The sequence below is a fragment of the Rheinheimera baltica genome (assembly GCF_030731985.1).
In the GTDB taxonomy this organism is placed as follows: Bacteria; Pseudomonadota; Gammaproteobacteria; order Enterobacterales; family Alteromonadaceae; genus Alishewanella; species Alishewanella baltica.
The window spans coordinates 1-57671 of sequence record NZ_JAPJDY010000002.1; the positions used below are offsets into that span (position 1 = coordinate 1).

The window sequence follows — 57671 nt, forward strand, 5'->3', positions numbered from 1 at the left end:
GTGCTATCAACTGTATTACCTAATGCATCACTTGAATTTACCACCACATCAAAGCTGGTATCTGCCGCTAAATCGCTACCGGCCACATCGACTGACCAGGTGCCATCGGCTTGTACGGTAGTGGTATAAGTAGTGCCATTGATCACCATCGTAACCACATCACCCGGGGCAATATCGCCGCCGACTGCAGAGCCAGTAACAGTAATTGTCGAACCCGCTTCAGTCGCATTTAAGATGTCATCGGCGGTAATGTTATCAATATTAACCGTACCCGCTTCGGCTTCAGTATCAACAGTGTGGGTTGAGGTACCGGTGCTATCAACTGTATTACCTAATGCATCACTTGAATTTACCACCACATCAAAGCTGGTATCTGCCGCTAAATCGCTACCGGCCACATCGACTGACCAGGTGCCATCGGCTTGTACGGTAGTGGTATAAGTAGTGCCATTGATCACCATCGTAACCACATCACCCGGGGCAATATCGCCGCCGACTGCAGAGCCAGTAACAGTAATTGTCGAACCCGCTTCAGTCGCATTTAAGATGTCATCGGCGGTAATGTTATCAATTAATACAGTACCAGCGTCAGCGGTCACATCTACGCCGTGCGTTGAAGTGACAGAGCTCGTCACACTGTCACCTATCAGATTTGTGGAGGTAACCACTACATCAAAACTCGGGCCAGCCGCTAAATCACTACCGGCCACATCAACTGACCAGGTACCATCTGCTTGAACGATGGTAGTGTAAGTAATACCGTTTATCACTATGGTAACAAAATCGCCAGGAGCAATATCACCACCTGTTGCGGTGCCGCTTACCGTGACTGTGCCAGCTGCCTCGCTAGCGTTAATAATATTATCTTCAGTAATGCTGTTAACCAGGATGTCTACCGGCTCATTTACTGGCTGTACTGCTCCGAACAGATCAGCATCTGCAGCTGGGCCTTCAGCAGCGGAAAACGAGCCTGGTAATAGTAAGCTTGGATCATTAGATTCAGCGATCCGCGTTAATCGAACAAAGCTATTACCACTATTTTCGCCTGTTCCGGCACCACCTGCGGCGGTGGCCTCTAATTCAGCAAGTAAGTCACCTTCTGCATCCAGTACAGCAAGAATATCATCTGCAGAAGTTACATTTACCGCGGAATCTGTAGCCGAAACATCAGCTTGCAGCCAACTATCGGAAATAACTATTTGTTGATTACTCGCGATGGAAACGGTTTCATTTAAATATGCCAACACCACTGCGCTGTCATCTGCGGTAATAATAATGTCGCCAGGCAGCAACGCATCACCTTGCTTCAGCACTCTTATTTCACCATTCACAGATTGAACTTTTACTGTACCTTCAACAACTTGAGCGATAATTTCTGACATAAATATAATCCATCCGTTTAGCATCTATGAACGTACTTTAAAGCATTGTCAGAGCTGATACTATTGGACCTGGGTACAGGTTTTAAAATGTTAACTTTATTAGCTAGCGTTGGTAGTCAACAGCATATGCTTTAATGTACAATTTATGTGCATCAGTATTTTGTAAAATATAAGGATTTAATTAAGGTGAAAGCAATATCTACCGCAAAGGGATTTAAGCAACTTATTCTATTCACATTAATAGTCATGTCGCCAGCGAGCTATTCTGCAGCTTCGGTGCAAGAAGCTACAAAGGTGGCTATAGAAAAAAATCCAGACGTACTTGCAAAGTGGTACGAGTTTTTAGCTTCTGGTGAAGATGTAAATGCAGCACGCGCAGGTTACAAGCCATCAATAAATGGCACTGTTGGTTACCAATATCAAAAACAAGACTATGGCTTAATCAGAGAATATGATGGAGCCTATGCTAGTTTATCGCTAACTCAGATGCTTTATGACGGAAGTCGCACTCGTTCAGAGGTAAATAGATTCTCTAATTTCCAATTAGTTGCCTATTTTAATCTGCTGGAAACTGCAGAAAATGTCGCACTTGAAGCATTTAGAGCTTATCAGGACGTGCTGGTACAGCGTAAGTTGGTGGCACTGGCCCAAGACAACTTAAATAAACATTTTGAAGTATATCGCCAGATAGAAAGCAGTGCCAAAGCAGGTGTTGCCAAGTTAGCGGATTTAGAACAAATAAGTGGCCGTGTGTCCTTAGCGCAAAGTAATCTGATCACCGAAACGTCAAATTTGCATGATGTCACCACCCGCTATCTAAGAGTTGTCGGCGAACTTCCAGCAACTGTGATGAATGATGTCGTAATACCTGATGCAATACCAAAATCCGTTACCGAGACTTTGCAACAAGCTTACAAGGGCAGCCCGTCGTATCATGCAGCACTGAGAAATATAAAAGCAGCAGAATATGCAGCTGAGGCGGAGAAATCTAATTTCAAACCCACTGTGAATTTGGTAGGCAGTTATGGCTTTCAAAATTATTCTGACATTGGAGTCAATACAGACCAGAGTGAAGCTCGTGTTGGTATTGAATTAAAATACAATTTTTATAATGGCGGCAGAAATTCAGCGACGCTGAAACGCGCTTATTCTGAAATCAATCTTGCAGAAGAATTAAGAGACAAAGCCTGTTTAGATATTCGCCAAACGATCCAAATATCTTATAACGACAGCAATAAACTTTTAGAACAACTGCCGTTGTTAAATCAACACAGAATGTCCTCTGACAAAGTGAGAACCGCCTATAAACAGCAGTTTGATATTGGCCAACGTTCTTTACTGGATGTATTAGATTCAGAGAATGAGTATTTTCAAGCGAGTAGAGCATATTTGTCAGCTAATTTTAGTTTTACTGTGGCCAATGCCAGAACATTAGCCGGAATGGGTACTTTACTAAATACCCTGGGTTTAACGTCTAATACCTGGCCATCGTTAGCAGAGCTGGGTGCAGACAAATTGAAGGTAGACCCAGCAACAGCCTGTCCTGCAATTGACGTATACAGTAGCTTGAAACTTACTAATGATGCGGATAATGACTCAGTACCAGATGAGGCTGATTATTGTCCTAACACGCCGGAAACGGATAAAGTGGATGCTAAAGGCTGCTCTGTATTTACAGAGAAAATGGTTAACTTCACTTTAAAAGTGAACTTTGCACATAACTCTAGCGAAGTTAGCCCGGCAAACCTGCCTAATATTGAGAATTTCGCCGCATTCTTACAAAGATACCCAAATACAAATACTGAAATTCAGGGGCATACCTCAGCTGAAGGAGCCGCTTGGTATAACAATACACTGTCTCAACAACGTGCAAATGCAATTAAAGACATCTTGGTATCAACATTTAATATTGATGCTGAGCGCATTACCGCTAAAGGCTATGGCTCAACTAAGCTGTTATCAACGGCCAATACTGATGAGGCACACAACTTAAACCGTCGAATTGAGGCCGTTGTGCGTGCGAAAGATGAGGCCATAGTACCTAGACAAAAATAATGATAGCTAGATGCAGGGATACGCTCATTGATACTAAATAACTCAAATACCGGTGGGCCGCTTTTTGAGGCCTTACTTTATATTTGTGAGTTTCATCATCACGCTGTAAGTCCGGCCGCTTTAATAAGCGGCCTGCCGCTACAAAATAATCAGCTTAGCCCTGCTGTGTTCAGCCGGGCGGCTGACAGAGCAAAGCTAGCGTCCAAAATACTACAACGCCCACTGACAGAGCTTAACTCAGCTCTGTTTCCAGCAATTTTACTGCTAAAAGACAACAAAGCCTGTTTAATTCATAATATTGATTACAAAACAAAACAAGCAGTTATTAGCTATCCCGAGCTAGCACAAAGTGTATCCACCATAACGCTCGATGACATTGATACGATGTATGCTGGCACTGTACTTTATGTTCGGCCGAAAACAGATGCGGAAGAGAAAACCAATCATTTTAAGCTAGCCGCTCACTTACATTGGTTCTGGGGTGTCATAAAACAAAACACCTCATTGTATCGGGACGTTTTACTTGCCGCCGTCCTGGTTAACCTGTTTGCCTTGTCAATGCCAATGTTTGTTATGAATGTCTATGACAGGGTAGTACCTAATTTAGCAACACATACATTATGGATATTGGCGTCAGGCATTACCTTAGTGTTGGTGGCTGACTTAGTATTGAAATTACTGCGCCATCACTTTGTCGATTTAGCCGCAAGTAAAACTGATGTCATGCTTTCATCGGCCATAATGGATAAAGTATTGTCGATGCAGCTAAAATACCGGCCGACATCTACGGGTTCTTTTGCTTCTATCGTACAATCGTTTGAATCGGTGAGAAGCTTTATTGGCTCTTTAACTATCGTTGCTCTAGCCGATTTACCTTTTGTTTTGTTGTATTGTATTGTTATCGCGCTTATAAGTTTACCTTTACTCGCCCCCATCGTCGTAGGTGCGATGATTTCACTGTTATTTGCCTACTTTGCGCAGAAAAAATTAAAGTTTTTATCTGACGAATCAGCAAAGTCTGTTGCCGAGCGTAACGCCACATTAATTGAAGCTATTGGCTCTTTAGAAGCCGCAAAATCCAGTAATGTAAAATCAGACATACAACACAATTGGGAGCAATTGTCATTAAGCTGTGCACATAACAGCGCCAAAATGCGCTCTGTGTCGGCATCCGTTAGCAATGTCACTGGGTTTATTCAACAGTTAGCCGGCGTAGCGGTAATTGTTACCGGCGTATACTTGCTAATAGATGGTAACCTGACGCAAGGCAGCTTAATTGCTGTGTTTTTATTGTCGTCGCGTGCGTTGGCACCGGTTAGCCAAGCAGCTGGATTATTGGCGCAGTTTCACTATGCGTCATCTGCATTTGATAACCTGAATGTGCTTATGGAATACCCCTCTGAGCAAGACGCGGCACGTAAAACCATTGATAAGCCGGTATTGCAAGGCAAGATAGAATTTAAGCGCGTGAGTTTCACCTATCCAGATAGCGATCTGCCCTCTTTACAAAATGTCAGCTTTAGCATTGAGCCGGGGGAACACGTTGCCATTTTAGGCCGTAATGGCTCTGGCAAATCAACCTTGGAAAAACTAATCTTAGGCCTGTATCAGCCCAATGAAGGCCAAGTGCTTTTAGACGGCATTGACATTAACCAACTCGATTTACATCAGGTAAGAAATAATGTTGGCTATGTGCCGCAAGACATCACACTTTTTCGCGGTTCATTGCGCTATAACATTGAACTTGCCGCACCGGCAAAGAGTGCTGAGCACTTTCTCAACATTTGCAACATCTCTGGGTTAAATCACTTAATCAGTCAACATCCCGCTGGTTTTGAAATGCAAGTTGGCGAGAAAGGACAAAATTTATCCGGTGGACAAAAGCAAATCGTGGCAATTGCACGCGCGTTATACAATGACCCGCCTATATTACTGCTGGACGAGCCTACAGCTGCACTGGATCACAGTAGTGAAGATGCATTCCGACGCCAATTAGGAGGCTATGCTAAAGGCAAGACATTGTTACTTATTACGCATCGAAGCCCACTGCTAACACTGGCGAACCGAATTATTGTTATTGATAATGGCAAAATCATTGCGGATGGCCCGAAAGACACCGTGATGGAAGCGTTGCGTCAAGGCAGAATTATGGGGACGACTTAATGAAAAACGCTTCGCAGAAATACTCAAAAGATTGGGTGAGCGAGGCAGAATGGGCTCGCATTGCTCAATCACCGTTATCTGCCAGACGTTTACTATATGCTATCGCACTGTGCGTTGTCGTACTGATAGTGTGGGCAGGCTTTGCGCCATTAGATGAAATAGCCAGAGGCGATGGTAAAGTTATTACTTCGCAACAATTACAAACCATACAATCTCTTGATGGTGGCCTGGTAACCGACATTGTTGTACGTGAAGGCCAAATTGTTGAAGCCGGTCAGGTGTTATTGAAAGTGGACTCTACTCGCTCTGCATCCAATCTAGCGGAAAATCAGACGCAGTATTACGCCCTTACCGCTGAAGTTGCACGGTTAATTGCACTAACCAATGAAACCAGCCCACAATTTCCTGACGAACTCGTAACTAAAGCGCCAGAGCGCTTGCAACATGAAATACAACTGTATCGAAATAGCCTTGCCGAACTTAACGAACAACTGGCCGTACACGCTGAACAACAGCAACAACGGCAACAGGAGCTAATAGAAGCGAAAGCAGCGTTGTTGCAATACAATCAAACCTTTGCGCTTACCAACCAAGAGTTAACTGTCACTAAGCCATTAAGAGCTTCGGGTGCGGTATCTGATATTGACATCTTACGGCTGGAGCGAGAAGTTGCGCGGGCAAAAGGCGAAGCTAGCCGTGCCGAAGCGAATGTTGCCAGAGCTGAATCTGCCTTGCAAGAAGCCCGAAATAAACTTAAAGAAATCAAGTTAACGGTACTAAACCGCTGGCGAAACCAATTGTCTGAGTCACGGGCTAAGCTTGCCGGGTTATCTGAAGTTCAAGCTGGGCTAGTTGACATGGTACAGCAAGCCGAAGTTAAATCACCTATTCGTGGCACTATCCAACGCTTGCATATCAACACCGTTGGCGGTGTATTAACGCCAGGAAGAGACATACTCGATATTGTACCACTGGATGACAAACTGCTGATTGAGGCCAGAATATCACCCAGAGACATTGCTTTTATTCAAATCGGGCAACCCGCAATGATCAGAATTAGCGCCTACGATTTCGCCATTTTTGGTGGCTTACAAGCAAGCGTAAGCCATATTAGTGCCGACACAGTTACTGATGAACAAGATAACACCTACTATGTGGTAAGGTTAAGCACCGCCAGCCAAAAGCTTGACGACAAGTTAAACATTCTACCGGGTATGACGGTTCAGGTTGATATTGTCACCGGCAAACGTACGGTATTGTCTTACTTGCTTAAACCCTTACTCAGAGCTAAAAGCAACGCGATGACAGAGAGATAATATGCAGATGGCGAATGTAGCAATTTATACTGCGCCGGGTTATACAGCATCTAGCTGGACTTCAGCTTTTGGGCAGCCACATGTAATAACCTATCCAGACGCGAATACCCATAACCTGCATTCTTGTGACGTCGTGCTAATTCATAGCGCCCGCCAGGATTGGCAGAGCCTGATAACTCAGCTAAACAGTACAAAGCATGTCATTGTTATTAGTCAGCAATTATCTTTAGCTGAACTTCAGCTTGCGCTTACTTTGGGTGCCAAAGGCTATTTGGATGCAGGCAGTAGCAGTGAACACTTTGTTCAGTCGGTAAGTTCGGTTAGAAATGGTGCGCTTTGGCTACCGGCTTCGTTACTCAACCAACTAAACCAGTTTTTTTCACAGATCATTCCGCAAAAAAATGACTGGGCGTCGTTTGAAAGTCGCCTGTCTAAAAGAGAATATGAAGTTGCCAGCCTTGCACGAAAAGGACTCAGCAATAAAGATATTGCGACAAGTTTGAATATTACTGAAAGAACGGTTAAACAGCATCTCACCGCTACGTTTGCTAAACTAGGCATTAAAGACCGCTTGCAATTGATATTGCTTCTTTAAAGGGTTTACCAGCATGTACGTTAAGCGCGCAAGTGACAACCAAATTATTGCCTTAAGCACTGTGCAAACGGATGAGTACAATGAGTATTTGTCAAACAATGACCCCGACTTACTGTCTTTTATGCAAAAAAATATTCCTGCCTACGAATTGGCTAACACAGAGCTAAGCCATAATAAAAAATTACAACATTCTGACGCAGAGCTAGCCCGCGTTCTTGAAGACCTGATAGAACTGCTTACAGCAAATGGCACGATAACTTTTACAGACCTGCCGATGGCTGCACAAATAAAGCTACTAAATCGGAAAACACTACGTCACAATATGAAAACGCTGGATCTGCTTAATGAAGAAGAAGATGACAGCTTAATGCCCTAAGTGTAGTTTTAAATGTACCGGTTACGAAATGCCCGGACCGGTAAGACCGTCAAATCCCAGCGCCAGCAGCCCATCGACATCCTTAGGGGATGTTACTCCCTCAGCAACTACTTTTAAACTTAGGGTGTGCGCCAGCTTAATTAACCCGGCCAAAAGCTGTGCTGTATCAGTCGACTTATAACGCAAAACGATTGCAGCATCTATTTTTAAATAATCAATACCGAGCTGCTCAATATCTTTAATCTCATTAATGGCGAAACCACATTTTTGCAACCCCACCTCTACTGATAACGCTTTTAAAGCCGAAACAAAGCTAATAAATAGAATCTGATGCTTAACAACCAGCGCCTCATCAAACTCCATTGATAAGCGTTTGCAGACGGCCTGAGGAACTGACTGTAATAACTTTAGTATTTCATAGTGTGCTGGCGCATTGGTAAAGGTAAGATCAGAGATATTTACGGCCAACTTCAATTCACTGTCGTCTTTCAGTTGCGACACAGCCCGTTTTACCATGGCGATATCCAGATGACTGATAAATTGATAACGTCTTGCCCAACCCAGGATCTGCCCTGCTGACACCCATTCTGCATTAATTTGCATTCTGAGCATTGCTTCATGATGCATTATTGTGCCATTGCGAAGCTGAACGGGATATAGCTGCGACATGATGTCATTGGAATGGATAGCCTGCTTCAAGGCTTTTAACCAGTCTGTGGCGTCTCCCAGGGCGTCATAACCCTGCGCCTGGTATAAAATTTTACTTTGTAACGGCGGTTTAGACTCGACATCAACTAGCATCGCATCTAACTGTGATAATGTTTGTTGCCGACTCGATACTGCATCCAGCGATATACCAACAACCAGAATGGGCGCGGTTGGATCTGCCGGCTCTAGTAAACAGGCCGTGTTTAGCAAAGTTATCAGTTGCTGACACAGTTCAGCCGTCGACTCTAATTGGTCAAATACAACAAAAAAATCGCTGCCGTTTAGTCGGCTGACTAAGCGCACGCCTTGATGTTGACGCATAGCATCTACCACTCGCTTTAACCAGACGTCAGTGTCTGAGCGCCCTAGCCTCAGGTTAATCGCCTGCAGGTCAATAACACGCAGCATAAAGACACAACAGGGTTCACTGCGCTCTTTATTGTTAAAGTAACCTTCTAACCAACTTGCGCAATATTCACGGTTAAACGCGCCGGTCACATTGTCGAGCTCATACTGCCGTTGTAAGCGATCGAGCTGTTTTTGCTCTTGCTCAAGCATGTAACGGACTCGGCCAGTTAATCGATTCATCGCTACTACCAGACGCTTCAATTCAAAAGTAGCAGGCTCATCAGTGGTAATGAACTGTCGGTTACCTAATGCTTCTGCATGGGTGACAACCTGATTAAGTGGCTTGCGTACCCGGTTCAATAATATACTTCCGACCAACCCGCAAAACATAGCAAGGATCACAAATCCGGTCGCTAAATCCTTCGTTATTTGCCACAAGGCGACCACACTGTAATCGGATTGACTTTCCAACTCGATAGTGCCAAAACGCTGCCAACTATCTTGGATCTGTGCTATGCCGGGTTTAATATCAAAATTAAGCAGTGCCACAAACCAGTTCGGAGCATCAACTTTCTGCGGCGTTAACGCAAACTCAACAAGAACATTTCCGCCAATGTCTTTTAATGCAATTCGACGATAATATCCGGTATCAAATTGGGCTGATAACATCAGCTCCATGGTAGTAAGATCTTTATCCATCTGCGAAAGTGTCAATGCCATCCCTGTAGCGTTATCAATGTTTTTTACTTGTAACTGCTCTGCCAAATAGTTTTTTGTCTGATAAGCGCTAATAAAAAAACTACTACCAAATGCTAAAAGCACAATAACGATAATCGCTATCCACAGCTGCTTGATGAGAGACATTACTTACCCCTTAACCCAATATCGCTGGGCATTACAATAAAATACCTTGTAGCTCCAATCGCTGTACAAGGTCACGCCACTTAGATAAACGCGCCGAAGCACTTTGTTTTGATTTTTGATTTCCGCTTCCCGCCCACAACCCGGTTGAATTGAAACTAAACACAGGGGTGAGATCAGTTCTCGCTGACGCGGGTAGAATAGTTTGAATTAAACTATCCAAAATGAGTGGTTCACTCGCACCATCAGGATAATACGCAAGCACCATATGTGCCTGACTAACACTACTATTTTCGCCCCCTATCCTTGCTCTAACATATACCAGGCGCAATTGTATGTCGGGGATACCTAAAGCACGCAAACTTACATAAGTAAATATGGCCCAGTCTTCGCAGTCACCTCTCTTTGATACAAGCATTTCCGCTGGGCTAGCCCAATAATCTTCAACATTAAATTGATTTATATCAGTGATATAACTAAAAGACTGATGTAAAAATTTGTTTACTACTTCAAGTTGATGCGTTGTCGTTAACGACGAGGTATCACGTAGCATTGCTTGCCAAGACGAGGACATGGATAAAGCGGTAGTGGAATGTTTTTCGACATAACGATCGAACAGACTAAAATCTATTGGAAGGGCTTTTTCGAGTGCAAAGAGTTGTTGAAATACAACCAGTAATGCGATACCGAAAAAAGGCAATGCAAATTTTTTAACCGCCCTTGATGGCATTTAGCATAAGCTCAGTACGCGTAGTTCTGGTTCAAGATAGTTGAAAACACCCTGTATCTCAACGAATTTATTCTTATAACGACTAACCTTAGCAAAAATCATTCTAAATATGGCCATCAAGAAGGATAGTAAGGGACTTCCCTTACTATCCTTCTAAACACTTAGCCGCGGTATTTCTGCATAACTAAGGTGGCATTAGTACCACCAAAACCGAAACTGTTAGACATCACGGTATTTAGCTCAGCAGATTTGGCTTGCGTCACAATATTTAACCCTGCAGCCGCTTCATCAAGTTCACCAATGTTAATTGATGGCGCAATAAAGCTGTGTTTCATCATCAGCAGTGAGTAAATGGCTTCATGCACACCCGCTGCACCCAAGGCATGACCTGTCATCGCCTTGGTGGCGCTGATAGCAGGTGACTTGCCAGCAAATACTTGCTGAATAGCACCTAACTCTTTAACGTCGCCAACCGGTGTGCTGGTACCATGAGTATTAACGTAATCCACTTCAGCAGTAACTCCGTGCATGGCCATTTGCATACAGCGCACAGCGCCCTCACCACTGGGTGCAACCATATCGAAACCGTCTGAAGTAGCACCGTAGCCAACCACTTCAGCATAAATCGTCGCGCCCCGAGCTAGAGCATGCTCTAACTCTTCTACCACGACCATGCCACCCCCACCACTGATAACAAAACCGTCGCGGTTTGCATCATAAGTACGTGAAGCAAGCTCAGGCGTGTCGTTGTATTTGGTTGACAATGCGCCCATAGCGTCAAATTCCATCGCCAGGGTCCAGTGAACTTCTTCACCGCCGCCGGCAAATACAACATCTTGCTTACCCAACTGGATCAATTCAACGGCATGACCGATACAGTGCGCGCTGGTAGCACACGCCGAGCTGATAGAATAATTCACACCTTTAATTTTGAATGGCGTAGCCAAACAGGCTGAACAGGTACTAGACATGGTTTTTGGCACCGCATAAGGGCCAACGCGCTTAACGCCTTTTTCGCGCAAAATATCTGCCGCTTCTACTTGCACTTTAGACGATGCACCACCTGAACCCGCAACCAGGCCGATACGTGGGTTTGAGATCTGCTCATCAGTAAAACCAGCATCTACCATGGCCTCTTGCATAGCAATATAAGCATAAGCGGCAGCATCACCCATAAAGCGCATCGCTTTACGATCAATATGTTCAGACGGCTCTAACTTGATATTGCCCCAGACCTGAGAACGAAGGCCCAGCTCTGCAAACTCTTCTGCACGCGTAATACCAGAACGACCTGCTTTTAACGATGCCAGAACTTCATCTTTGTTATTACCAATACTGGATACAATACCAATACCTGTGATTACCGCTCTTTTCATGCTTACTCCCAAGGGGCCGGTCAATTACCGGCAACTTTATAATGATACTGCGTGCTATTGTACGGACTTTGATTTAAAAAGTGGTCAGCTTTCAGCGCACACCTGTACTCTGTTTTCAATTCTGCGATAGCTTAGGGTAAACTACAAGCCGATTTTACTACTGAATTTGCCGTTTATGTCTGAGCTTAGCAATGCAAAAATACACTTTAATGACCAAGGAACGCCAGTAGCGTCTGACTTTGATGACGTTTATTTTTCGAATGATGGCGGTATAGCCGAAACAGATTATGTATTTTTGCAACAAAACGGTTTGCCGCAACGTTGGCCACAGCATCCTACTGCAGCATTTCATATTATTGAAACTGGCTTTGGCACCGGCGCCAACTTTCTTTTAACCTGGTTACGCTTTCGCCAGCACCGTCATACACACCCGCATGCACAATGTCAGCGTCTCTATTTTAGTAGTTTTGAAAAGTATCCCCTAAGCCACGCAGATTTAACGCGAGCTCTGGCCGTGCATGACACCTTTTCTGATTTGTGTCAGTTATTACTCGACGCCTATCCACTGTGTATTGCAGGCTGCCATCGCCTTAGTTTAGACAATGGCAGTGTCATACTGGATTTATGGTTTGGCGATGTTAATAGTCAGCTACCTCAGCTCACTTCTGAAGTTGATGCCGTTTATCTCGACGGATTTGCGCCCAGTAAAAACCCGGACATGTGGCAAGATACTTTGTTTTCGAATTTGGCCAGGCTCAGCAAAAATACGACTACCGTGTCAACCTTTACATCAGCCGGGATAGTGAAACGGGGTTTGCAAGCAGCCGGTTTTACGGTCACTAAAATCAAAGGATTTGGCCGAAAAAGGGAAATGCTAACAGCAACAATTATCGCAGACACAAATCTTGAGTACTCGTCCCCTAAAGACGTCACTATCGTTGGTGGCGGCATTGCCTCTCTTTGTACGGCGTTGGCGTTAACACAGCGTGGCGTTAACGTGCACTTAATTTGCGAGGATAGCGAGGTCGCACAACAGGCATCTCAAAACCGCCAAGGTGCAGTTTATCCGAATTTGCACGCTAATCTTACCGATGATAGTCAGATCCATGTTCAGGCGTTTCTGTTTGCACGCCGGTTTTATCAATATTGGCACAACGCCGGGGTAAATTTTGCAATGGACTGGTGCGGTATGCTGCATTTGGCAACCAATTCACAACTTAAACTGCGCCAGGAGAAGTTAATTGCTAATGCACTTTGGCCTGCTGAGATAGTGAGAGCGGTAGACGCCAGTGCTGCTTCAGAAATTGCGGGTCTGCCACTACAACAAGCGGGTATCTATTTTCCACTTGCAGGTTGGCTAAATCCTCAGCAATTTTGCCAACAAGCGTTAACGTATTTAGCTTTGCAGCCCACGTTTACCTTTAGTGCACAATGCCATATAGATAAATTGGAATATGATGGCGAAGCATGGCAGTTATGTACAACTAACGGCAACTTTACCGCGTCCGCTGTTGTGCTGGCATGTGGTAGTAAAATGGCTGATTTTGAACAAACCGCCATGCTACCTGTAAACAAGATACGAGGCCAAGTAAGCCACATAAAGCAACCAGCAATGACACCACTAAAAACGGTACTTTGCCATAAAGGGTATATTACGCCGCAATGGCAGGGAGAGCATTCTATTGGTGCCACCTTTGATCGCTCAGCGACAGATGCTTTTGTCAGCGAACAAGATGACCAAATAAATATGCAGCTGATAAATGACCAGTTGCAACAACCGGACTGGTTTTTAAACCCAGAGGTAAAAAGCGCAGCCGCAGCATTCAGAGCCACTGTTCCTGATCACTTACCACTGGCTGGCGCTTTACAAGCAAATCAGTTATATGTTTTAGGTGCAATGGGTGCACGCGGTATTCTGTTATCACCGTTATTGGCAGAACTCGTTGCTTGCCAAATATGTAAAGACCCTTTACCGTTAGCGCAAGAGCTTGTGAACAGAATTAGGGCTGACAGGTTTCGCTAGCTCAAATTTAGTGGGAGTTTAAATGTCGTCTAGAAAGCACATTCTTATCGCTGAAGATGATGACTTTATGCGCAGTTTATTATCATCACAGTGCGCAGGCCTTGGCTTGACAGTTCATAGTGTTGAGAACGGCGAGCAAGCGATTACCGAAGCATTAAGTTATCAATATGACATCGTGCTTACCGATATTCAAATGCCGCTCTGTGACGGCACTACTGTGATGCGTATACTGAGACAGCTAGGCTACGATAGACCTATTATTGCTATGTCAGCCGATGAAATACCGACTGAGGGCTTTGATTTAATATTATCCAAGCCATTTGATGCAGCCATGCTAGCGGAAGTGATACAACGAACGGCGCCGCAAAAATCGGTTCCATTATTAATAGATGACGAACTCACCAATTTATTTTATCAAAATCTCTCACAACTTCGCCAAACATTCGAAGATGCACTAAAGCACAGTGAGCGCGAGGTAATGCGCCAGGTTTGCCATAAAATAAAGGGGGGCGCCGCCAGTTTTGGAGAAACAACACTGGCAGAGTTGGCTGGCTCACTTCAAATGCAGTTGTTTTCTGATGTTGCATTAGATGAATTACTGAACAACTGTAATCGCTTTCTTGATGCGCTAAGCCAGACAGGGAAACACGATGTTAGAACCTAAAATTTTGTTAGTGGATGACGTTGACTACTCAAGGCAACTGCTACGAAATAACATTATCGCTTTAGCAAACGAGAAATTACTGCACCATAACACCTTTATTTTTTTTAACGCTAACTGTGCCAGTTCTGCTCAAGCGCTGTTTGCTTTGCATCAACCCGATATTGTATTCCTTGATATTGACTTACCTGATGGTTCCGGCATTGACGTGTTAAAAAAGTTTAAAATTTCCCACCCACAATGCTTTATTGCCATGGTAAGCGGAGAAAGTACTTTGGTAAACGTTAAGCAGTGCATTGAGGCTGGTGCAGCAACGTTTATTGCTAAACCCTTTACCGGTGACAAAATACAGGCTGCGCTGAGATTATTTGAAAAGCGTTTAAAGCAAAATGTTAACTCTCTCAATACGCATTGAACTGAGCACAACACATTAAACTTTGGTAAGGTAACAACAATATAACTTAAGTTGAGGAAAAAACATGCGTTTGGTCATTTTACTCAGTATGGCATTGGCTCTTAGCAGTGTGAGTCAACGTGCTGATGCAGAGAGCTTTTATCAGATCCCGGTTCCTGCAGACGCCCGAGAGTTTGCCAGATTAGACAAAAAGTTACCTGCTGTACTGAGTTTTTATACTCACCAAACGGAAAGTGAGTTACGCGATTTTTACCTTCAGCAACTGGGTGACCCTTCTGATGAGCAAATGCAATATGGCCGCATTCAGTTATATTTTGTCGTTAATGGTAAACAGGCGCGCGTTATTATCTCTAGCCGCGAAGAATGGCGCCAGGTTGATATTATGATACAAAACTAGCACGGCTAACGACCTAGGGTTTAGTTAACTGCAATACCACCCTGCGGTTCTTTTTACGCTCCAGCGCCGTATCATTCGGCGCAATGTGTCGCCGTTCACCAAACCCTTCAACCTGCACTCTATCAGCGCTTAACCCAGCATCGACAAAAAAGCTTTTTACTTTCTCTGCCCGTTTTACTGACAATTGCTCGTTCATCCAACGCCCACCGTAGCTGTCGGTGTACCCTTGAATTTCAACAACATCAATCTCATTATCGTACTTCAGGTATTCAGCAATTTGCGCCAACCTACGCTGAGACTCCCGGGTTAGCTGGTCACCACCACTCTCGTAGCTCAACACCGTAAACGCAATGTCATCAAATCCGTAAGGCAGTAACTTTGCAATACATTGATTAAATAAATGGTACGGCTGAGGAAACTGCACTGGATTTATCGCAGCCACCACGTTGTCAAAAGGGCTGTACCAGTCTTTAAAATAAAACGTTGGGCTAAAACCATGTTCAAGTTCTGACAATAACGTCCATGCCACTTTTTTCGGAAGTTCACCATTGAACTGCTTTAACAATTGCATACTGGCAACCGCTTTAGCTGGCTCCCCCGGACGCCAACTTGGGGGAAGCGACATGACCTCAGCCAAACCATAATTATCGGGTAAACGCAGCATTTGCAATTCGAAATCTAAATTAAGTCCTTTACTGGCGACACTGCGAAACACAGCCTGACCAAAGCGGGGAATTTCATGCTGCAACTGACATGCCACCGGCGAACTTTGACTAAGCTGCCACGTTGACTGTTCTATTGCGGCAGAATATTGACGCAACTGCGGCTGAGCCATAACCGACGCGCTTAACAATAGGGTGCTAATAGCAAATAACATTCGCATTTCCCAGTTTCTCACTATAGTTGGTACACAAAACATAAATCACAATAATTACTAAGCAAACACTATGCCGCAACAAGACGGTAGCACTATTTTTTGGCATAATAGTCGCTGATTTATAAAATGGCGATGTTATGACACAACCCAGCACCCAACTTGCTCAGCGTTTTCGAGGGTATTACCCAGTAGTTATAGACGTGGAAACAGCTGGCTTTAATGCCAAAACCGATGCGCTATTGGAAATAGCAGCTACCTTGCTGGATATGGACGATAACGGCAATTTAGTGCCGCTACAAACATTGCACTTTCACGTCGAACCTTTTGAAGGCGCTAATCTGGATGCCAGCTCATTGGCGTTTAACGGTATAGATCCATTTAACCCGTTGCGAGGAGCGGTGCCAGAACGCGAAGCCATCACCGAAATTTGTAAAGCGGTGCGAAAAGCGCAAAAAGATGCAGGTTGCCAACGTAGTGTTATCGTGGCACATAACGCGGCCTTTGATCAGGGCTTTTTTAATGCCGCAATAGAACGGTTAAATTTTAAGCGCTCTCCGTTTCATGCCTTTGTTTCATTTGATACGACCAGTCTTTCAGCCTTGGCACTTGGACAAACCGTGTTAGCCAAAGCGTGTCAAACTGCGGGTATAGAGTTCAATAATAAAGAGGCCCATAGTGCCCTGTATGATACCGAACGCACAGCCGAACTATTCTGTCATATCGTCAATAACTGGAAAAAACTGGGTGGTTGGCCCTTAGCAGCTATGTCACACGACGACGCTGATGATTCTGCAGAGGCTGTATCTGCGTAAGCGATACACCTGTCGTTCAAAAGAAAAGGCGGTGATAACCGCCTTTTCTATTTAATCCGCATTTACTCTGCCGGTGTATCGGTTTTATGTTTCGCCGCAGCATCTTTAATTAAAGGCTGCAGTTCAGTGCGTTGGAACATTTCCAATATGATATCGCAACCGCCGATTAGCTCACCTTCTACCCACAATTGCGGAAACGTTGGCCAGTTGGCGTACTTGGGTAACTCTGCACGAATATCAGGGTTTTGCAAAATATCGACATAAGCAAATTGCTCACCACATGCGATCAACGCTTGTGATGCCTGTGCAGAAAAGCCACAACTTGGAAACTTCGGCGAGCCTTTCATAAATAACAAAATAGGATTGTCAGCAATTTGCTGTTTAATTTTATCTAGCGTTTCCATTAACACCTCACAACATAAGCATTTTCAGATTGGCAGACATTTTACGCTTTTCTGCAGTCATAGGCACTTGAGATTTACAAAAAAAACCCCACCTCTAATGCAGTAACGTTTAATGCTGATCAGCATAAACATCAAAACATGATCAGCCAAATCCACTACTGTAAAACTTGAGTATTTTAGTCAGGTTTTGTAGTCTACGCCATGCAGACAACATAAACAACGCCAACGGAGAACAACAATGGCCTTTGAATTACCAGCATTACCTTACGCAAAAGACGCATTAGCACCACACATTTCTGCCGAGACGCTGGAATACCACTACGGCAAACATCACAACACCTATGTCGTGAAGTTAAACGGTTTAGTTGAAGGCACTCCTTTCGCAGGCAAATCGCTGGAAGAAGTCGTTCGCACCTCTGAAGGCGGCATGTTCAATAACGCCGCGCAGGTATGGAACCATACTTTTTACTGGCACTGCTTATCACCAAATGGTGGCGGCGAGCCAACAGGCAAATTAGCTGACGCTATCAATGCAAAATGGGGTTCTTTCGCTGCGTTTAAGACAGCCTTCAATGACAAAGCAGTGAACAACTTCGGTTCAAGCTGGACTTGGTTAGTAAAAACTGCTGACGGCAGCCTGGATATCGTCAATACCAGCAACGCAGCAACACCGTTAACCGATACCAGCCTTACACCTGTTATGACAGTCGATTTGTGGGAACATGCTTACTATATTGATTACCGCAATGCCCGTCCTACCTATTTAGACGCCTTCTGGGCATTAGTTAATTGGTCTTTCGCGAACGAAAACTTCGCTAAGTAACCGACGCTAACGATTAGAAACCCGGCATTTGCCGGGTTTTTTGTTAATGGTTCTTTACACCTTAATTCGCCACATCTGCAAATCTGTTTACCTTTCTATCCGTATAGTAAAACAAAGTTGTCGCTATTTCTGTCAATTAGTTAGGCGGGAACTGGCTTTACTGTCTAACCTTAATATATCAGCTTAGCCGCAACCCTTTCCCGATGTTTATAAAGCTGGAGGTGCATATGAGTATTTTCGAGCACTACAAATCACGCTATGAAGCAGCGAAAGAAGAAGAGTATACCATTCAGGAGTTTTTAGCCCTCTCCAAACAAGACAAGAGCTGCTACGCCAGTGCTGCAGAACGTTTGCTGCTTGCCATTGGCCAACCTGAACTGATTGATACCGCGCAAGACCCTAAACTTAGCAGGTTGTTTTCCAATCGTGTTATCAGCCGCTACCCTGCGTTTGCTGACTTTTACGGTATGGAAGACGCCATAGAACAAATCGTTTCCTACCTAAAACATTCTGCGCAAGGGTTGGAAGAACGCAAACAAATTTTGTATTTACTAGGCCCTGTTGGCGGTGGTAAGTCTTCCTTGGCAGAAAAGCTCAAGCATTTAATGCAGCAAATTCCCATTTATTACTTAAAAGGTTCACCGGTGTTTGATCATCCGCTATGCCTGTTTGATGTAAATGAAGACGGTAATATTTTGCAGCAGGAATATGGCATCCCCAAACGGTACCTGAGAAATATTATGTCGCCATGGGCGAGTAAACGGCTACACGAATACAACGGCGATATCAGCCAGTTTAAAGTCGTTAAAAAATATCCATCCATTCTTGACCAACTGGCTATTGCTAAAACAGAACCGGGTGATGATAACAATCAGGATATTGCGTCCTTGGTTGGGAAAGTAGATATTCGCAAGCTCGAACATTTTGCGCAAAATGACCCTGATGCATATAGCTACTCGGGCGCACTTTGCCGCGCCAACCAGGGCCTGATGGAGTTTGTAGAAATGTTTAAAGCGCCAATTAAGGTGCTACACCCGCTACTCACCGCTACTCAAGAAGGTAATTATAACGGTACCGAAGGCTTGGCAGCACTGCCGTTTGACGGCATTATTTTAGCGCATAGCAATGAGTCGGAGTGGCAAACGTTTCGCAATAATAAAAACAATGAAGCTTTTCTCGACCGGGTATACATTGTTAAAGTGCCCTATTGCCTGCGGGTAAGTGAAGAAATGCGTATTTATCAAAAACTATTGGAGCATAGTGAGCTAAATACCGCGCCTTGCGCTCCAGGAACTCTAATATCACTGGCACAGTTTGCTGTACTATCTCGCTTAAAAAACCCTGATAACTCCAGCCTATACTCCAAAATGCGGGTATATGATGGCGAAAGCCTGAAAGATACCGATCCCAAAGCAAAATCTTATCAGGAGTACCGCGATTATGCCGGTGTAGATGAAGGTATGACCGGCTTGTCTACACGTTTTGCCTTCAAAATTTTATCACGGGTATTTAACTTTGATAGTACAGAAGTCGCCGCAAACCCGGTGCATCTTTTCTATGTATTAGAACAGCAAATTGAACGTGAACAGTTTCAGGCCGATGTGTCTGAGCGCTACCTGGAGTTTTTAAAAGGTTACTTAATTCCTAAATACATCGAGTTTATCGGCAAAGAGATCCAAACGGCCTATTTAGAGTCTTACTCAGAGTATGGGCAAAATATATTCGATCGCTATGTGATCTATGCCGATTTTTGGATCCAGGATCAGGAATACCGGGACCCGGAAACCGGACAATTGTTTGACCGTTCAGCACTAAATGCTGAACTGGAAAAAATTGAAAAACCCGCAGGTATAAGTAATCCGAAAGATTTCCGCAACGAGATTGTCAATTTTGTACTGCGGGCTAAGGCCAAAAATAATGGAAAAAACCCTAGCTGGACCAGCTATGAAAAGTTGCGTACTGTCATAGAGAAGAAAATGTTCTCCAGTACCGAAGAGCTACTGCCCGTCATTTCATTTAATGCCAAAACCTCAACCGACGATCAGAAGAAGCATGACGACTTCGTCAATAGGATGATGGAAAAAGGCTATACCCGTAAGCAGGTAAGGTTGCTGTCAGAGTGGTATCTGCGTGTTCGTAAATCACAATAACGCAGTTTAGCCGGAGGTAGTATGGCGCACTTTATTGACAGACGGTTAAACGGTAAGAATAAAAGCGCGGTCAATCGCCAGCGCTTTATTCGCCGTTATAAGCAGCAAATAAAAAAAGCGGTGTCTGATGCGATTAGTCAGCGCAGCGTAACAGATATCAGTAGCGGTGAAAGCGTTACTATACCCAGCAAAGATATCAGTGAACCTTTTTTTCATCAAGGCAAAGGGGGGCGCCGGCAAATCGTTCACCCTGGGAATGATCAATTTAGCGAAGGTGACAGGATAAAGCGGCCACAAGGTGGCGGTGGCTCAGGGGGTGGTCAGGGTGACGCAAGCTCGGATGGCGAAGGCTCAGACGACTTCGTGTTTTCAATTTCTAAAGAAGAATATCTGGATTTACTGTTTGAAGATCTTGAGTTACCCAACCTGAAAAAAAACCAGCTAGATAAACTGATACTGTATAAAAACGTCCGTGCTGGTTACCGCTCTGAAGGCGTGCCCAGCAATATTGACATTGTACGGTCGTTGCGTGGCTCGCTGGCAAGGCGTGTAGCAATGACGGCGGACAAGAAAGCCAAATTACGCGATTTAGAGCAGAAACTCGCCGATATGGACAATGAACCGGACCCGGATCAACAGCTTATGCGATTACTGCAAGAGGAAATCAGCACGTTAAAACAACGGATTGCAGGGGTCCCCTTCATTGACAGTTTTGATTTACGTTTTCGAAACTTTCAAAAACGACCAGAGCCGACGAGTAAAGCCGTGATGTTTTGTTTGATGGACGTGTCAGGTTCAATGGATCAAGCCACAAAAGATATGGCCAAGCGGTTTTACATTCTACTGTATTTGTTTCTCAGTCGCAGTTATAAGAATGTCGAAGTGGTTTACATCCGCCACCATACTCAGGCGAAAGAAGTTGATGAACATGAGTTTTTTTACTCTCAGGAAACTGGCGGCACTATTGTTTCAAGTGCGATAAAACTTATGTACGACATTGTGCAGGAACGCTACAACCCGGTTGAGTGGAATATTTACGCGGCGCAGGCATCCGACGGTGACAATTGGACTGACGACAGCGCCCCCTGCGCCGAGTTACTAGCCAATAAGCTTTTACCGCTGCTTAGGTATTATGCGTACATTGAAATCACGCCAAGAGCGCATCAAAGTTTATGGCAGGAGTATGAAAAACTACTACCCGGTTTCGACAACTTTGCCATAGAGCACATCAAAGAAATAAGCAACATTTATCCGGTATTTCGCGAGTTATTCAAGAAGCAGGCGGCGTAAAGCGTCCTGAATCGAGAGAGGTTTAACATGGCCAAAGCTAAAACTAAAGCGACAGCGTGTTTATCTGATGGTCCAGACTGGACCTTCGATCTACTTGACGCCTACCATCAAGAAATTTTACGTGTTGCGGCCTACTATCGGCTCGATACCTACCCCAATCAAATAGAAGTCATTACCGCTGAACAAATGATGGATGCCTATTCAAGTGTCGGCATGCCGCTGGGTTACCATCATTGGTCGTATGGTAAAAAGTTTATCCAAACCGAGCAAAATTACAGACGCGGCTATATGGGTTTGGCCTATGAAATCGTTATAAACTCAAATCCCTGTATTGCTTATTTAATGGAAGAAAACACCATTACCATGCAGGCACTAGTAATGGCGCACGCCTGTTATGGCCACAATTCTTTCTTTAAAAATAACTACTTATTTAAGACATGGACGGATGCAGGCTCTATTATTGATTATCTGGTGTTTGCCAAAAACTATATTAATGACTGTGAAGAAAAATACGGCATAAGCGATGTTGAAGATACGCTGGATTCGTGCCATGCATTAATTAATTACGGCGTCGACCGCTACAAAAGGCCACAAAAAATATCACTGGATGAAGAGCAAAAACGCCAGCATGAACGCGAGCATTACTTACAATCGCAGGTTAATGATTTGTGGCGAACCATTCCGGTAAAAGCAACAGACACTACTCAGCATGTAACGCGTTTCCCATCTGAACCGCAAGAAAACCTGTTATATTTTATCGAGAAAAATGCCCCCCTGCTAAAACCCTGGCAAAGAGAAATTGTGCGGATTGTGCGTAAAATTTCACAGTATTTTTACCCACAAAAACAAACACAGGTAATGAACGAGGGGTGGGCAACATTCTGGCACTATACTATTTTGCAGCATTTGTACGATGAGGGAAAAGTTAGTGACCGCTTTATGCTTGAGGTACTACACAGCCACACCAACGTGGTTGCACAACCAGAGTACAACAGCAAATATTACTCGGGTATTAACCCCTATGCTCTGGGATTCGCCATGTTCACAGATCTTCGACGCATCTGCGAACATCCTACAACAGAAGACAAAGAATGGTTACCTGACGTGGCAGGCAGCAACTGGCTTGAAACACTCCACTTCGCGATGCAAAATTTTAAAGATGAAAGCTTCATTAGCCAGTACTTATCACCAAAAGTCATCCGCGACTTTCATCTTTTTGCGATAGTCGACGACGACGAAGCGGGCAGTCTGGAGGTAGCTGCAATCCATAATGCTGAGGGCTATCAACGCATTCGACAGATGTTGTCCCAACAATACAACTTAAGCCAGATTGAACCGAATATTCAAATTCATAATGTCGACATAAGTGGCGATCGTTCGCTGACACTAAGATACATCCCACAAAACCGGATCCCGTTAGCAAACAGTCAGGAACAGGTGTTGAAGCACCTGCACCGGCTGTGGGGATTTACTGTTTATTTGGAGCAACAAAATGAAGATGGTTCGGCAGACCTGTTATATAGCTGTCCCGCAGCAGACGAAAAACCAACCTAATTATTCGGGTTGGTAACTCGTTACCTGATTTCGTCCATTCGCTTTTGACATATACAGACCTTTATCAGATGCCTCTATCCACTGCCTGTGTTCTGACATATCAGCATTAAACTCGGCCAAGCCAAGGCTAAGGGTTACTTTAAGCGCTTTATCATTATAGTTAATGGTTAAGGATTCTACCGACTGTCTTAACCGTTCGGCTAAAATTGCTGCCTGTTCAATGGGCGTATCAACCAATAAGATAGCGTATTCTTCGCCACCATAACGCCCGGCGATATCGGTAGTACGCAAGTTTTTCCGCACGGCATCGGCAATAGATTGAATAACGACATCGCCTGCAGCATGACCATAAGTATCATTAATACGTTTAAAATGATCTATATCGCACATCAACAAGGTACTTTTATGCGGATAGCGCTTTAGTCGTTTAAACTCGCGCATCAGATTCTCTTCCCAGTGTCCACGGTTAAAGAGTTGAGTTAAGAAATCCGTTTTAGTTAACTGCTTCAGCCTGCCATTCATAGACTCAAGCTCAATTCGGCTAACAGCAACATCAGTAACATCGTAAATAATAAAACACAGATGTGTTACTTTGCCCCGAGCATCGGAAAGTGGAAATATGGTGCTGTTTTGATACATGTATTCGGCACTGCCGGTGATTGGCCGATAATTACGGAATTTAAAAATGTAAGGCCTTTGCTCCCAAATTGTGAAAGCGCGGTTTTTCAACAAAATAACCGGATCACATTTGCGTCGTAACCAATCTTCGTCAATTTCGGAAAACAAATCAAATAGGTAACGATCACGAACTTGCCGCGGTGTTAAACCGCTGTGATTTTCCATAAAGCCATTCCAGACCTGAATGCGATAATCACAATTAAGCACAACCAGTCCTACATCTACTGTCTGGAACATATCCATCAGCCAATGTACTTCTGATACATCTACCTGCGCTTGCGACATCCTTATTCCTCCAGCAGAAATGCAACTTTGTAATTCAGCGTTTTCAAACTGTCTTCTGTAAACAACAACAGTAAATCACAACTGATATTATAATTTTCTATGCCGTAACTCAGTTCTATGGCTAACGTTTTTTTCCATCGCCCGGCGTTAGCTTTAATCAGCTCACTTACAGCAGCATGCTGACCAAGCACCACCGGGTGCCCCTGGCTAAAACTCATGTCAATTTGTTCAGCTAAACCTTTGAGCACTGCACCTATTAGAATATTGGCGATATCCATCAGTAACTCAAGTTCAACTTTAACTGTGAGTTCACCCTGATAATTCATCAGCCTGGCAATGTCTTTGAAACTAGAGTCAGTTAATATAAGTAGAGCTTCTCCCGACACACCACCGCCAATAAACCCCTGACACACCGCAGATGTTGACGACTCATGCTCGACTGAAGCAAGCGCCATATGCAACTCGCTCACTTCAATTAAATTGACATTAGGAATAGGCAATTTAACAAATACGTTTAATAACCGGGCAAGCAAATCTCCCGCTTGCCCCATTGCTACGTTGGTAAGTTCCTGCAGTACATCCCGCATTTCTGCACCCAGTTCTACAGGAGGCAGAATAGTTTTAGCGGGAGCAGCATTAGATTTAGTCGCGTTGATATTTACCGCGTGTTGCTGCATTAACTGTTGCAATTTTGCACTGTCGACAGGTTTTCGAATAAAATCGAGCGCACCGAGACCTTTAACCCGGTCAATGGCTTCTGGTTGCACATCGCCCGAAACAACTACAACGTTAAGGCTAAGCTGACGCTGCTTGAGTTCAGCTAAAACCTGATAGCCATCCATTATCGGCATATTGAGATCAAGGAATAGCCAGTCAATATGCTGCTTTAATAACGTGTCCAGGGCTTCAGCACCATGACCTGCAAAAAACAGGTTGGCTTGCCACTCCTGTGGTAGAATTCTGGCAAGTTGCTTGCGTGCCAGATTAGAATCGTCACAAATTAGTACCGCAGTCGTCATCGGCGTCTCACTTCATAAAGACTTAGTATCAGTCTAGACTGAAATTTATGGTTGGGGCGTAAACTGTTAAAATATGTTGTATTCCAGCTAATTACTTTTGCACATTTAAATTCATCAGGAGTTGTTCTATGTCAGCCTTTCCACATGTATTTCGTCGCACCGTGCTGGCAATTACGCTATCAGGTTTTAGTTTTACGCTGTCGGCAGCCAATTTACAAGCCAATTTACCAGAGCGTTTGAGCCAAGTAAAAGTTGGCGACCAGCATGTCGTTCTACTGGGTACACCTATCAAGCAACACAGCATTGCACCCAATTTTAAGGTCGTTGATGCTAATTTCAAAACAGTGCAGCTTGCCGATTTTAAAAATAGTACTGTGCTTATCAGTGTAGTGCCTAGTATAGACACTGGCATTTGCTCACTGCAAACCAAACGTTTTAATAGCGAAGTGGCAAACTTACCACAGGATGTTGTTCTACTGACGATCAGCACCGACTTACCTTTTGCCCAAAAACGTTATTGCCAGCAGGAGAATATTGATAAGCTAACGGTTCTTTCCGATGCAGTATGGCGTGACTTTGGCAGCAATTACGGCTTACTGATCAAAGATATGGGTCTGTTAACGCGTGCGGTATTAATTATCAACAAAAAAGGCAAGCTGGTTTACCAGCAAGTCGTTCCAGAGCTGGCGCAAGAACCTGATTACGATGCGGCACTAAGTGCATTAAACAATATAGTGACAGAAAAGTAAGCCAAAAAATATTCCTCAATAGCTTGAAAACATCCAATTCAACCTTATTAATGGTTCAGGTGGCCGAATTCGGCATCTAGCGATAACCGGTATTTTACCGGTTAACTTAACCGCCCGTTCAATTGAAGGGCAGCAAAACCCTGATTGCTTTTGAGGAATTAGTTATGACAAATATTGATTTAACTCCATTTTACCGTTCATTTATTGGCTTTGATCATTTAGCTAATTTAATGGATGCAGCAGCACGTAATGAAAAACAACCTGCATACCCACCGTATAACATCGAGGTGACAGGTGAAGATCAGTACCGTATTACTATGGCTGTAGCCGGTTTTGATGAGCAAGAACTCAGTATTGAAACTGAGCATAATACCCTGCTGGTTAAAGGGCAAAAAGTCGGCAAAGATGACGGCCGCCGATTTGTGCATCAAGGTATAGCAGAACGTAACTTTGAGCGGAAGTTCCAGCTGTCAGATTATATTAAAGTTACTGGCGCGCATATGGCACACGGCTTATTGCATATCGAACTGGTGAGAGAAGTTCCCGAAGCGCTGAAACCGCGCAAAATTAGCATTGGTCATGCCACATCACCAACCTCACTGCATCATGCTAATAAAGTGGCTTAAATCATTCGACTAGCCGACACAAAAAAGCCCTGAAATATCAGGGCTTTTAACTAGCAAAAATTTAACAATTTAGCCTAGTCTAACAGTGCGACCAGTTCACTTGTGACTACATCTACCGCTTTAGTACCATTAATGTGATGGTAACGGGTATTACCAGCGTCAGCCTCTGCGCGGTAGTAACCTACCAATGGCTCTGTTTGCTCGTGGTAAATCGCCAAACGCTTTCTAACGGTTTCTTCTACGTCATCCGGACGAATAACCAATTCTTCACCAGTAACATCGTCTTTACCGTCTTCTTTGGCAGGGTTATAACGTACATGATATACACGTCCAGATGCTGGATGTACCCTGCGACCGCTCATACGCTCAACAATAACTTCGTCTGGCACATCAAATTCAATAACATGGTCAATCACGATACCTTTATCTTTCATGGCATCAGCTTGCGGGATCGTACGAGGAAAACCATCTAACAAAAACCCTTTGCTACAATCTGGCTGGGCAATGCGTTCTTTAACAAGACCGATAATAATGTCGTCTGAGACTAACTGACCTGCATCCATTACTTGCTTAGCCGCTAAACCGAGTTCTGTACCCGCTTTAATCGCCGCGCGAAGCATGTCACCGGTAGAGATTTGTGGAATGCCGTACTTACTCATTAAAAATTGAGCCTGAGTACCTTTACCGGCACCCGGGGCACCCAACAAAATTATGCGCATAGCAACACCCTCATGTCTTGGGATTGATTCATTAATAATAAGGATTGGATCTTTACATAATGTGAAGTCTGAAACAAGAAGTTTGTCTATTGCTGACAACTGGTCAGGCTATTTCATTGGCTTTTAGTCGTACTAGTTGGTTTAGAAGCCATTCACGGGGTTTAGTCAGTTAAAACGGCAGAAAATTACAGTTATTTAGGTAACAACAGCCTATATATATCGACTAAAGTTGTAATTTTAAAGGCGCAGTGCGGCAGCATCAAACGAGATAAAGCGATAACGGTTATATGCAGAGGAAAAGGCACGGCTAAAACGCCGTGCCTGTAACACGGTTAACCGGCCAAAGAAATTAACAAACTGTTTAAACGCGATACAAAGCTTGCAGGGTCTTTCAAATTACCACGCTCAGCAAGCAATGCTTGATCCAGTAACACTTCGGCCCATTGTTTAAAGCGATCTTCATCCTGCTCATCAGCAACACGTTTAACCAATTGATGTTCAGGGTTCAGCTCAAAAATAGGCTTCACGTCAGGCACTTTCTGCCCTACTGACTCCATTAGTTTGATCATCTGGGTACTCATATCAAACTCATCAGTAACCACACAAGCCGGACTTTCGGTTAAACGATGGCTCACTTTAACGTCTTTCACCTGATCGCCTAAGGCTGTCTTAAACCGGTCTAATACATCAGCAAACGCTTTTTCGGTTTCCTCTTGTGCTTTTTTCGTCTCTTCATCATCCAGCTTTGATAAATCTAGTCCGCCTTTAGCAACAGAGCGCAGTTTCTTGCCATCAAACTCAGTTAAATGCTGCACCAGCCATTCATCGATACGATCTGATAGTAGTAACACTTCCAAACCTTTTTTACGCAATACTTCTAAATGCGGGCTATGTTTGGCTGCGGTGTAGCTGTCACCAACAATGTAGTAGATTTCGTCTTGATCTTCTTTCATCCGGCTGATGTAATCAGCCAGAGCAACATTTTGTGTGCTGTCATCGTTATGCGTTGATGCAAAACGCAGCAATGCGGCTACCTGTTCCTTGTTGGCCATATCTTCGGCCGGGCCTTCTTTCAGCACCTGACCAAATTCATTCCAAAATGCCTGATATTGCTCAGCATCTTTGCTTAACTTCTCAAGCATTTTCAATGCGCGACTGGTGCAGCCTTTACGCAGTGCCTGAGTGACCTTGGTGTCCTGTAAAATTTCACGGGACACGTTCAGTGGTAAATCACTTGAGTCCAGTAAGCCTTTTATAAAACGCAGGTAGCTTGGCATAAATTGTTCAGCGTCATCCATTATAAAGACACGCTGTACGTACAATTTCAAACCATGCTGAGCGTCACGGTTCCACATATCAAAAGGCGCTTTTTTCGGCACATACAATAAGCTGGTGTAGTTATTGTTACCTTCAACCTTATTGTGGCTCCAGCTTAACGGCTCGCTCCAATCGTGTGAAATATGCTTGTAGAACTCCTGATATTCTTCGTCGCTTATATCTGACTTATCACGTGTCCATAAGGCAGTTGCCTTGTTTGCTGCCTGCCAGTGGCCTGGTACTGCCGCAATTTTTTCGCCATCTTCACCATCACCCTCTGGCTGTTCTTCTTGCCACAGCTCTACCGGGATGCTGATATGGTCAGAATATTTCGTTACGATACTTTCTACTTTCCAGCGACCTAAGAATTCATCTTCGCCTTCACGTAAGTGTAAAACAATATCGGTACCACGGGTTTCCTTGGTAACCGGCGTAATGGTGTAGTCCCCTTCGCCAGCTGATTCCCATTCAATCGCTTCATTCGCTGCAGAGCCTGCTTTGCGCGTTCGTACAGTGACTTTGTCGGCAACAATGAACGCAGAGTAAAAACCAACGCCAAATTGACCAATTAATTTAGAGTCTTTATTTTGATCGCCAGATAACTGCGAGAAAAACTCTTTGGTACCAGATTTGGCAATGGTGCCTAAGTGGCTGATCACTTCTTCTTGTGTCATACCAATGCCATTATCACTAACTGTTAACGTACGGGCTTTTTCATCTAAGCTAATACGAACACGTAAGTCACCATCGTCGCCATATAGGCTGCCATCTGACAAGGCAAGAAAACGCAGTTTGTCTGCGGCATCGGACGCATTCGATACCAACTCACGCAAGAAAATCTCTTTATTGGAATACAGTGAATGTATCATCAGCTGCAGCAGCTGTTTGACTTCGGCTTGAAAACCGTGGGTTTGCTTCTGGCCTGCTGAAGTGGCTGTAGTATCACTCATTGTGCTAATCCTCGAACATCAAAGTTTGACAGTTAAACATCTGGCTGCATCGCGCAGCCATACACTGACAACTGATATGGGGGAGATTAACCGGATTTCAAGCAGGGGTATAACAGATTAAAACGCTTTACGACCACTAAAAGCATGTGACAGTGTCGTGCCATCCACAAATTCCAACTCTCCACCTACCGGGATACCTTGTGCAATGCGGGACACTTTTACCTGTTGTTTGTTACATAGTTCGGCAATATAGAATGCCGTAGCATCACCTTCAACGGTCGGATTAGTCGCCAAAATAAGTTCGGTGACATTATGCTTTACCAGTGTGTTACTGAGGATATCAAGGCCCAAATCCTGTGGCCCAATACCATCAAGTGGCGATAAGTAGCCCTGCAAGACAAAATAGCGCCCTTTAAACTGGCCAGTTTGCTCTATCGCCATTTGATCTGCTGCAGAGCCCACCACGCAAATAATACCGTCCTGCGCCCGGCTCGGGTCGGCACAAATATGACACAGGTCAGATTCGCAAAAAGTACGGCACTGCTGACAGTGCCCTATTTTTGCCATTGCAGCATTAAGTGCAGCACCCAGGTGCGCGCCCCCTTCCCTGTTGCGTTCCAGCAAAGAAAATGCCATACGCTGGGCAGACTTTGGCCCTACACCTGGCAAAATACGCAACGCATCAATCAGCTGTTGCAACAAAGGGGTATGCCGACTCATTAGAATGGCATTTTCATACCCGGTGGCAATTGCAAACCACCGGTAACAGCAGCCATTCTTTCTTTACTGGTTTCATCAACGCGGCGTACCGCATCGTTTATCGCAGCAGCAATCAAGTCTTCCAGCATGTCTTTGTCATCCTGCATCAGGCTATCATCAATGCTAACACGCCGAACGTTGTGATTACCCAACATGGTAATTTTTACTAAACCTGCACCGGCTTCACCCGTAACTTCCATGGCGGCAATCTCAGCCTGTACTTTCTGCATTTTGTCCTGCATGGCTTGCGCCTGCTTCATGATATTACCCATACCGCCTTTAAACATAACTTTTACCTGCCGTATAAATTAAAAATTCGTAGCCAGTGCTGCTGCACTGCAGTGTTATCGGCGACAAGATAATGACTTCGTCACCAAAATTCAAGCTAGCCAAGCTTTTCGGGTTAATTGACAACTATCGTTTCAGCCAGTAGCTGAGCATCAAACATCTGTTGTAACTGTAATACGTTTTCGTCTTGTTCTAACAACCGACTGACATACACCATGCGCTCTTGTACAATTTTCTGTTGAATAGACAACGGACTATTAGGCACGTCGAGTTGATAGCTAACATTAATGGTCAACGCCTGGTTAAAACTCAGTTCTAATACCTGTTGTAACTTTCCTCTAAAGCCAGCACTGTCCAGATGCTGCTGACTCTGAGCGACGGTTAAATCTAAGATGGCGCCATTTAACTGCATCGCTGAATTAAGTAGAAATAGCCGGCTAAGACCACCAGTATCCAGTGTTTCAACCCTTGCAGCCCAGGCATCTACCTGCGCGGCAAAGCGAATAGAAAAATTCTGATCGTTAATACTACCATCAAATTGCGCTAATACTGGTTCGGGCGTTGGCGGTGTTGCACTGACTGCTTGCTGCATGTCTTGTTCGTACTGTTGCCAAAGCGCATCGGTAGCGGCTGCATCAAGCTGTGCAATATCAGTGTCATCAGCATCGTCATAATCGTCATTGGACAGGTTAAGCACTGTTGAGTCAACGGCGGCTTGCGGTGCTGCTTGACGTGCAGATTGCGATGCCACTATCTGAGCTGTTTGCTGTGTCTGCAGCGCGGTATTGTCGTTGTCATACCCTTTGCTATTGCCCCTGGTACTGGTACTGGTACTGTCACTGACAGCCTCAGCAGGGGTTATTGGGGCTTTAACAGTTAACGGCGCCTGCTGGCGCTCAGGCTTTTTTGTCAAAGGTGCTGGCGTTACTTGTACACCCCGACGAGCCATAATTCGCGCAGTAACAGGGTCGATACCACTTACTGGTTCAGCAACCTGTTGATCGGCGCCTTCTTGCTCAGCGGCAGCTTGCACTGTCATAGCGTCGTCTGCTGGTTTAACACCAACATCTGGTTCAGTAATATCACTTTTCGCTGGAGCAACTTCGGCTTGCGCTGCAAACTCAACAGGAGGCTCCATTTGCTCCGGGCGCGACGCACCGGGTAAAACGGAAGAAGGCGTAACCGTTGGTGAGCTATTAGTGGGGCTGACATGCACAGGACCAACGCGAGTATGCTTAGCTGGTGTTTGCATTCTATCTTGCGTTTCAGGCTGAAACGCCATCGCGCGCAACAATGCCATCTCTAACCCGGTTAGCGGATCCGGCGCAAATGGTAGCTCTTTCTTACCACTAATCAGTAACTGATAATAAAGCTGTACCTGCGCTGGCGCTAACGTATCGGCTAATTGCTGCACAAATTCTTGCTGAGGTGAAAACGCAGCCGCACTAAGACTAAACTGGCTCAGAGCGGTAAGATGTAACAACGACAGCATGTCATCCAATACCTGGCTAAAATGATTTTGCTGCTGCACTAAGGCGGCAAGTTGCAACTGTAATTGCTGAGCATCTTGCGCCAATATGGCTTGCAGCAACAACTGCGCCCAACTTTGGTCCAAAAACCCTAACATGGTTCGCACGGTATCAAGAGTGATATTGGCATTACTTTGCGCAATAGCCTGATCTGTTAAACTTAGCGAGTCACGCAAACTGCCTTTTGCCGCACGTGCCAACATCGCCAGCGCGGCTTGCTCAAAGGGAATAGCCTCTTCACCAAGCACATAAGCTAAGTGTTGCTCAATCTGTAATGGACTCAGTGCGAGTAAATTAAACTGCAAACAACGTGAAAGCACTGTTATAGGCAGCTTTTGTGGGTCAGTTGTAGCCAACAGAAACTTGACGTGCGGCGGAGGTTCTTCCAGTGTTTTTAGCAGTGCATTAAAGCTATGTTTGGATAGCATATGCACTTCATCGATAAGGTAAACCTTAAAGCGACCATGGCTGGGTGCATATTGTACGTTGTCTAATAAATCCCGGGTGTCTTCTACCTTAGTGCGTGACGCCGCATCAATTTCCATTAAGTCGACAAAGTTACCGGCGTCTATTTCCAGGCAGGCACTGCACTGGCCACAAGGCGTTGCTGTAATACCCTGCTCGCAGTTCAAACTTTTGGCGAAAATACGCGCTATGGTAGTTTTACCGACACCACGGGTGCCGGTAAATAAATAGGCATGATGCAGTCTGTTGTTATTCAGTGCATTACCCAGGGCGTTCTTAACATGCTCCTGCCCAACCAACTGGGCAAAATGCTGTGGACGCCACTTACGTGCTAATACCTGGTAACTCATAAGGCTGCATTTGTCTTGGTTATGATAGTCAGCAACAGACTAAACTTATTCGCCGCTATACTCAACCAGACTCAGGATATTTAATCCGGCTTGCTGCAGGCGTGCTACCCCCCCCAAATCAGGCAGTGCAATGACAAAAGCAGCATCGTCAACAATACCACCAAGTTGCCTGACTAATTTTGCTGTAGCGTCGATAGTACCACCAGTGGCTAACAGATCATCAACCAATAATACTTTGTCGCCTGGTGTTATTGCATCAGCATGCAGTTCAAGGGCATCTTCACCATATTCCAGTTGGTAGCTTTGTGAAATACGCTGACGTGGTAACTTACCTGGCTTACGCACTGGCACAAATGAAATACCCAATGCATAAGCAAGTGGTGCACCAAAAATAAAGCCGCGGGACTCAGTACCTACAATTTTGGTAATGCCTTCATCAGCGTACAACTGGCAGAAAGCATCTATAACTTTTTTAAAGCTTGGGCCGTCCTGCATCAGGCTGGTGACATCGCGAAACACAATGCCCGGCTTAGGGTAATCAATAACCGTTTTTATAACTTGTTTTAATTCAAGCGCTAATGCTTGTTTGTCCATGTCAGAAAACCTTTTGTTATGCGTCCCTGCCGGGACAAAAAAGCCGCCCTCAGGCGGCCTTCTAAGCAACTAGTGCATTATGCCAGAATTTGAAACCAACGCACTATTGGGGCTAAACACAGTAAAGATACAAATACTGCTACCACGGCTAGAAACTGCCATAGGTTAAACGAGTCTTTGAAATTTTCGTCTGCCATTGCATTACTCTTCTGTCATCAGCGAATTATGGACGCATATGGTAATGAATTTTGTCACTCTTGAAAAGACACCAGCACACCTTTTGTCGCAAAGTCCTGTAATATGCTTTGTGCGCCTTGCATTAATTGCGCAGTATTAAATTGAGGCAGTAACGGCACTAACTGCTGCACTAAGGTGTCCAGCGCTACACCTGGCATTTGCTGTAACGTTTGCAACAACAGTGCCGTTAGCTGATTTATCGCGACAAACTTCACGTCATCTTCGCTATTGCGATACAGTAAATAGCAATGTTCAGGCTCACCCACTGCGGGTTTAAAATCCACACTGATTTGATGCACGGCAACATGATAAACCAACACTAATGCTAACGCAGACAACGCCAGCGGTTGTTGGTTAACCTGTTCTGGCAGCAAAGGGGTTTCTAGCACCTTCAATGGTTTTGTCGCTAAATACAGCTCAACCCACTCGTAATGCGCCAGCTCCAGTAAAAACTCAGGATCTTGTTCCGTAATTTTATAGCTCTGTTGCAAATACTGTAAAAAGTGTTCGGCGATATCTAAAAAATAAGGACTGGTGCACTGATGATTTTTGAAAAAATGTCGTACTAACGCTAACCAGTGTACTTCGCTATAAAGCGACTTAAGCACTGGAAAGGCACTTGAGACAAAGCCCTGTACGTTATTAAAGAACAGCTCCCGATATACTGCCATACGCGAGTCAGCAACCCCCTCTGGTATCGGCATACCTTCGGGGTCTTTAATATGGTTGATAAAAGCGTGCTGGATTTGTTGAAACTGCATCGACCTAAGCCCTCAATGCTAATTGCTGTGTTGCTTGCTGCAGCGTCTTAACTTGGGCAAGTTCATCACATAATATTGTCAGCTCAGGGATATTAAAATCGCGCTCAAGCAAGGTAGCTTTAACACCATGTTGCTGATACGCCAATGCTAACAATTTCCATACCGGATCAATAACTGCGGCTCCGTGGGTATCTACCAGTAAATCCTCCGCTTGCTTAAAATGTCCGGCAATATGGTAGTAGGCAATGCGATCAGACGGCATCGCCGATATAAAGTGCTCAGCGTTGTAGCCATGGTTTACCGAATTAACATAAACATTATTCACATCAAGCAATAACTGACATTTGGCTTCTTCAAGCACCGCACAGGTAAATTCCAACTCAGACAACTGCTGGCCAGGCGCGGCATAATAAGACACATTTTCCAGTATCAACGGCTGTTCTAATATGTCTTGTACCTGACGAATACGTTGTGCAACATAATGCACGGCATCATCGGTAAAGGGGATAGGCATTAAATCGTACAAGTGACCACTGCCGGAGCAATAGCTTAAATGCTCACTATACAGATTAATATTATGCTGGTGTAAAAACTGCTTTACCTGTTTTACAAAAGCCACGTCTAGGGGCTCTGGACTGCCGATAGATAAAGACAAGCCATGGCAAATAAAACGATGCAGTTCAGTGAGCTGACGAAACTTACGCTGTAATTTGCCACCAAACGGGATCCAGTTTTCTGGCGCCACTTCGAAAAAGTCTATAGCTGCAGGTTTGGCCGTTAACACCTCGTCCAGCATTTCACGGCGTAAGCCTAAGCCAGAACCAGACACCATGCTATTACTTAATAGCGTCATCGCGCATCCCCTCTAAACAAAAGGCCTGCAACTGCAGGCCCTTGTCACACAGTTTACAGACTGCCGCCACACTTGGCTTCTTTCGCTTTATCTTTAACATCTTTTGCTTTGTCAGTCATTTTGGCTTTATCAGCGCCACATTTACCTTCTCCACATTTACCCTCTTTCGCTTTATCGGCTTTGGCGTTCATCATTTCTTCGCCGCACTTACCTTCGCCGCATTTGCCTTCTTTCATTTTATCGGCTTTGGCTTTCATTTTATCTTCGCCGCACTTACCTTCACCGCACTTACCTTCACCTGCAGCCATTTCATAGCCAGATGCTAAATCTTGAGCCGTAAAAGGATTGGCATTAGCTGTCGTCGCTATTGTCGCCAGTGAGCTTAAAACTAAAGCACCTACTGCCATGGCTACGTTAGATTGTTTACTTGTTTTCATGTTTTCACCTGTTGTATTTGTAATTGCATAAAACTAGACCTTTTTTACATGATTTTAATTTCATCTACTCAAAAAAATATTTTCAACATAGATAACTTTTAAATCAAACTCAAAAAATTGGCACTTACCAGCGCGCTACAAAGGCCTTATAAGACATCATGATAAACCTAGCTCAAACAAAAACTGAGGATAGCGTTCAGATAACTCTATCTTACTTTGCTCTAACGGTTGATGAACCTGGCCAACACTCGATGTGTAAACAGGCGACTTGCTTTTATAAAAATGTAGCATCGAACCTTCAAATTCAAGACCGAGATGATTGCATACTTTTGTTAAAGTCAGTTCAGGTTCGGCAACCAGATCCTCGTAGTTAATTTCCAAAATACGTGCGTTATAAATCGTTTTCCAGTGCTCTAATAAACGTCGCTCATTAGATATATAACTCTTGATAGAATTGGCTGACCAGCTCCATGCAGCCTGAGAGCGAAAATTAGTTTTAAAGCAGGACCACGCCGTATTTTCGTCATTTCGTCGAATATAAATAGCTTTCCCTTTAGGGAAAGCTTGTGCCCAAATACCAAAATAGCGGTTTAGATTCAGCGTCTTATCAACTCTAAAACCGTCATTTGGAAAATACTGCTTGGCGACATGCTGATATACGCTAGCTATATGGTCCAATGCACCAACTGCATGACCATGCTGTTTTATATATGCTGGAAAGTTTAAAAAATTATCCGACTGTAGATGAAAGCAAGCAGCCCCAATGCCATTGAACTCTGCTGCACCTGCAATCTTGCTGTGTTCGCTTAGCATTTGTCCTAACAAAGTAGTACCGCTTCTGGGCAGCCCCAAGATAGCAATACCTCGCTCGCAGTTGCTACGCGAATATGGCAGTAGCTGCTGCGCACCTGACGTAAAATTGTTTATAATTGCTTCAACTTCGGTTGTATCAGTATCTGGTGAGTATTTACTTAAACTTCGAATAATACTGGCACCAGCACTATAACTTTGCCAAGCTTTGTCATAATAACCAACATCATCATAGGCTTTGCCAAGGGCATAAAGGAATTGCTGCTTATTGCGCAAATCCTGACCAGCACATTGTTCATATGCCTGCTCTAACTTTTGTAACAGGACAGGGTGTTCTTTGAAATTAACGATACTGGCTAATGTAAACCACGTAATACCTAAATAAGGAGCTAACTCCAGCGCATAAATTAAAGAAACTCTGGCTTTTCCTAGTTGCCCTAGCTGAGCATATACGGTTCCTGCTAAATGCTGCAAAGACGGAAGTGCTGTATTCTCTTTTATGTACGGATCGATTATCTTTAATGCGTTTTGTAAATCGCCCGCCTCGGCGTAAATTCCCGCATAATGGATATCAGCATTAATGTCTTTTCGGCAGCTGCCATAAAACAGATCGGCAGCCTGCTTTGCCAGTGTTATTTCGCCTATGCGAAGTGCCAGAGAAGCAACTTTTAACCAATCAGCTTTTAACGCGGGGGCTTTCTCAATAAAATGCGCGATTAACGCGACCGCTTCTGTGCGCTTGCCCTGGCGCATAACATCAAGAATAAATTGATAATCAAAAGTCATGTTTACTTTCGACTCCTTTAATACGTAAAAACCGGGATTTGTTGCCATTTCCCGGTTTACAGTTAGCGCTAAACTAGACTACATAGCAAATACGCTATTAGTCATTTAGAACTTCACTTCAGCACTTAAACGAACTGAACGTGGTGATTGGAACGCATCTGGTAAACCATACAATGCACTTGCTGTGCCTGCATAACCACCGTCAGCACGATCGCCAGCATAAATTTCGTTTATTTCATTGCGCTCAGTAACTTTCATGTTATTGAACACGTTGAAGACGTCACCACGCAGCACGATATCTGCACCGTTGAATTTCATTTCATAACGGGCCGTTAAATCCAGTGTCCAGTTACTGGCTGTGCGCCCTTGTGAACCACGACTAACCAACTGTCCGTCTTTTACGAATGACTCGGCTTCATACAGCGATGCAAATGCATCTGTTGGGTGGAAACCAAATGAGCTTAACGGGCGACCTGACTCCCAACGGAAGTTAGCACCTAAACTAAACTGTTCAGTTAATGCATAAGCACCTTGAATTTTAACCATGTGACGACGATCATTTGGTAAGTTACCGTTTGCCCCATCAACTAAACCAGGTTGATCGAAGTTGGTCGTTAAACCGGCATCGTCTTGGCCATTGTCAGAGCGAACGAAACCTTCACTATTACCCCAGCTGTGTGACCAGGTGTAAGTAGCATCTATCATCCACACATCAAAAGCACGGCGAACATTAAAATCTACTGCACCGTATTGACGGGTTGCCGTTGGGTAACCTAGCAAGTCTGCCGGAACAGTATATGCCTGGTTAGCCAGTGGGCCGTCGCCATCAGGGTCAGTTGTCAGTGTCACATTGCCACCTGGATTAGTTAACACGTAGTAATGAAAACCAGTACAGTTGGTACATGAAGAGCCAAACTCTTGTTCTAAATATTCATTAAAACCGTAATCGATCGCGATATCTTCTAATGAACTCTTAAGTTCACGGTATGTACCTTTTACACCAAAAGTCCAGTTATCAGAGAGCATGCGTTCGTATCCCAGAATAAACTCATCCTGATACATCGGCTCAATGTCTGCGTTAACGGTTTCTAATGTACTCTTTAAAGTGCCATCTGCATAAGTAGTTACTGATAAAGGAGCATTTTCATCAACTACCGGGGTCAAATCACCATTAATGCCAATTACGTCATACAAAGTTATTGTATACAACTCATCACCCGCTAAACGGATGTTGGTATTGGTAGCAACAGGCAAGAAGTAACGGCCGTAATTCGCGAACACTTTACTTTCGCCATCGCCATTAATATCCCAACTAACACCAACGCGGGGAGCCCACTGGTCAGTTACGTCAACAAATTTATCGCCTGCTTTATTGTAGTTTTCAAACGTTTCATTACGCAAACCAATACGTGCAGTTATGTTATCAGTAACTTGCCATGTATCCTGGATGTAATAGGCATTCGATTTGGTTTGGAATGCCCCAGCGTTAACATAAGTATTAAAACGCACACGGGCACAATCTGCGTCTAACAAATTGCCAGCTGATACTGCATCCGAGTTAGTACAATTACGATATTGATAAAGCGTACCGCCTACACGAGAGGTGTCTTCAGTAGCTTCTAAATCTTCATAATCGAAACCAAAACGCAGTGCATGGTCTTCATGGATAAACCAATCAACGTCTACACGATATGCTGTACGTTTATCTTCCATTACTGAAGGTGTGGCTAAACCATACTGTGAAAACTGAATTCCAGAGGGTGAATGAGCAACACCCACTACAGAATCACCTACGTTAACGTTACTGTAGGTAGCTTTATTAACACCGTATAACGCACTCACTGTAAGGTCATCACTAATGATGCCGGTGTATTGTAAACCGTAAGATTTGCCGCCACGTTCCAATACGTAATCGCCATACAACTCTTCACGGGTATCCGCTGCAAAGTCGTAACCATACTTGCTGGTATCTAAGTCGCTAGAATTATCCCAACCAGTAAATTCAAGGATATGATTGGGTGTGATGTACCAATCTAACTTACCTGCGTATAGCACATCACTGGCGCTGCGATCATAAAACAAGTTGTCAGTTGAGTAATCGCTAGTACGTGTTTTGTAGTTCACTAAGCCAAAGAAAAATAATTTGTCTTGTACAATGGCACCACTGGCCCAAGCATTTACGTTATTTTCAGAAATTTCGTCATTGCTATTCACGATATAGTAAGGCGAGCCATTTTCATCTATTGCATCAGCGTCAGTCAAAATTACATCTGGCCTATGAGCGCGCATTGATGATGGCTCCAGATATACGCTGCCGCCGGCATGGAAGTCGTTCGAACCGGACTTAGTTTTGGCATTAATAACACCACCCGTTGAACGACCAAATTCTGCTGAATAGCCACCGGTCTTAACTTCAAATGTCTCGTACATTTCAAATGGCAGCTCAGAACCACCAAGACCATTACGGAAATTGGTAACGTTAAGGCCATTTACGTAGTAAGCATTTTCACCAACTGACGAACCACCGAATGAGGCTAGATTACCAAAAGCTGAGTCACCTTTTGTAGTACCTGGTGCTAATAATGCAACTGATGCTAAATCACGTGGTACAGGTATTTTTGAGAGAAACTCTTGGCTTACAACCAACTGAGATTCAGTTGACATAGCATCCAACATCGCCACTCTGGATCCGCGAACTTCGATTGATTCAATCGTCCCCTCTGGCAACAAGGTGATATTCATATTGGTGTTACCACCAACGCGAACATTTACGCTCTTTTCTGCTACAACACCGTAGCCAGATTTAGTAGCCTGTAGTGAATATGCACCAGGCGGTAACAAAGGAAAGCGAAAATTACCGTTTTCGCCAGAGGTTACTGAACGAACCAAGCCTGTTTCGAGGTTTGTCACGGTAATCTGTACATCACTAATAACCTGACCGCTTTGGTCTTGTGCTTGACCTAATAGGTTACCGCGAGATGCATCTTGCGCAGATACAGACATCGTAGCGCCCAAAGACGCCGCGACTGCGACAGCTGTTAACGTGTTTTTGAAAAACTTCGTTTTCATTCTTCTTATTCTCCATGGATTATTTTTGTAATGTAATCAAGTATGTTCTTTGACACACTTGCTTACATCCTAAGCAATTTAGAGAAAACTAACAAACAGTATTTAACATATTTTTTGACAAATGTTCCTGAAAATCATCTGGGTAGGTTCATCTGGGTTACTGATAACACATATGTAAATAATATTAACAAAGCTAATCTTTCCGATGTATTCGCCCGAAGGTAATAGCAACCTATAAGAAAACCTTAACCAAACACATCACCAGCTATATAGCTAGGCTGCGCAAGGACAACAGCCATCTGTTGTTAAAAAACAATTGGGCAGCATTTTACTTTTCAGGTGGATGGTCTGTAGAACTAAATAGTGATGGCTACCACAGTAATCATGTCCAACCGCAGGGTTGGCTGTCTGTATGCAACAACGACAGATATCATAAGGTAAGATAGGAGCATTGAACTTTTCGAGTTGAATTTTAGCTGCTACTTTAAAAAAATAGCATTCTACGGTAACGTGCTAACTAAAATAATTATTTATTAATAACAACCATGAACAACAACGTAGACGCTAAATACAGCACTGAAGTAGACGGCAAACAGATATGGGTATTCGATACTCTTTGCCCGGCAGCTGAATCAAAAGAACTTTATACCAACCTGGTTGCCAGCCCATTTAAACGGGACGAATTTGCCAAACCTGAAACACAAGAATATCGCCACTGGGCAATTAACTTTAACAGTATGTTTTATAAATCTTTGCCAGTATATCAACGCTGCCTTGATACTATTAAACAGCTTACCGGAAAAGATTACCAGGCCTACCGTGGCTATGTAAATCATGCTACTTTTGGCGATATGTTGTTTACACACACAGACTGCAAACCCGGCAATGATGAACTCACTATACTGGTGTACATTTGTGATGAATGGAACCTGGAATGGGGCGGCGAAACACTATTTTTCAACAACGAAGATGATTGCGTGTTTGCCTGTACCCCAAAACCTGGCCGGGTGGTGATATTTAACGGCGCAATAAAACACGTGGGCAGGCCGCCTAACCGTATTTGCTTCCACCCCCGCTACACCTTAGCCTTTAAAATGGAACGTGATCATAACTAAAAAAGTGCGGCGTTATGCCGCACAAAGTATCAGTGTTAAACAAAAAACTGATCAATCACTTGCTGTATACCCAAGCTGCCTACACCAGGTCTGCAGCAGTTGATGTTGAAAATCAAAATACAACCGGTAATGCTGATAAGAGTTAACGGCCTTGGTATATAATGGCTGGCTAACTTGATGATAACTTGGAGTATTAAACATTTTAGGGCTGTTGCCACTGCCGGTCTTAGCCTCTTGCTGTAGTCCACAATGCGCTAAAATTGCAGAAAACTCTTGCTCATAGTCAGTTACTAACTGTTCGTACTTTACCGCCAGCACTTTGTCAGCGAATTGCTGTTGCACTGTCGCTAGCAAATTAAAATAACAATGGTAACTTTGAGCAAAACTCTCAACCGAAAACAGGTTAATCATGCGCTGTTTTAGGCTACTGATACATACATCCATGGGGTGGCGTAACATCAGAATAATTTTAGCCTGCGGAAATAAGGCCAACACCGGCGCTAAGTAAATGGCATTAAGCGGCATTTTATCGACAATGACGTCATCGTCGTTAATAACACTATAATCTTGCAAACTGTCCAGGTAATCCTGCGCCAGCAAGTTTTGCTGCTCAGCAGATAAATTTGCCAGGTATGCCATTACATTTTGACCATTCGCTTGGCGCTCTAACTGCTGATAAAACTGCTTAACGGCGTGCGTTTCTTCTAATATTTTTACGTTGTTAATTAGCGCTAAACGCGATTCAAGCAAAGTAGTACCCGAACGAGGAAAACCGATAATGAAGACTAACTTACGCACATGAGTGCCGCGTAACGGAACGCCTTGCTGTATATCTTGCACGGCACGCTGGGCATCCTGCTCTAAACCATCAAGCACTGAAACTTGCTGCACGTAACTACCAGCATGAATAATTTGCTCAGCAGCCAGATTGTAACGCGCTTGCGCTTCAAATATCTGCACTTTTTGATAGCATATATCTAACTGCATCTCAGTGCCTTCTGGCTTAGAAATTTCATCTAATATTGCCAACGCTTCGTTAAACTCCCGACGCCGGGTTAACACTTTAGCCTTTACCAACAGTAAGCTCGGTGTAAGAGGAAAAAGCGGTAATGCGATATCTAAAAGCTGTTCGGCCTGTAACAATTGCCCTAATGTTTCAAGCAAGTTAGCACTAAAATAGAATGCTTCTACCGTAGCAACCTGCTGCGACAAACTAATAATTTGTTGCAATATTTGCTTGTCGGCATCGAGTAAATAGCGACAGTACAACAAATTTGCATCGATTTCGAACCAGGCTTTGTTTGCCAGCACCTGTGCTTTTTCTAACAAGTTAAGTGCTTGAACATAACATTTCTCGTCAAGCTCAATCAAACCTGCATAGAGTAAAATCTCAGGATCAAGTTTGATATGCTCGGCGTGTTGCTGCCGCAACTGCCGCATCGCTTGAGTGCTTTTTAATTTATACAATACAACGCTAAGCAAGCGTAATGAGGGCAAGTGAACACCTTGGGCAAGCGCAAGAGTTAATTTCTTATGAGCACTATGGTACCTTGCCTGGCCGAAGTCGCACTGAGCGGTTCCAAACAAATACTCAACATTATAAGGTTGTAGCGCCAATGCCTGAGCATAATACACTTGTGCCTGTTCAAAGTTGCCTTGTGTAGCATAAATCCCAGCAAGGGCGCTATGCGCCGCATGGTAGCGATTATTTAACGTCAAACACTGTTGCAACAGTGCCTGAGCTTCCGCCATGCGCTGCTGCAACTTTAATACTAAAGCAAAATTAAATAAGACATCTAAATTTGTCGGATATTGCTGGCGCAACGCCAAAAACAGCGGTTCTGAATGCGTATATTCCGCTAACTTACCATAAGTTGTCGCAAGTAATAGTTTAAACATAGGGTGTTGCACATGCGGCTTACAAGCGGCAACAACCGCAGCATAATCATGTTGATTAAACAGGCGCAGTGCCTGATCAAATTGGGATTTAAGCATTAAAAAGACCTACTGTGACCGGTTGACTCAGGCACTATGTCAAATGCGACAGTCACCCGATTTGTAGCAGACTTAAACGGGTTTGTACCATGCCACATAAAAGAGGGAAACAGCACCAACATACCTGGTTGAGGTTTTACAGCAAAATCGCCAACATCCAGAACATTGGGTATATCCGGCCGACCAAATACCAGCCACCCCTGACCATCATGTTCAACCGCGTCCGGCACATCGACATAATAAACCCCACTTAGCCAACCCATTGGATGAAAATGAGACTTATGAAACCCTTCGTCGCGCAACTGCACCGACCACGAACCCTGAAATTTAAGATCGGTTGATAGTCGCGATAAAAAAGGGTGCTTAGGATCAGGCAGCAACTGGCTAATAAACTTGCAAGCTTGATGTATCACCGCTTGCTGCAACTGTTGTAAAACGGCATCTTGGCGGTCAAAGATATTCTCAAACGTTTGAGACCCCTTTTGCAGCGAAAGCCCCAGTGGAGGGCGGGCATTGCAGTGTAGCTGATTCAATAGCGGCAACAAACGCTGATTGAAATCCACCGGCAATAAAGCGCTACTCTCCCGACTGCTTATCACATCGGCACTTACCAGCGTATAGTCACATAACCAGTTGTATTGCTGCTTTGCAGAGGTAAGTTTCAACGCAGAACTTAGCGTAGTCCACCAGCCTTGATTTAACGGGTCGTCATCACATAAGTGATGGTAGTGAGCTAAGGCCTCCTCGCCTTTGTGTTGTGCTAACAGGGTAAACGCCAATTCACTTCTTGCGGCAATATTGGACGTATTGTTGACTTGCGCTAATGCACTTCGACCGAAATACTCGGCTTTTTCTAAATCACCTTTATTACGGTATACGGTAGTGGCCAATGTCAAAACTGCGCTGTCGGAGGGAAAATGTTGTAGTAAAGGCTCTAAATAGCGCTCAGCGGTATCAGGCTGATCTATATTTAGCAGCGTTTTTATGTAGTCAACTCTAAGCGCATGATGCTCTGGCGCCGCGTTAAGTCGCAGCTCTATGTGTAAAAACGGTTTTGCATCGCCTTGCTGCCATAATAATGCCGCATATTCGGCATAGGCAAGCACATCGTCCGGCGCTGCAGCAATAGCGGCCTGATAGCAATTGTAAGCACGCTCAAACTGATTCTCCAATACATAGCATGCCGCTAGATTGCGCAGTACAGTTGAGTTATTCGACGTAGCAGCACGCTCCAGCAAATGAATAGCATCCGCTGCACTACCTAGTTGGCGCTTTAAATTCCCTAAGTTGTTTAGTAGCTTTATATTGTGAGGTTCGCGCTGCAGTAGCTTGTCATACAGTGCCTCTGCTTTGTCTAGCTGCGCTGTATTTACCAAATTCTCAGCCAGCGCAATGGCAATATTCATGTTATTTGGTTGTAAATTATGCGCCGTTTTAGAGTGTTCCAGTGCCTGGTCATATAATGCCAAACGGCTAAGCGCTCTGGCGCTGTTTAGGTAGCCATCCGAATTTGTTGGCTCCAATTTAGTTACATGAGCAAACTCAGCCAGCGCCAGCTGTGGCTGCTCCATCTCCAGCAATAAATTTCCAAATGAGTTTCTAAGGGCAGCATTAGTGGGATGTGCTTTTAATGCGGTTGAGAAACAGATTTTACTTTTTTCGTGCTGTCCAAGGCGACGTAGCGACACCGCGTACATAAGAGCTATTTCAGCGGGCACGTTATCTACCGCAAGCACAGGGCTAAATAATGCAACAACCTGTATGAAAGCGTGTTGATTAAAATAATACGAAATTTGTTGAAAACGTTTAATAAGGTCTAAGCTAATCATTTTTAACGCTACAAACGGGCATCCAATGCAGCCAATTTAGCATATTTTTCTGACCAAAGCTGATGCTCTGCCATAAAATGCTTAATAGCGTTTTGCTCTTCAACGGTTAATGAAGGGTGCCAAACATCAAAAATAAATACATCACGCCGAGCCCCACCCTGGTTTGCCGCACTATGTAAAAAACTATCATCAAACACGATAGCCTTGTCGTGCTCAGACCAATACCGCTGCTCGTCACCAGCACGCAAATACGCAGCAGCATTTACCTGCAGTGGCATATGCACTGTCAGTTTAACATTAGAAATACCATAATGAGCTGGGATCTTAGCGCCGCAAAGTAATGACGACACAAATGCTTCAGCAGCGTGTGGCGGACAATGCGCTATTGTAGGGTGTTCTAACACCTTTTGACACTCAGTTAATTTACTATCAGCAAAAGGCGTTTTCTTGTCACCACGTAATAAATGCGTAGACAGCCATTTTTGTTTAACGTTTTGCCAGTCAGTGGTATTAGGTACCGGGCCAGAAGTTTCAACATACTGCTGATAGCTATTTTGCCCCAGAGCCAGTAGGTCGGGCTTAAAGCCGTTAAGCTGCACTAATATATCAGCCAAGCCAGGAATTTCTTCTACTGTATAAAAAGGTTTCGCTGGTAGCCCGGGAATATAAAAAAAAGAGGGTTGCTGAAGTGGCTGTTCAAACTGCTTGGCTTCAAGGCCAAAATAAAAGCGGATTGCCTTGTTTATTCTGCTGCTGACGTTTGTAATAACCTGAACTTTGTCATACAAAGCCTTTCGGGCCAAATTAGCCGCATTTTTGATGTGCGTCTGTTGAGTTTGCCCAAGCGCTTTGCTGGATAAAAAAAAGGCAGGTTCAGCGTCAAACCAGCTTGCATAAATATCAAGCGCAGCATTAAATTGCTGCGCTTTTATCGCCTTAGCGACTAACTCTGGGTAATTAGCTCCCAAAGGAAATTTTGTGTTATTACTAATAATTAACCACCACCTGTTTCAGAACCTTGCTGTTGACGTAACCACGCTTCACGCGACATTTCGCGCATTTTATCACGATCGGCTCTGCTCATACAGCGGGTAGTTTTGCGGTTAGAACCAATTTTCTTTTCATGATAACAAACTAACTTACTTTCATCAGTGGCGGCAGTAACTTCGCCATTTTCATCAACTTGCACTGTCTCTTCAGTTGTTGTCGCATTAGCAACATCACGATCTACAGAAGCACTACAACCAGCTACTGCGACTAGTAGTACAGCCATAGTCGCCATCTTTAATTTCAACAAGTCCATCTTTTTTCTCCAATTTCACTAACTTAACGTATTACATACAAAAAATATTCATGTTAACCGTAAACAAACGTACCATAATCAGTAACACCTTGTCTAACCCATTTTGACAACAGCCATTTCTCACCTGCTTGTACCGGTTCACCGGCATGATAAGAAGCTTGTAACAACTTGCCAGCAGCATCAATATTGCGAAACATAAGCATATCACCCGCCTGGGCTGGTACTTTAATGCCTAACTTAGGAAAAGACGTTTCACCGCCCGCTGATACCGTATTTAAATACGCAAGCACCGTTAGCTGCCGCTGGCCGCCATTGCGAAGCTGGGACGACAATGTTGATGTGTCACCAACGATGGCGTCAAAATGCGGCAGATAGCGTTGTTGCACGTCATAATGTATCAGATTCATCACCTCACCATTTTGCCGCGCAAAACCAGCAAACGCTGACATTTTCAGCTCTATGCCTAAAGCTATCCAATCCAAATATTCCGGCACTATCGCTACCATGGAACCGGTGCGGTAAGGGTTTTGTTTTGCCGTTCCACTCACCGGATCGACAATTTGTGACGGTTGCAATAAGCTACTAAATCGCAACATCATATAACGACATTCAATGTCGGTTAATGCTGCTTTGGCAACAACCAGGCCGATGTCGCTATTTATCTTTTCACAATTAAACTGTTGCCAGCCTTGCAAACCGGTGCTAAACGCTTGACTAAGCTCGGTACTAGTTACGCTGGCTTCCTGCACTGTATATGAAGCATGCAACAACTGCTGAGCTAATTCTGGCGAAAACTGCTGCAATAGTGCGCAGTAATAGCGACTAACATCAGCGCACTGCATTACCGATATCAGGGCGACAATAGACTGAATATCGCCATCTATGGCTTCTTCGTGCAAATCAGAAAACAGCTCATCATTTGTGTAGCTATTCTGCTTGTCAAAAAAACAACGTAACAACGCCCTACGGTGCAGCGTGCCCTTCACTCCCCTTTGCCACTGCTGGCCGAGGTATTTATAAGCTGAAGGCTTATCTTCTTTGAATAATATATCGGCATAATACAGCACCGCTGCTGCAGAGCCTGCATCAGCAGCACGCTGCAGTAATGCTTTGCCTTGCTGCGGGTCGTTTTGGTTAAAGCAAGCTATGGCTTGTCGAATTAAACTCTGTGTATCCATTACCGGTTTATTCATCGTCTGGGTCTGTATTGCCATTTTTTCATCAATCAACCTAAAAAAAAAGCCTCGAAACGAGGCTTTTTGTGGTTAAGGTTAAGCCTTAACTAGGTATTAGAATTCCAAGCTGATACGGCCGTATACAAAGCGACCTGGAATTTCATACATTGATGGGTCAAAGCTGTTAGCAAAGGTGCTGTAAGATACACGTGGATCGGTATCGAACAGGTTATTGATACCAACAGAAACACGCATACTTTCAGTTACCTGATAAGCACCAGACACATCATGATATACCATTGAACCTAAGTGGTTGAAGCTCGCGCCGCCCACTTCTGCACTTGGCATGCTACACAGCAGTTGCTCTTGCGCATTTTGCAGTGCAGAGTTACCGAAGTTACAGGTTTCATCTGTACCTTTGATAAAACGTGCCAGGTAGCTTGCAGTCCAGTCACCTTGAGTCCAGTCTAACGATACGTTAGAACGAACGCGAGGCACTACGTCACGGTCAAATGCCCTACCTGCTAACTTATTTTCAACTTCAGCAGCAGTTACCGGGTCAACAGCAACTACTGTACGCTCGTCGATGTAGGTAACATCAAAGCGTGTCAAGAAAGTACCAAAGTCAGTATCAAAACGGTAAGACACGTTAGCATCGAAGCCTTTGGTGTATTCACCACCCAAGTTAACTGCACCGTTGAACAAATCAACAATACCGCCGCCAGCGTTACGCTGAATCAGTGAACACAGTGTTACGCCAGTTTCAGCACACGCATCCAGAATATCTTGTGCACCAACAGTAGACACCGCGCCATTAACTTCAACATCAAACATGTCGAAAGTCATTGACAGGCCATCAGCCCAAGACGGGTTATACACTAAACCGTAAGTTTTACTTTCGCCTTCTTCCGCTGCCAGGTTTTCGTTACCACCTACAGTTGAACGAATTTGTGGACCAGGCTGATTGTAAGTAGCCGGAATACCCGCACAACCCGGTTTACCAGGGTTAGCTGCAGCACCACCATTACATGGGTCAACTAAAGAGCCGAAGTTATCAGCTGCACCGCGGAACAATTCAGTAATTGACGGAGCACGGAATGACTCAGAGTAAGTAGCACGTACTAATAAGTCAGCATTCACACGCCACTTAATACCCACTTTGCTGTTAGTGGTGTCGCCAAAGTTGCTGTAATCAGAATAGCGAGTCGCTAACTCTAAATCCAGGTTTTGCGCAAACGCCATATCAGCTAACAATGGAATCGCTAATTCAAGGTACATCTCTTCTACGTCGTAACGACCTGAAGTTGGCTGACGCGCGTTACCTGAAGACAAACCTGCAGAGATAAACGCATCTGGCTGGTCGAAACCGCTCTGCCAGCGTTTTTCGTAACCCGCAGCGAAACCAATCATACCGGCTGGCAGCTCTACTACGTCACCAGAAATGTTAGCGGTGTAGTTTTTCATGTTGGTGTTAGAAGCATCTTGCGCAGTAAACAGGATGTAATCCAGCATTTCTTGCGTGATAGAACCTACACCGATAGCCGTTGAACCACCGAACAGATCAAGTGGCACACAGCCATCTGTCGCAGCACAAACATCAACATCACCAATTGCTGTTTTAACATTACCCATGTTAAGCAAACCGTCAGTCAGCTCGTTGTTTGTAATGTCTGAATAGGTGTAGCCAACATCCCAGTAGAAGGTACGGTCGCCTAAATCGAAGTTACCTTCAAAGCCACCGTTAAACTGGAATTGGTCAACGTTCTGGTTAAACTGACGGTAGCCAGCTTCCATCATACGACGACCTACCAAATACAAATTGTTTTCATCTGTATCAGTGCTTAAGTCTAAACCTGTTGGGTTGTATGGGTTGTTCGCTGCCAACACATAACCGGTATCACCAAACGCAGTACCAATAAATAACGGTGTAGGTGCTAACGCCTGAGCTGATTTACGGTTATTGTAGAAACCGTTAACCATAACACGCAGGTTATCACTTAGCTCGTAGTCTGCCTTGATGAAAAGGTTTGTACGCTCTTGAGGCGTAGACAGGAAGTTAAACGGCGCGAAGTTAAATGCAGAAGCGCCAGTCCACGGGATTAACCCGCCGTTACCATCACCCTGCTGGCTGAATAAATCACCATTGCCGTCTTTGTACATAAAACGGGTATTAGGCGTACCAGAAGAACCACCGAAACCTTCTGGAGTACCGAATACTGGCACTGCAGAGATGTCACGGTCGCCCGCTAAGGTTTCATCTTCGTTCACGTAGCTCACGTTTACATAAACGTTACCTTTACCAGAAGATGCACCAAAACCGATATCGTAAGACTCTTTACGGCCATCGCTGTAGCTTGCGTATTGACCTAAATAAGCACTGGCGTGAACGCCTTCGTAATCTTTACGAGTAATAATGTTAACTACACCAGCAACGGCGTCAGAACCGTATACTGCAGATGCACCATCTTTTAATACTTCAATACGCTCAATGATAGAAGATGGAATGTTGTTTAAGTCGACAGAACCGCCCAGACCTGGAGCCCAACGTTTACCGTCTACTAATACTAAAGTACGGTTTGAACCTAAACCACGAATGTTCAGGGTAGTTGTACCGTCACCGCCGTTGTTGCTGTTGGTGTTAATTGCAGAACCAGCAGCTGGCAGGTTTTGTAATACGTCACCGATAGAAGTCAGACCGAAACGCTCGATATCAACTTTATCTAATACTGTTACCGGGTTTGCACCTTCAAGGTCAGCACGCTTAATACGTGAACCTGTTACTTCAATTCGTTCTACTTTTTCTGCAGCATCTTCTTCAGCAGCATTTACTGATGCAGTGAAAGCAGTTGCAGATGCAGCACCAAAAGCAATCGCTAAGCGCACAGCTTTGCTTAATTTATTATTCGTATACATGTATTTCTCCCTGGACCACTATCTAGTGATTCTATTTTTAAACAGTTACCAACCTTTTACGGCGCTCGGCACTCCGTTCATTTCGGATAACCTCCGATTTGTCGCCCACTGATAATAAACGTAAGGTTTCGGCAGGGTCAACAGCTTTTATGGAACAATTTGAGATTTACGTTGTCGCCAGGTTAACTTCTGTACAAACATCTTTTCAATGCAATAGAATATTTGGCAATGCCGTGCAGAGCGATATATTATAATTGATTAAATTCAACAACTTAGACTTAACAAATAAAATATGCGTAATTAACTGTATGGACAGGGCGTTAAATGTAAAGATTAGATTGCCAACAAATCTTTACAATAAATCCCGATTAATTCCTAATTAATTATTCACAAGACGGAACTTTCTATGCGAATTTTGTAGATGAAGCCGTTTTGCTACTGCTGATATTAGGTATACAATCCAATAACTGGATAAAAATACATACCCAATATGCTAAGTGACTCTCTTAAACACCAAATTCGCGATATTCATAGCCGTATCAAAACGACATTGCCGCTGTATCAACCCAGACCGGGGCAAAATTTACTGGTTGCCGAAATCGCTAAAATTGTGTCCGGCAGTTATCACCGACATGAACGGATTGGTTTAATTGAAGCCGGGACTGGTACTGGAAAATCGTTAGCTTATATGCTGGCGGTTATCCCATATGCATTATCGCAAAAGAAAAAAGTAGTTATTGCAACCGCCACTGTGGCCCTGCAGGAACAACTTGTAAATAAAGATTTGCCATTTTTTCAGCAGCATAGCAAATTATTATTTGAATTTAGTTTGGTTAAAGGACGCCAGCGTTATGCCTGTATTGAGCGCATGCGTCAGCAACAAAAACACCCCGAATTATTTGCAACAGCCGCTGATGCGGCTTTTGACTGGCAAAAACTGCTCGATAGTTGGCAGCAACGCCACTGGCTGGGTGACCGAGATACACTCGCAACCCCGCTGTCTGAAGATTTATGGCAGCGAATTGTAGCAGACCCGCTGCATTGCCATAAAACCGATCGCCGGCACATGAACTGCCCGTTTCATCTGGCTCGCGCAGAGGTAAGTAACGCCGATGTTTTGGTAGTAAATCATGCCTTGCTATTAGCCGACTTGGCCAGTGGCAATAGTATATTGCCGCAAGCTGAAGATAGCTTGTATGTTATTGACGAAGCACATCATTTACCCGATATTGCCCGCGATTTTTTTGCGGCACAGGCTCAGCTTAGCCACAATAGTGTTTGGTTAGAAAAAGCTGGCAAAACAATTCAACAGTTAATTACCCTTTTGCCAGCGACTGTAATGAAAGAACTATTGCGGTTTGATGACAGTTGTAACGAGTTAAACAGTTTACTCAAGCCTGTTGAGCGAAGTATTGCTGAGTTTAAAACGCGCTGGTTTGCTGATAAGACCGAGTATCGTTTTACTGATGCTGCCCTGCCAAAATTAGTCCAGCAGCAAGCAGAGCCTCTAGCACAAATGAGTCAAAAAGCGCTGGTTCAATTAGAACGCGTGCAACAACATTTGCAAGAAAATATCTCTGAACAAAAACTGCCGTTAAAACAGAGTTTTAACTTGATACAGGACCTAAGTCACCTGCGACAGAAGATTGAGCAACAACAAGGGCTTTGGCATCTTTATGCGATGGAGCAAGAAAAAAATGTCCATCAAGCCCGTTGGGTTGAACTGAATAACCAAAGCCAAAATGTCGTTGGCCATGCTTGCCCGCTTGGCGTGGCAAACAAACTGGAGCAACTGCTGTTTAATGATGCCTTTGCCGTGATCATGTGTTCGGCTACGTTGACAGCGTTAAATTCGTTTCAGTATATAAAATACGATCTTGGTTTAAATCGGTTTGAGGGAGTCAAAACGCTGCAAGTAACGTCACCATTTGCGTATGCGGAAAAAGGTAAAATTGTTATTCCCAAAATGAAAACCTTGCCTACTGAACAAGCCTATACGGACGAATTGTCTACGCTGCTGCCAAACTACTTACCTAAAGATCAGGCAAGCCTGGTGCTGTTTGCGTCTTATTGGCAAATGCAGCAGGTTGCAGAAACTATCCGTAAAAAAGGCTTTTCTTTATTGGTACAAGGTGAGGCATCACGTCAAGCACTACTGCAATTGCATGCCGAAAACTGCAAACATAACCGCTGTAGTATCTTGTTCGGAACCCAAAGTTTCTCTGAAGGGCTAGATTTACCCGGTAAGTTGTTAACCAATTTAGTGATAACAAAGTTACCTTTTGCGGTACCCACGTCGCCGTTAGAGGAAGCCTTAGCTGAAGCGATAACACGTAAAGGCGGCAATCCATTTTTACAACTTACCGTGCCCGCCACATCAAAGAAACTGGTGCAGGCATGTGGTAGACTGCTACGCCAGGAGCAAGATGAAGGCCAAATTATTATTCTCGACCGCCGTCTGGTTACTAAGTCTTACGGCACGGCCATGTTAAACGCATTGCCTCCTTTTCAGCGTCACATTGAGTATTAACAGGAAACCATTTTGTTTGCAGAATTAGCTTTAGAGCCGAGTATATTATTACTGTTGTGTGCCGTGGCCTTTATTGCCGGTTTTATCGATGCTATTGCTGGCGGCGGTGGTTTACTTACTGTGCCCGCCTTACTTACTGCCGGTTTACCTCCTCATGTCGTGCTGGGTACAAATAAATTGGCGGCCACTTTTGGCTCGTTAACAGCATCTGTCACTTATTACCGCAAAAAGCTGTTTAATCCTCATTTTTGGCAGCGCAGTTTGTTTTACACCGCTATCGGTGCAGTACTCGGCACTATAGCTGTCGACTTTCTGAGTAATGAATCGCTGGAAAAAATGCTTCCAATTGTGATTTTGTTAGCCGCTTTTTATACATTATTTAATCGTATGCAACCTGATGACAAGCTGCAGTTGCCTGCCAAAACGACCAAATTATATTGGCAACAAAGGCTGCAAGGCCTGACATTAGGGTTTTATGATGGTATTGCAGGTCCGGGTGCCGGTGCTTTTTGGATGGTATCTACAATGGCGCTTTACCGGATAAATTTGCTACTCACCAGTGGTGTGGCGCGGACAATGAATTTTGTAAGCAATGGCTTTTCGCTGGTCGCTTTTATTTATCTGGGCCATGTTAATTTTGCGCTGGGTATCGGTATGGGTCTCTGCTTGATGTTGGGGGCCTGGCTAGGTGCACATTCAGCGATTAAATTTGGAAGTAAATTTATTCGTCCGGTATTTATTTGCGTTGTTGCAGCTATTGCACTGCGTTTAGCCTGGCAGGCCTGGAGCAGCTGATGGATTTATTAGGCACACTTGCGCATCAATTGCAGCAATTAAAGCAACAAGCTGAACAGATTGATTTAAAGCAAGTTAGCGGTAAGCCACAAAACTGGTTTGACAGCACCCTGTTTAGCTGTCGCTCACCCCAGCTAACTGATTACGTTATAGAGGCACAGCGAAACCTTAACCACTTGCAACATAGCGCGTTAGCAATCACAGCGAAACAACGCTTGGTGCAGCGTTTAAGCGAACAAACCGTTGCGCTTACCCGAGCATTTCGAAATGTTGATATACGACGCAAACCCAGCAATAAAGTACATAAAGCGAAAAATCTGGTGCAGCAAATCAGTGTTAGTAGCCAGCAGCTATATCAGCAACTAAGTGATACGCAGGAGTTTGAACGCCGATTGCAGGATATGATCGTGCTGGCCAATCGTGAAAACGCCCCCGATGCTATACAACGCAGTTTGGCATTGCATGCCCGCCTAGGCCGCTGCCGTAAAGCCTTATCAGATATTGAACGACAAATTCTGGATTTGGAACGCCGCAACTGATGCTAACCTCGTTACCCGCTATGCTTTATCATCCTTGCTACAGCGAACTTGATCTTCCAGCGCAGCACCGTTATCCCATTACAAAGTATCAAGCACTGTATCAGCAGTTGCTTAGTATTGGCGTGCCGGTGAGTGCATTCTCCTTATCAACACCGATAAGTAGCCAACAACTTGCCCAGGTGCACTGCCCACATTATATCCTTAGCTTACAAGATGGCAGTATTCTGCCCAAGGCCATGCGACGAATTGGTTTTCCCTGGTCTGAACAATTGTTTCAGCGTTCGCTTTGCTCTTTAGGAGGAACGTTGCAAACAGCACAAGCCGCGCTTAAACAGGGTATCGCACTACATTTAAGTGGGGGCTATCACCACGCTTTTTACAACGAAGGGTCTGGCTTTTGTCTGTTTAATGATCTGGTGGTTGCCGCTAAAACCCTGTTAACGCAGGAAGTGGATAAAATACTTATCATCGACTTGGATGTGCATCAAGGAGATGGTAGCGCTGCCATGCTAGCAGATGAACCCCGAATTATTAGCTGTTCAATTCATTGTGAAAAGAACTTTCCTTACTATAAGCAGCAGTCTGACTGGGATGTTGGCGTCGCGAAAGATTGCAGCGACAACGACTATCTGCAAACCGTACTGCAAAGTGTGCAAACCTTGATTAATTGGCATCAGCCGGATTTAGTGCTGTATGACGCCGGCGTTGATATTCACCAGCGGGATGAATTGGGGTTACTGAGTATTTCAACAGCGGCACTATACCAGCGCGACTTGCTGGTACTGCAATGCTGTGTTGATAACGCAATACCGGTAGCAGCGGTAATTGGCGGTGGCTACCAGCGCAATGTTGATGCGCTGGTGCAGCTGCATTTGCAGTTGTTCAAAGCTGCTTTTACCCTCTGTGGTTCACACTTCGCCAGCAAAATAGAAACCTAAACGGCGTTTCACTTGTGGTGGCAAGGGCGGCAAATCAGCTTTGGGTAACAAAAACGTCGCCATATTGAACAAGTCGGTAAAGATGCGGTTTTTCTCGGTAGTGCGTTTTAAATAGTCATGTCCCGAGGAACCACCGGTACCAATTTTTGTACCGAGCATACGCTGTACCATCATGGCATGTTTATAACGCCAAATAGTGAGCAACTCATCAATTTCAGTTAAACAAGTAAGCAGTTGAAACGGCAAGTTAAATACCGGCTCTTCCTGATATAGACTAATAAACAGCGCAGACAACATTGCGCGTTGGCTTAAGCGAAAACTGCCACTGTGTTGCAATTGTTGGTATTTGTCGTTATCAAGCAAAGCAGCAAACTTCTCAGCGGTACGTTCTATTTCTGCCAGCTGCAAAGCACGTTCGTGTTCGGCGATTTGCTCAATTGACTCGACAGTACTTTTATCTTCCGCCAACATCGCATCCGTTGCCTGTCGGTACATTTGCCAGAAACTAAAGTCGTTTAATTCGAGAAATGGCATACGCTCCAGCCATTTTTCTATGCGTTCGAACAAGCTAGGCTCATGTTCTAATTGCTGCAGAAAGGTACGGTCTTTCTCATTCAACCGGCTATAAAATGAATTTTTATCAAAATCGATACGAAAATCGCTTTTTAAGCCCAAGCCTATTTCCAGCATTTTAAACTGGATACTTTGAAAACCTGATGCAGGTACCAAATAATCGCGAAACGACATAAAGTCTTGCGGAGTCATGGTTTCCATCACACTAATTTGCTGATTCAGCAACTGCTGAATGGTAATTACCCGCTTGAGTTTATGAACTATACCGGTTAACTGCTCGTCTTTAACTTCTTCAGCGGCAAATACATCCATTACCGCTTTTAATTCGTGCAAAATTTGCTTAAACCATAGCTCATACACCTGATGCACAATAATAAATAACGTTTCATCATGTGCCTCATTGGCATATTTTGCACTTTCAGGCGCTTGTGCTGTTAACACCTTATCCAGTTGTAAATAATCACCGTAGTAGCAGGGCGCAGTATTTTTTTGCATAGTTATTTTTCTCTTATGGCCTTGATGCGCATTGTAACAGTGACCAAGCTTAACTCAATCTTTCAGTGGTCTTTTGCTGTAAAGCTGATTATGCTTTGTGAAATACATAAACCACATTGAGGTTAATATGAAACTGGACGACGATATCCACAACTATTATGAAAAATTAACGCTGGATCATATTGTTGAGTTAGGGTTGGATGCGAATAAGGATGCAGAGTACCTGGCAGATTTGTGTTGTATTTCACTAAACCTACTACCGCCACGCTATATTCGCTACGAAGTAGACATGGCGTTTTATTTACCACAGAGTGAACGTTACGAAATGCAAATGAAAGTGCGGGAAGCAGTAACCCGCGCGCGCGAGTTTCTGGATAGTAATGAGTGAGTGATTCTCTTGAACACGCCCCAGAGCATGTCAAATTGGCTGTCGATTTGATTATGCTTCTGGAGCAACATGAACTTGACCCTAACACCATATTAATGGCGCTTGAGATAGTAAAACGTGACGTTATAAAACAGAGAGATTTGGGTGGCAACCCCACCAGCCACATCCCGGCACATACGTCATAAACTGTGGCTGCTTCCTTCCGGACCTGACCAGGTTCGCCTACTAGTATTGCGAGAGGACCAATGGGGTTACCATTGAACTGCTGAATCCTCAGCAGGCGCGCATTATGCAAGAATCGGTTATGTTCTGCAAGCCACGGCGTGACTTTCGTTCACGCTGTGACTTGCAGAATAATGTTATATAAGCCTCTGCGAGAGCAAAAAAGCGTTAAACAGCCGTCAAATGACTATGATACTGACGCAGCACCGCTTTTATTTTTGCCATATTAGCAGGACCAAGGCGTAGCATTTGTTTTTGCGCAGC

49 protein-coding genes, 1 other RNA gene and 1 pseudogene (1 of these 51 running past the window's edge) are annotated in these 57671 nt (G+C 44.2%); 23 read left to right on the plus strand and 28 right to left on the minus strand.

Annotated features, from left to right (window positions below):
- On the minus strand, window positions 1–1382 hold a 1382-nt coding region (locus ORJ00_RS02910), incomplete at its 3' end, for a retention module-containing protein (RefSeq protein ID WP_306138942.1).
- A 186-nt stretch (window positions 1383–1568) separates the two neighbouring features.
- Between ORJ00_RS02910 and ORJ00_RS02915 the strand changes: the two genes are divergently transcribed.
- The 5 genes from ORJ00_RS02915 to ORJ00_RS02935 are packed head-to-tail and all read left to right on the plus strand — an operon-like array spanning window position 1569 to window position 7887.
- Window positions 1569–3437 (plus strand): TolC family outer membrane protein, encoded by a 1869-nt coding sequence (locus tag ORJ00_RS02915; RefSeq protein ID WP_306138943.1) that lies wholly within the window; start codon window positions 1569–1571, stop codon window positions 3435–3437.
- A 27-nt stretch (window positions 3438–3464) separates the two neighbouring features.
- Window positions 3465–5600: a type I secretion system permease/ATPase gene (locus ORJ00_RS02920; RefSeq protein WP_306126199.1), complete on the plus strand. Its 2136-nt coding sequence runs from the start codon at window positions 3465–3467 to the stop codon at window positions 5598–5600.
- The gene (locus ORJ00_RS02925; protein WP_027672042.1) at window positions 5600–6916 is read left to right on the plus strand and encodes an HlyD family type I secretion periplasmic adaptor subunit; all 1317 of its coding nucleotides are present in this window, start codon (window positions 5600–5602) and stop codon (window positions 6914–6916) included. Before ORJ00_RS02920 ends, ORJ00_RS02925 begins: the two co-directional genes overlap by 1 nt.
- 7 nt (window positions 6917–6923) lie before the next feature.
- Window positions 6924–7511 (plus strand): response regulator transcription factor, encoded by a 588-nt coding sequence (locus ORJ00_RS02930; RefSeq protein WP_169338561.1) that lies wholly within the window; start codon window positions 6924–6926, stop codon window positions 7509–7511.
- A gap of 13 nt (window positions 7512–7524) precedes the next feature.
- Window positions 7525–7887, plus strand: coding sequence for a hypothetical protein (locus ORJ00_RS02935; protein ID WP_027672041.1), 363 nt, complete (start codon window positions 7525–7527; stop codon window positions 7885–7887).
- A gap of 21 nt (window positions 7888–7908) precedes the next feature.
- Here ORJ00_RS02935 and ORJ00_RS02940 read toward each other — a convergent pair whose 3' ends face one another.
- From ORJ00_RS02940 to fabB, 3 genes are all read right to left on the minus strand, one after another.
- Window positions 7909–9807 carry a bifunctional diguanylate cyclase/phosphodiesterase gene (locus tag ORJ00_RS02940; protein WP_306138944.1) on the minus strand — a complete coding sequence of 633 codons (1899 nt, stop codon included), beginning with the start codon at window positions 9805–9807 and terminating at the stop codon, window positions 7909–7911.
- Between the two features lie 31 nt (window positions 9808–9838).
- Window positions 9839–10534, minus strand: coding sequence for a transglutaminase-like cysteine peptidase (locus tag ORJ00_RS02945; RefSeq protein ID WP_306138945.1), 696 nt, complete (start codon window positions 10532–10534; stop codon window positions 9839–9841).
- Between the two features lie 161 nt (window positions 10535–10695).
- Window positions 10696–11910, minus strand: a complete 1215-nt coding sequence (fabB, locus tag ORJ00_RS02950; protein WP_027672038.1) for a beta-ketoacyl-ACP synthase I — start codon at window positions 11908–11910, stop codon at window positions 10696–10698.
- A 175-nt stretch (window positions 11911–12085) separates the two neighbouring features.
- On the opposite strand from fabB, the gene mnmC reads away from it, so the two are divergent.
- The 4 genes from mnmC (at window position 12086) to ORJ00_RS02970 (ending at window position 15406) form a co-directional block, all read left to right on the plus strand.
- Window positions 12086–13933 (plus strand): bifunctional tRNA (5-methylaminomethyl-2-thiouridine)(34)-methyltransferase MnmC2/FAD-dependent 5-carboxymethylaminomethyl-2-thiouridine(34) oxidoreductase MnmC1, encoded by a 1848-nt coding sequence (gene mnmC, locus ORJ00_RS02955; protein WP_306138946.1) that lies wholly within the window; start codon window positions 12086–12088, stop codon window positions 13931–13933.
- 22 nt (window positions 13934–13955) lie between these two features.
- Complete coding sequence (locus tag ORJ00_RS02960; RefSeq protein ID WP_306138947.1) at window positions 13956–14597, plus strand: Hpt domain-containing response regulator; 642 nt, start codon at window positions 13956–13958, stop codon at window positions 14595–14597.
- Window positions 14584–15009, plus strand: a complete 426-nt coding sequence (locus tag ORJ00_RS02965; protein WP_305976428.1) for a response regulator — start codon at window positions 14584–14586, stop codon at window positions 15007–15009. The genes ORJ00_RS02960 and ORJ00_RS02965 overlap by 14 nt, the downstream gene beginning before the upstream one ends.
- Before the next feature lie 64 nt (window positions 15010–15073).
- On the plus strand, window positions 15074–15406 hold the full coding sequence (locus ORJ00_RS02970; RefSeq protein ID WP_306126193.1) for a hypothetical protein: 333 nt from the start codon (window positions 15074–15076) through the stop codon (window positions 15404–15406).
- 13 nt (window positions 15407–15419) lie between these two features.
- Here ORJ00_RS02970 and ORJ00_RS02975 read toward each other — a convergent pair whose 3' ends face one another.
- Window positions 15420–16283 carry a flagellar protein MotY gene (locus ORJ00_RS02975; RefSeq protein WP_306126192.1) on the minus strand — a complete coding sequence of 288 codons (864 nt, stop codon included), beginning with the start codon at window positions 16281–16283 and terminating at the stop codon, window positions 15420–15422.
- 137 nt (window positions 16284–16420) lie between these two features.
- On the opposite strand from ORJ00_RS02975, the gene rnt reads away from it, so the two are divergent.
- Complete coding sequence (gene rnt / locus ORJ00_RS02980; RefSeq protein WP_027672032.1) at window positions 16421–17095, plus strand: ribonuclease T; 675 nt, start codon at window positions 16421–16423, stop codon at window positions 17093–17095.
- A gap of 62 nt (window positions 17096–17157) precedes the next feature.
- Here the strand turns inward: rnt and ORJ00_RS02985 are convergent, their stop codons facing one another.
- Window positions 17158–17499, minus strand: coding sequence for a Grx4 family monothiol glutaredoxin (locus ORJ00_RS02985; protein WP_027672031.1), 342 nt, complete (start codon window positions 17497–17499; stop codon window positions 17158–17160).
- 238 nt (window positions 17500–17737) lie between these two features.
- Here ORJ00_RS02985 and sodB point away from each other — a divergent pair, with 238 nt between their 5' ends.
- The 4 genes from sodB (at window position 17738) to ORJ00_RS03005 (ending at window position 23316) form a co-directional block, all read left to right on the plus strand.
- A complete protein-coding gene (gene sodB / locus ORJ00_RS02990; protein WP_027672030.1) occupies window positions 17738–18322 on the plus strand; it encodes a superoxide dismutase [Fe] in 585 nt (194 codons plus the stop codon).
- Window positions 18323–18549: 227 nt separating this feature from the next.
- Window positions 18550–20472 (plus strand): PrkA family serine protein kinase, encoded by a 1923-nt coding sequence (locus tag ORJ00_RS02995; RefSeq protein WP_027672029.1) that lies wholly within the window; start codon window positions 18550–18552, stop codon window positions 20470–20472.
- Between the two features lie 21 nt (window positions 20473–20493).
- The gene (locus ORJ00_RS03000) at window positions 20494–21762 is read left to right on the plus strand and encodes a YeaH/YhbH family protein (RefSeq protein WP_306138949.1); all 1269 of its coding nucleotides are present in this window, start codon (window positions 20494–20496) and stop codon (window positions 21760–21762) included.
- A gap of 27 nt (window positions 21763–21789) precedes the next feature.
- The gene (locus ORJ00_RS03005; protein WP_306138951.1) at window positions 21790–23316 is read left to right on the plus strand and encodes a SpoVR family protein; all 1527 of its coding nucleotides are present in this window, start codon (window positions 21790–21792) and stop codon (window positions 23314–23316) included.
- Here the strand turns inward: ORJ00_RS03005 and ORJ00_RS03010 are convergent, their stop codons facing one another.
- Together ORJ00_RS03010 and ORJ00_RS03015 are read right to left on the minus strand one after the other, a co-directional pair.
- A complete protein-coding gene (locus tag ORJ00_RS03010) occupies window positions 23317–24279 on the minus strand; it encodes a sensor domain-containing diguanylate cyclase (protein ID WP_305976424.1) in 963 nt (320 codons plus the stop codon).
- A gap of 2 nt (window positions 24280–24281) precedes the next feature.
- A complete protein-coding gene (locus tag ORJ00_RS03015; protein WP_306126189.1) occupies window positions 24282–25298 on the minus strand; it encodes a response regulator in 1017 nt (338 codons plus the stop codon).
- A 128-nt stretch (window positions 25299–25426) separates the two neighbouring features.
- On the opposite strand from ORJ00_RS03015, the gene tpx reads away from it, so the two are divergent.
- Together tpx and ORJ00_RS03025 are read left to right on the plus strand one after the other, a co-directional pair.
- The gene (tpx, locus tag ORJ00_RS03020; protein ID WP_051219938.1) at window positions 25427–26047 is read left to right on the plus strand and encodes a thiol peroxidase; all 621 of its coding nucleotides are present in this window, start codon (window positions 25427–25429) and stop codon (window positions 26045–26047) included.
- Window positions 26048–26211: 164 nt separating this feature from the next.
- Window positions 26212–26673: an Hsp20 family protein gene (locus ORJ00_RS03025; RefSeq protein ID WP_027669872.1), complete on the plus strand. Its 462-nt coding sequence runs from the start codon at window positions 26212–26214 to the stop codon at window positions 26671–26673.
- A 74-nt stretch (window positions 26674–26747) separates the two neighbouring features.
- Here the strand turns inward: ORJ00_RS03025 and adk are convergent, their stop codons facing one another.
- The 11 genes from adk to ORJ00_RS03080 form a co-directional block, all read right to left on the minus strand.
- Window positions 26748–27392 carry an adenylate kinase gene (gene adk / locus ORJ00_RS03030; RefSeq protein ID WP_305976423.1) on the minus strand — a complete coding sequence of 215 codons (645 nt, stop codon included), beginning with the start codon at window positions 27390–27392 and terminating at the stop codon, window positions 26748–26750.
- Between the two features lie 332 nt (window positions 27393–27724).
- Window positions 27725–29659 (minus strand): molecular chaperone HtpG, encoded by a 1935-nt coding sequence (gene htpG / locus ORJ00_RS03035; protein WP_306138952.1) that lies wholly within the window; start codon window positions 29657–29659, stop codon window positions 27725–27727.
- Between the two features lie 117 nt (window positions 29660–29776).
- Window positions 29777–30379: a recombination mediator RecR gene (gene recR / locus ORJ00_RS03040; RefSeq protein WP_306138953.1), complete on the minus strand. Its 603-nt coding sequence runs from the start codon at window positions 30377–30379 to the stop codon at window positions 29777–29779.
- Window positions 30379–30705, minus strand: coding sequence for a YbaB/EbfC family nucleoid-associated protein (locus ORJ00_RS03045; RefSeq protein ID WP_027669868.1), 327 nt, complete (start codon window positions 30703–30705; stop codon window positions 30379–30381). Before ORJ00_RS03045 ends, recR begins: the two co-directional genes overlap by 1 nt.
- 116 nt (window positions 30706–30821) lie before the next feature.
- A complete protein-coding gene (dnaX, locus tag ORJ00_RS03050; protein ID WP_306138954.1) occupies window positions 30822–33050 on the minus strand; it encodes a DNA polymerase III subunit gamma/tau in 2229 nt (742 codons plus the stop codon).
- A gap of 45 nt (window positions 33051–33095) precedes the next feature.
- The gene (gene apt / locus ORJ00_RS03055; protein ID WP_306138955.1) at window positions 33096–33644 is read right to left on the minus strand and encodes an adenine phosphoribosyltransferase; all 549 of its coding nucleotides are present in this window, start codon (window positions 33642–33644) and stop codon (window positions 33096–33098) included.
- A 251-nt stretch (window positions 33645–33895) separates the two neighbouring features.
- Complete coding sequence (locus tag ORJ00_RS03060) at window positions 33896–34642, minus strand: HvfC family RiPP maturation protein (protein ID WP_027669865.1); 747 nt, start codon at window positions 34640–34642, stop codon at window positions 33896–33898.
- Between the two features lie 4 nt (window positions 34643–34646).
- Window positions 34647–35495, minus strand: a complete 849-nt coding sequence (locus tag ORJ00_RS03065) for an HvfB family MNIO-type RiPP peptide maturase (protein WP_306138957.1) — start codon at window positions 35493–35495, stop codon at window positions 34647–34649.
- Between the two features lie 53 nt (window positions 35496–35548).
- Window positions 35549–35932: an HvfA family oxazolone/thioamide-modified RiPP metallophore gene (locus ORJ00_RS03070; RefSeq protein ID WP_306138958.1), complete on the minus strand. Its 384-nt coding sequence runs from the start codon at window positions 35930–35932 to the stop codon at window positions 35549–35551.
- Window positions 35933–36088: 156 nt separating this feature from the next.
- Window positions 36089–37528, minus strand: a complete 1440-nt coding sequence (locus tag ORJ00_RS03075; protein ID WP_306138959.1) for a tetratricopeptide repeat-containing sulfotransferase family protein — start codon at window positions 37526–37528, stop codon at window positions 36089–36091.
- Window positions 37529–37633: 105 nt separating this feature from the next.
- Window positions 37634–40597 (minus strand): TonB-dependent receptor, encoded by a 2964-nt coding sequence (locus ORJ00_RS03080; protein WP_306126183.1) that lies wholly within the window; start codon window positions 40595–40597, stop codon window positions 37634–37636.
- A 545-nt stretch (window positions 40598–41142) separates the two neighbouring features.
- Between ORJ00_RS03080 and ORJ00_RS03085 the strand changes: the two genes are divergently transcribed.
- Window positions 41143–41712 carry a 2OG-Fe(II) oxygenase gene (locus tag ORJ00_RS03085; RefSeq protein WP_306126182.1) on the plus strand — a complete coding sequence of 190 codons (570 nt, stop codon included), beginning with the start codon at window positions 41143–41145 and terminating at the stop codon, window positions 41710–41712.
- Window positions 41713–41763: 51 nt separating this feature from the next.
- On the opposite strand, the gene ORJ00_RS03090 is transcribed toward ORJ00_RS03085, so the two are convergent.
- From ORJ00_RS03090 to ORJ00_RS03115, 6 genes are all read right to left on the minus strand, one after another.
- A complete protein-coding gene (locus ORJ00_RS03090; protein ID WP_306138960.1) occupies window positions 41764–43707 on the minus strand; it encodes a tetratricopeptide repeat-containing sulfotransferase family protein in 1944 nt (647 codons plus the stop codon).
- Window positions 43707–45536 carry a tetratricopeptide repeat protein gene (locus ORJ00_RS03095; protein ID WP_306138961.1) on the minus strand — a complete coding sequence of 610 codons (1830 nt, stop codon included), beginning with the start codon at window positions 45534–45536 and terminating at the stop codon, window positions 43707–43709. The genes ORJ00_RS03090 and ORJ00_RS03095 overlap by 1 nt, the downstream gene beginning before the upstream one ends.
- 8 nt (window positions 45537–45544) lie before the next feature.
- Entirely contained in the window at window positions 45545–46504 is a 960-nt protein-coding gene (locus tag ORJ00_RS03100) for an aspartyl/asparaginyl beta-hydroxylase domain-containing protein (RefSeq protein ID WP_306138962.1), read from the minus strand.
- Window positions 46505–46530: 26 nt separating this feature from the next.
- On the minus strand, window positions 46531–46809 hold the full coding sequence (locus ORJ00_RS03105) for a hypothetical protein (protein WP_306138963.1): 279 nt from the start codon (window positions 46807–46809) through the stop codon (window positions 46531–46533).
- 83 nt (window positions 46810–46892) lie between these two features.
- Window positions 46893–48053, minus strand: a complete 1161-nt coding sequence (locus ORJ00_RS03110) for a 2OG-Fe(II) oxygenase (protein ID WP_306138964.1) — start codon at window positions 48051–48053, stop codon at window positions 46893–46895.
- A 75-nt stretch (window positions 48054–48128) separates the two neighbouring features.
- Entirely contained in the window at window positions 48129–50927 is a 2799-nt protein-coding gene (locus tag ORJ00_RS03115; RefSeq protein ID WP_306138965.1) for a TonB-dependent receptor, read from the minus strand.
- 490 nt (window positions 50928–51417) lie between these two features.
- Between ORJ00_RS03115 and dinG the strand changes: the two genes are divergently transcribed.
- Genes dinG through ORJ00_RS03135 form a run of 4 tightly spaced genes read left to right on the plus strand, consistent with a single transcriptional unit; the run spans window position 51418 to window position 55729 of the window.
- Window positions 51418–53457, plus strand: a complete 2040-nt coding sequence (gene dinG, locus ORJ00_RS03120; RefSeq protein ID WP_306138966.1) for an ATP-dependent DNA helicase DinG — start codon at window positions 51418–51420, stop codon at window positions 53455–53457.
- Between the two features lie 12 nt (window positions 53458–53469).
- Window positions 53470–54252 (plus strand): sulfite exporter TauE/SafE family protein, encoded by a 783-nt coding sequence (locus ORJ00_RS03125; protein ID WP_306138967.1) that lies wholly within the window; start codon window positions 53470–53472, stop codon window positions 54250–54252.
- Window positions 54252–54791, plus strand: coding sequence for a primosomal replication protein PriC (gene priC / locus ORJ00_RS03130; protein ID WP_306136852.1), 540 nt, complete (start codon window positions 54252–54254; stop codon window positions 54789–54791). Before ORJ00_RS03125 ends, priC begins: the two co-directional genes overlap by 1 nt.
- A complete protein-coding gene (locus tag ORJ00_RS03135) occupies window positions 54791–55729 on the plus strand; it encodes a histone deacetylase family protein (RefSeq protein ID WP_306138968.1) in 939 nt (312 codons plus the stop codon). Before priC ends, ORJ00_RS03135 begins: the two co-directional genes overlap by 1 nt.
- On the opposite strand, the gene ORJ00_RS03140 is transcribed toward ORJ00_RS03135, so the two are convergent.
- Complete coding sequence (locus ORJ00_RS03140; RefSeq protein ID WP_306136751.1) at window positions 55700–56797, minus strand: tryptophan 2,3-dioxygenase family protein; 1098 nt, start codon at window positions 56795–56797, stop codon at window positions 55700–55702. The two genes, ORJ00_RS03135 and ORJ00_RS03140, sit on opposite strands and share 30 nt — an antisense overlap.
- 127 nt (window positions 56798–56924) lie before the next feature.
- On the opposite strand from ORJ00_RS03140, the gene ORJ00_RS03145 reads away from it, so the two are divergent.
- Window positions 56925–57185, plus strand: coding sequence for a late competence development ComFB family protein (locus ORJ00_RS03145; RefSeq protein WP_305975116.1), 261 nt, complete (start codon window positions 56925–56927; stop codon window positions 57183–57185).
- Window positions 57182–57295, plus strand: a pseudogene (locus ORJ00_RS03150) (DUF2496 domain-containing protein); the annotation flags it as partial. The gene ORJ00_RS03145 and the pseudogene ORJ00_RS03150, both read left to right, overlap by 4 nt.
- A gap of 41 nt (window positions 57296–57336) precedes the next feature.
- On the opposite strand, the gene ffs reads toward ORJ00_RS03150, so the two are convergent.
- Window positions 57337–57433, minus strand: an RNA gene (ffs, locus tag ORJ00_RS03155) — signal recognition particle sRNA small type.
- 142 nt (window positions 57434–57575) lie between these two features.
- A protein-coding gene (locus tag ORJ00_RS03160; RefSeq protein WP_306138969.1) for a DUF3014 domain-containing protein crosses the window boundary here: on the minus strand, window positions 57576–57671 show its end. Its footprint extends 825 nt past the window's final position; only the last 96 of its 921 coding nucleotides appear in the window; the start codon falls outside the window, past its right edge; it ends in the stop codon at window positions 57576–57578.

Coding starts and splice junctions, on each gene's coding strand:
- ORJ00_RS03025 (WP_027669872.1), top strand. CDS start 26,212: ATGACAAATATTGATTTAACTCCATTTTACCGTTCATTTATTGGCTTT.
- ORJ00_RS03045 (WP_027669868.1), bottom strand. CDS start 30,705: ATGTTTAAAGGCGGTATGGGTAATATCATGAAGCAGGCGCAAGCCATG.
- ORJ00_RS02965 (WP_305976428.1), top strand. CDS start 14,584: ATGTTAGAACCTAAAATTTTGTTAGTGGATGACGTTGACTACTCAAGG.
- adk (WP_305976423.1), bottom strand. CDS start 27,392: ATGCGCATAATTTTGTTGGGTGCCCCGGGTGCCGGTAAAGGTACTCAG.
- ORJ00_RS02995 (WP_027672029.1), top strand. CDS start 18,550: ATGAGTATTTTCGAGCACTACAAATCACGCTATGAAGCAGCGAAAGAA.
- fabB (WP_027672038.1), bottom strand. CDS start 11,910: ATGAAAAGAGCGGTAATCACAGGTATTGGTATTGTATCCAGTATTGGT.
- ORJ00_RS03070 (WP_306138958.1), bottom strand. CDS start 35,932: ATGAAAACAAGTAAACAATCTAACGTAGCCATGGCAGTAGGTGCTTTA.
- ORJ00_RS03005 (WP_306138951.1), top strand. CDS start 21,790: ATGGCCAAAGCTAAAACTAAAGCGACAGCGTGTTTATCTGATGGTCCA.
- recR (WP_306138953.1), bottom strand. CDS start 30,379: ATGAGTCGGCATACCCCTTTGTTGCAACAGCTGATTGATGCGTTGCGT.
- mnmC (WP_306138946.1), top strand. CDS start 12,086: ATGTCTGAGCTTAGCAATGCAAAAATACACTTTAATGACCAAGGAACG.
- ORJ00_RS03105 (WP_306138963.1), bottom strand. CDS start 46,809: ATGGCTGTACTACTAGTCGCAGTAGCTGGTTGTAGTGCTTCTGTAGAT.
- ORJ00_RS02970 (WP_306126193.1), top strand. CDS start 15,074: ATGCGTTTGGTCATTTTACTCAGTATGGCATTGGCTCTTAGCAGTGTG.
- ORJ00_RS02940 (WP_306138944.1), bottom strand. CDS start 9,807: ATGTCTCTCATCAAGCAGCTGTGGATAGCGATTATCGTTATTGTGCTT.
- ORJ00_RS03060 (WP_027669865.1), bottom strand. CDS start 34,642: ATGCAGTTTCAACAAATCCAGCACGCTTTTATCAACCATATTAAAGAC.
- ORJ00_RS02935 (WP_027672041.1), top strand. CDS start 7,525: ATGTACGTTAAGCGCGCAAGTGACAACCAAATTATTGCCTTAAGCACT.
- ORJ00_RS03075 (WP_306138959.1), bottom strand. CDS start 37,528: ATGACTTTTGATTATCAATTTATTCTTGATGTTATGCGCCAGGGCAAG.
- ORJ00_RS02985 (WP_027672031.1), bottom strand. CDS start 17,499: ATGGAAACGCTAGATAAAATTAAACAGCAAATTGCTGACAATCCTATT.
- ORJ00_RS02975 (WP_306126192.1), bottom strand. CDS start 16,283: ATGTTATTTGCTATTAGCACCCTATTGTTAAGCGCGTCGGTTATGGCT.
- ORJ00_RS03095 (WP_306138961.1), bottom strand. CDS start 45,536: ATGATTAGCTTAGACCTTATTAAACGTTTTCAACAAATTTCGTATTAT.
- priC (WP_306136852.1), top strand. CDS start 54,252: ATGGATTTATTAGGCACACTTGCGCATCAATTGCAGCAATTAAAGCAA.
- ORJ00_RS03085 (WP_306126182.1), top strand. CDS start 41,143: ATGAACAACAACGTAGACGCTAAATACAGCACTGAAGTAGACGGCAAA.
- ORJ00_RS02925 (WP_027672042.1), top strand. CDS start 5,600: ATGAAAAACGCTTCGCAGAAATACTCAAAAGATTGGGTGAGCGAGGCA.
- tpx (WP_051219938.1), top strand. CDS start 25,427: ATGTCAGCCTTTCCACATGTATTTCGTCGCACCGTGCTGGCAATTACG.
- sodB (WP_027672030.1), top strand. CDS start 17,738: ATGGCCTTTGAATTACCAGCATTACCTTACGCAAAAGACGCATTAGCA.
- dnaX (WP_306138954.1), bottom strand. CDS start 33,050: ATGAGTTACCAGGTATTAGCACGTAAGTGGCGTCCACAGCATTTTGCC.
- ORJ00_RS03135 (WP_306138968.1), top strand. CDS start 54,791: ATGCTAACCTCGTTACCCGCTATGCTTTATCATCCTTGCTACAGCGAA.
- ORJ00_RS02945 (WP_306138945.1), bottom strand. CDS start 10,534: ATGCCATCAAGGGCGGTTAAAAAATTTGCATTGCCTTTTTTCGGTATC.
- ORJ00_RS02930 (WP_169338561.1), top strand. CDS start 6,924: ATGGCGAATGTAGCAATTTATACTGCGCCGGGTTATACAGCATCTAGC.
- htpG (WP_306138952.1), bottom strand. CDS start 29,659: ATGAGTGATACTACAGCCACTTCAGCAGGCCAGAAGCAAACCCACGGT.
- ORJ00_RS03115 (WP_306138965.1), bottom strand. CDS start 50,927: ATGTATACGAATAATAAATTAAGCAAAGCTGTGCGCTTAGCGATTGCT.
- apt (WP_306138955.1), bottom strand. CDS start 33,644: ATGGACAAACAAGCATTAGCGCTTGAATTAAAACAAGTTATAAAAACG.
- ORJ00_RS03140 (WP_306136751.1), bottom strand. CDS start 56,797: ATGCAAAAAAATACTGCGCCCTGCTACTACGGTGATTATTTACAACTG.
- ORJ00_RS03110 (WP_306138964.1), bottom strand. CDS start 48,053: ATGGCAATACAGACCCAGACGATGAATAAACCGGTAATGGATACACAG.
- ORJ00_RS03000 (WP_306138949.1), top strand. CDS start 20,494: ATGGCGCACTTTATTGACAGACGGTTAAACGGTAAGAATAAAAGCGCG.
- dinG (WP_306138966.1), top strand. CDS start 51,418: ATGCTAAGTGACTCTCTTAAACACCAAATTCGCGATATTCATAGCCGT.
- ORJ00_RS03090 (WP_306138960.1), bottom strand. CDS start 43,707: ATGCTTAAATCCCAATTTGATCAGGCACTGCGCCTGTTTAATCAACAT.
- ORJ00_RS03145 (WP_305975116.1), top strand. CDS start 56,925: ATGAAACTGGACGACGATATCCACAACTATTATGAAAAATTAACGCTG.
- ORJ00_RS03080 (WP_306126183.1), bottom strand. CDS start 40,597: ATGAAAACGAAGTTTTTCAAAAACACGTTAACAGCTGTCGCAGTCGCG.
- ORJ00_RS02960 (WP_306138947.1), top strand. CDS start 13,956: ATGTCGTCTAGAAAGCACATTCTTATCGCTGAAGATGATGACTTTATG.
- ORJ00_RS03010 (WP_305976424.1), bottom strand. CDS start 24,279: ATGTCGCAAGCGCAGGTAGATGTATCAGAAGTACATTGGCTGATGGAT.
- rnt (WP_027672032.1), top strand. CDS start 16,421: ATGACACAACCCAGCACCCAACTTGCTCAGCGTTTTCGAGGGTATTAC.
- ORJ00_RS03015 (WP_306126189.1), bottom strand. CDS start 25,298: ATGACGACTGCGGTACTAATTTGTGACGATTCTAATCTGGCACGCAAG.
- ORJ00_RS03065 (WP_306138957.1), bottom strand. CDS start 35,495: ATGACGCTATTAAGTAATAGCATGGTGTCTGGTTCTGGCTTAGGCTTA.